Source organism: Methylovirgula sp. 4M-Z18 (assembly GCF_037890675.1).
Classification (GTDB): Bacteria; Pseudomonadota; Alphaproteobacteria; order Rhizobiales; family Beijerinckiaceae; genus 4M-Z18.
Genome location: NZ_CP149574.1, coordinates 3959614 through 4017284, shown reverse-complemented (window position 1 = coordinate 4017284; position 57671 = coordinate 3959614). Strand labels below are relative to the sequence as shown.

47 protein-coding genes and 7 pseudogenes (2 of these 54 only partly in view) are annotated in these 57671 nt (G+C 59.8%); 35 read left to right on the top strand and 19 right to left on the bottom strand.

The window, feature by feature from the left end; genetic code table 11:
* Window positions 1-793, bottom strand: the 5' portion of a protein-coding gene (locus V9T28_RS18490) for a flavin monoamine oxidase family protein (RefSeq protein WP_199500236.1). It extends 662 nt beyond the left edge of the window; only the first 793 of its 1455 coding nucleotides appear in the window; the start codon lies at window positions 791-793; its stop codon lies beyond the left edge, outside the window.
* A gap of 265 nt (window positions 794-1058) precedes the next feature.
* Between V9T28_RS18490 and V9T28_RS18485 the strand changes: the two genes are divergently transcribed.
* Window positions 1059-1853 carry a transporter substrate-binding domain-containing protein gene (locus V9T28_RS18485; RefSeq protein WP_199500234.1) on the top strand — a complete coding sequence of 265 codons (795 nt, stop codon included), beginning with the start codon at window positions 1059-1061 and terminating at the stop codon, window positions 1851-1853.
* Between the two features lie 134 nt (window positions 1854-1987).
* On the opposite strand, the gene V9T28_RS18480 is transcribed toward V9T28_RS18485, so the two are convergent.
* From V9T28_RS18480 to V9T28_RS18445, 8 genes are all read right to left on the bottom strand, one after another.
* Window positions 1988-2620 (bottom strand): GntR family transcriptional regulator, encoded by a 633-nt coding sequence (locus V9T28_RS18480; protein ID WP_199500231.1) that lies wholly within the window; start codon window positions 2618-2620, stop codon window positions 1988-1990.
* An 877-nt stretch (window positions 2621-3497) separates the two neighbouring features.
* Window positions 3498-3632, bottom strand: a complete 135-nt coding sequence (locus tag V9T28_RS23410; protein WP_445242135.1) for a hypothetical protein — start codon at window positions 3630-3632, stop codon at window positions 3498-3500.
* A gap of 129 nt (window positions 3633-3761) precedes the next feature.
* Complete coding sequence (locus V9T28_RS18470; RefSeq protein WP_116402206.1) at window positions 3762-4766, bottom strand: hypothetical protein; 1005 nt, start codon at window positions 4764-4766, stop codon at window positions 3762-3764.
* 40 nt (window positions 4767-4806) lie between these two features.
* A complete protein-coding gene (locus V9T28_RS18465; RefSeq protein ID WP_116402204.1) occupies window positions 4807-5904 on the bottom strand; it encodes an ABC transporter ATP-binding protein in 1098 nt (365 codons plus the stop codon).
* Window positions 5905-5916: 12 nt separating this feature from the next.
* A complete protein-coding gene (locus V9T28_RS18460) occupies window positions 5917-7224 on the bottom strand; it encodes an ADP-dependent glucokinase/phosphofructokinase (protein WP_116402202.1) in 1308 nt (435 codons plus the stop codon).
* The gene (locus V9T28_RS18455; protein WP_116402201.1) at window positions 7221-8066 is read right to left on the bottom strand and encodes a carbohydrate ABC transporter permease; all 846 of its coding nucleotides are present in this window, start codon (window positions 8064-8066) and stop codon (window positions 7221-7223) included. The genes V9T28_RS18460 and V9T28_RS18455 overlap by 4 nt, the downstream gene beginning before the upstream one ends.
* 9 nt (window positions 8067-8075) lie before the next feature.
* The gene (locus tag V9T28_RS18450) at window positions 8076-9023 is read right to left on the bottom strand and encodes a carbohydrate ABC transporter permease (protein ID WP_116402199.1); all 948 of its coding nucleotides are present in this window, start codon (window positions 9021-9023) and stop codon (window positions 8076-8078) included.
* Window positions 9023-10363: an ABC transporter substrate-binding protein gene (locus tag V9T28_RS18445; protein WP_116402198.1), complete on the bottom strand. Its 1341-nt coding sequence runs from the start codon at window positions 10361-10363 to the stop codon at window positions 9023-9025. Before V9T28_RS18445 ends, V9T28_RS18450 begins: the two co-directional genes overlap by 1 nt.
* 204 nt (window positions 10364-10567) lie before the next feature.
* Here V9T28_RS18445 and V9T28_RS23405 point away from each other — a divergent pair.
* The 12 genes and pseudogenes from V9T28_RS23405 to V9T28_RS18390 form a co-directional block, all read left to right on the top strand.
* Window positions 10568-10717 (top strand): annotated as a pseudogene (locus tag V9T28_RS23405) (DeoR family transcriptional regulator); the annotation flags it as partial.
* 75 nt (window positions 10718-10792) lie between these two features.
* Window positions 10793-11371 carry a DeoR/GlpR family DNA-binding transcription regulator gene (locus V9T28_RS18440; protein WP_245424202.1) on the top strand — a complete coding sequence of 193 codons (579 nt, stop codon included), beginning with the start codon at window positions 10793-10795 and terminating at the stop codon, window positions 11369-11371.
* Window positions 11372-11761: 390 nt separating this feature from the next.
* On the top strand, window positions 11762-12007 hold the full coding sequence (locus tag V9T28_RS18435; RefSeq protein ID WP_116402196.1) for a type II toxin-antitoxin system VapB family antitoxin: 246 nt from the start codon (window positions 11762-11764) through the stop codon (window positions 12005-12007).
* Window positions 12007-12402, top strand: a complete 396-nt coding sequence (locus V9T28_RS18430) for a type II toxin-antitoxin system VapC family toxin (RefSeq protein ID WP_116402195.1) — start codon at window positions 12007-12009, stop codon at window positions 12400-12402. Before V9T28_RS18435 ends, V9T28_RS18430 begins: the two co-directional genes overlap by 1 nt.
* An 81-nt stretch (window positions 12403-12483) precedes the next feature.
* On the top strand, window positions 12484-13509 hold the full coding sequence (locus tag V9T28_RS18425) for an aldehyde dehydrogenase family protein (RefSeq protein WP_116402194.1): 1026 nt from the start codon (window positions 12484-12486) through the stop codon (window positions 13507-13509).
* Window positions 13510-13824: 315 nt separating this feature from the next.
* Window positions 13825-14037 (top strand): annotated as a pseudogene (locus tag V9T28_RS18420) (DUF433 domain-containing protein); the annotation flags it as partial.
* Between the two features lie 49 nt (window positions 14038-14086).
* Window positions 14087-14353 (top strand): annotated as a pseudogene (locus V9T28_RS18415) (DUF2493 domain-containing protein); the annotation flags it as partial.
* 599 nt (window positions 14354-14952) lie between these two features.
* Window positions 14953-17466, top strand: a complete 2514-nt coding sequence (locus V9T28_RS18410) for a glycosyltransferase (protein ID WP_158554880.1) — start codon at window positions 14953-14955, stop codon at window positions 17464-17466.
* Between the two features lie 25 nt (window positions 17467-17491).
* The gene (locus V9T28_RS18405; RefSeq protein WP_116402192.1) at window positions 17492-20239 is read left to right on the top strand and encodes a hypothetical protein; all 2748 of its coding nucleotides are present in this window, start codon (window positions 17492-17494) and stop codon (window positions 20237-20239) included.
* A complete protein-coding gene (locus V9T28_RS18400) occupies window positions 20236-21156 on the top strand; it encodes a UbiA family prenyltransferase (RefSeq protein ID WP_116402191.1) in 921 nt (306 codons plus the stop codon). Before V9T28_RS18405 ends, V9T28_RS18400 begins: the two co-directional genes overlap by 4 nt.
* Window positions 21156-21461, top strand: coding sequence for a hypothetical protein (locus tag V9T28_RS18395; RefSeq protein ID WP_116402190.1), 306 nt, complete (start codon window positions 21156-21158; stop codon window positions 21459-21461). The genes V9T28_RS18400 and V9T28_RS18395 overlap by 1 nt, the downstream gene beginning before the upstream one ends.
* A gap of 19 nt (window positions 21462-21480) precedes the next feature.
* On the top strand, window positions 21481-24141 hold the full coding sequence (locus tag V9T28_RS18390; protein ID WP_116402189.1) for a glycosyltransferase: 2661 nt from the start codon (window positions 21481-21483) through the stop codon (window positions 24139-24141).
* A 97-nt stretch (window positions 24142-24238) separates the two neighbouring features.
* On the opposite strand, the gene V9T28_RS18385 is transcribed toward V9T28_RS18390, so the two are convergent.
* Together V9T28_RS18385 and V9T28_RS18380 are read right to left on the bottom strand one after the other, a co-directional pair.
* A complete protein-coding gene (locus V9T28_RS18385; RefSeq protein ID WP_116402309.1) occupies window positions 24239-24859 on the bottom strand; it encodes a nitroreductase family protein in 621 nt (206 codons plus the stop codon).
* Between the two features lie 650 nt (window positions 24860-25509).
* Window positions 25510-26615: pseudogene (locus V9T28_RS18380) on the bottom strand (transposase); the annotation flags it as partial.
* Between the two features lie 280 nt (window positions 26616-26895).
* Here V9T28_RS18380 and V9T28_RS23400 point away from each other — a divergent pair.
* Both V9T28_RS23400 and V9T28_RS18375 read left to right on the top strand, forming a co-directional pair.
* Window positions 26896-27249, top strand: coding sequence for a universal stress protein (locus tag V9T28_RS23400; protein ID WP_445242134.1), 354 nt, complete (start codon window positions 26896-26898; stop codon window positions 27247-27249).
* 488 nt (window positions 27250-27737) lie between these two features.
* Window positions 27738-28091, top strand: a complete 354-nt coding sequence (locus tag V9T28_RS18375; protein ID WP_116402187.1) for a c-type cytochrome — start codon at window positions 27738-27740, stop codon at window positions 28089-28091.
* 504 nt (window positions 28092-28595) lie between these two features.
* Here V9T28_RS18375 and V9T28_RS18370 read toward each other — a convergent pair.
* Genes V9T28_RS18370 through V9T28_RS18360 form a run of 3 tightly spaced genes read right to left on the bottom strand, consistent with a single transcriptional unit; the run spans window position 28596 to window position 31771 of the window.
* Window positions 28596-30938, bottom strand: a complete 2343-nt coding sequence (locus V9T28_RS18370) for an HAD-IC family P-type ATPase (RefSeq protein WP_116402186.1) — start codon at window positions 30936-30938, stop codon at window positions 28596-28598.
* Window positions 30939-30952: 14 nt separating this feature from the next.
* Entirely contained in the window at window positions 30953-31381 is a 429-nt protein-coding gene (locus tag V9T28_RS18365; protein ID WP_116402307.1) for a hypothetical protein, read from the bottom strand.
* A gap of 30 nt (window positions 31382-31411) precedes the next feature.
* Window positions 31412-31771, bottom strand: a complete 360-nt coding sequence (locus V9T28_RS18360; protein WP_158554878.1) for a phasin family protein — start codon at window positions 31769-31771, stop codon at window positions 31412-31414.
* 124 nt (window positions 31772-31895) lie between these two features.
* Here V9T28_RS18360 and V9T28_RS18355 point away from each other — a divergent pair, with 124 nt between their 5' ends.
* Entirely contained in the window at window positions 31896-33635 is a 1740-nt protein-coding gene (locus V9T28_RS18355) for a PHA/PHB synthase family protein (protein WP_199500229.1), read from the top strand.
* A 411-nt stretch (window positions 33636-34046) separates the two neighbouring features.
* Window positions 34047-34787, top strand: coding sequence for a CBS domain-containing protein (locus V9T28_RS18350; protein WP_116402184.1), 741 nt, complete (start codon window positions 34047-34049; stop codon window positions 34785-34787).
* A 521-nt stretch (window positions 34788-35308) separates the two neighbouring features.
* Here V9T28_RS18350 and V9T28_RS18345 read toward each other — a convergent pair.
* A complete protein-coding gene (locus V9T28_RS18345) occupies window positions 35309-35452 on the bottom strand; it encodes a hypothetical protein (RefSeq protein WP_210210427.1) in 144 nt (47 codons plus the stop codon).
* Between the two features lie 134 nt (window positions 35453-35586).
* Window positions 35587-35709 carry a hypothetical protein gene (locus V9T28_RS18340; RefSeq protein WP_281024283.1) on the bottom strand — a complete coding sequence of 41 codons (123 nt, stop codon included), beginning with the start codon at window positions 35707-35709 and terminating at the stop codon, window positions 35587-35589.
* A gap of 234 nt (window positions 35710-35943) precedes the next feature.
* On the opposite strand from V9T28_RS18340, the gene V9T28_RS18335 reads away from it, so the two are divergent.
* The 7 genes and pseudogenes from V9T28_RS18335 to ftsH all read left to right on the top strand — a co-directional run bounded on the left by V9T28_RS18335 (window position 35944) and on the right by ftsH (window position 42523).
* Window positions 35944-36660 (top strand): Bax inhibitor-1/YccA family protein, encoded by a 717-nt coding sequence (locus V9T28_RS18335; RefSeq protein WP_116402181.1) that lies wholly within the window; start codon window positions 35944-35946, stop codon window positions 36658-36660.
* A gap of 64 nt (window positions 36661-36724) precedes the next feature.
* Window positions 36725-37345 carry a hypothetical protein gene (locus tag V9T28_RS18330; protein WP_116402180.1) on the top strand — a complete coding sequence of 207 codons (621 nt, stop codon included), beginning with the start codon at window positions 36725-36727 and terminating at the stop codon, window positions 37343-37345.
* 259 nt (window positions 37346-37604) lie between these two features.
* A complete protein-coding gene (locus tag V9T28_RS18325; protein ID WP_147306495.1) occupies window positions 37605-38531 on the top strand; it encodes a universal stress protein in 927 nt (308 codons plus the stop codon).
* 281 nt (window positions 38532-38812) lie between these two features.
* Window positions 38813-40018, top strand: coding sequence for a CYTH and CHAD domain-containing protein (locus V9T28_RS18320; RefSeq protein ID WP_158554876.1), 1206 nt, complete (start codon window positions 38813-38815; stop codon window positions 40016-40018).
* Window positions 39951-40142 (top strand): annotated as a pseudogene (locus V9T28_RS23395) (CHAD domain-containing protein); the annotation flags it as partial. The gene V9T28_RS18320 and the pseudogene V9T28_RS23395, both read left to right, overlap by 68 nt.
* A gap of 63 nt (window positions 40143-40205) precedes the next feature.
* Window positions 40206-40331, top strand: coding sequence for a hypothetical protein (locus V9T28_RS18315; protein ID WP_281024282.1), 126 nt, complete (start codon window positions 40206-40208; stop codon window positions 40329-40331).
* A gap of 317 nt (window positions 40332-40648) precedes the next feature.
* Complete coding sequence (gene ftsH / locus V9T28_RS18310) at window positions 40649-42523, top strand: ATP-dependent zinc metalloprotease FtsH (RefSeq protein ID WP_116402176.1); 1875 nt, start codon at window positions 40649-40651, stop codon at window positions 42521-42523.
* A 478-nt stretch (window positions 42524-43001) separates the two neighbouring features.
* Here ftsH and V9T28_RS18305 read toward each other — a convergent pair whose 3' ends face one another.
* Both V9T28_RS18305 and V9T28_RS18300 read right to left on the bottom strand, forming a co-directional pair.
* Window positions 43002-44318, bottom strand: a complete 1317-nt coding sequence (locus V9T28_RS18305; protein ID WP_116402175.1) for an NRAMP family divalent metal transporter — start codon at window positions 44316-44318, stop codon at window positions 43002-43004.
* 163 nt (window positions 44319-44481) lie between these two features.
* Window positions 44482-44868: a universal stress protein gene (locus V9T28_RS18300; RefSeq protein WP_116402174.1), complete on the bottom strand. Its 387-nt coding sequence runs from the start codon at window positions 44866-44868 to the stop codon at window positions 44482-44484.
* Window positions 44869-44915: 47 nt separating this feature from the next.
* On the opposite strand from V9T28_RS18300, the pseudogene V9T28_RS18295 reads away from it, so the two are divergent.
* The 11 genes and pseudogenes from V9T28_RS18295 to V9T28_RS18245 all read left to right on the top strand — a co-directional run.
* Window positions 44916-45023: pseudogene (locus V9T28_RS18295) on the top strand (alcohol dehydrogenase); the annotation flags it as partial.
* A gap of 451 nt (window positions 45024-45474) precedes the next feature.
* On the top strand, window positions 45475-47361 hold the full coding sequence (locus tag V9T28_RS18290) for a PAS domain-containing sensor histidine kinase (protein ID WP_116402172.1): 1887 nt from the start codon (window positions 45475-45477) through the stop codon (window positions 47359-47361).
* The gene (gene fixJ, locus V9T28_RS18285; RefSeq protein WP_116402171.1) at window positions 47330-47956 is read left to right on the top strand and encodes a response regulator FixJ; all 627 of its coding nucleotides are present in this window, start codon (window positions 47330-47332) and stop codon (window positions 47954-47956) included. The genes V9T28_RS18290 and fixJ overlap by 32 nt, the downstream gene beginning before the upstream one ends.
* A 99-nt stretch (window positions 47957-48055) precedes the next feature.
* Window positions 48056-48439, top strand: coding sequence for a response regulator transcription factor (locus V9T28_RS23390; protein ID WP_116402170.1), 384 nt, complete (start codon window positions 48056-48058; stop codon window positions 48437-48439).
* Between the two features lie 168 nt (window positions 48440-48607).
* Window positions 48608-49228: a helix-turn-helix domain-containing protein gene (locus V9T28_RS18275; protein ID WP_116402169.1), complete on the top strand. Its 621-nt coding sequence runs from the start codon at window positions 48608-48610 to the stop codon at window positions 49226-49228.
* Between the two features lie 784 nt (window positions 49229-50012).
* Window positions 50013-51293, top strand: coding sequence for an efflux RND transporter periplasmic adaptor subunit (locus V9T28_RS18270; RefSeq protein ID WP_116402168.1), 1281 nt, complete (start codon window positions 50013-50015; stop codon window positions 51291-51293).
* Window positions 51290-52516 carry an FtsX-like permease family protein gene (locus tag V9T28_RS18265; RefSeq protein WP_116402167.1) on the top strand — a complete coding sequence of 409 codons (1227 nt, stop codon included), beginning with the start codon at window positions 51290-51292 and terminating at the stop codon, window positions 52514-52516. The genes V9T28_RS18270 and V9T28_RS18265 overlap by 4 nt, the downstream gene beginning before the upstream one ends.
* A complete protein-coding gene (locus V9T28_RS18260; RefSeq protein WP_116402166.1) occupies window positions 52509-53237 on the top strand; it encodes an ABC transporter ATP-binding protein in 729 nt (242 codons plus the stop codon). Before V9T28_RS18265 ends, V9T28_RS18260 begins: the two co-directional genes overlap by 8 nt.
* Window positions 53238-53567: 330 nt before the next feature.
* A complete protein-coding gene (locus V9T28_RS18255; protein ID WP_116402165.1) occupies window positions 53568-54383 on the top strand; it encodes a universal stress protein in 816 nt (271 codons plus the stop codon).
* A gap of 71 nt (window positions 54384-54454) precedes the next feature.
* On the top strand, window positions 54455-55861 hold the full coding sequence (locus tag V9T28_RS18250; RefSeq protein ID WP_245424200.1) for a bifunctional enoyl-CoA hydratase/phosphate acetyltransferase: 1407 nt from the start codon (window positions 54455-54457) through the stop codon (window positions 55859-55861).
* Window positions 55858-57018, top strand: coding sequence for an acetate/propionate family kinase (locus V9T28_RS18245; RefSeq protein ID WP_116402164.1), 1161 nt, complete (start codon window positions 55858-55860; stop codon window positions 57016-57018). The genes V9T28_RS18250 and V9T28_RS18245 overlap by 4 nt, the downstream gene beginning before the upstream one ends.
* 94 nt (window positions 57019-57112) lie before the next feature.
* Here V9T28_RS18245 and V9T28_RS18240 read toward each other — a convergent pair.
* A pseudogene (locus V9T28_RS18240) lies at window positions 57113-57671 on the bottom strand (IS630 family transposase); its annotated part runs 157 nt beyond the window's last position; the annotation flags it as partial.

Below are 57671 nucleotides of genomic sequence, written 5' to 3'. Positions count from 1 at the left end.
CAACGCCCTCTGTTTCATAGACCACAGTGACAAAATCACCCGTCTTCTTCACCGACTTGACGGTGGTGTGGTAACGCACGCGTTCTCCGAGCAGTTCCATCATTCGTTCGCCGAAGCGACCAGAGCCGCCATTCAGGTTCAGAGCCATGGAGTCGCCTTTGCCGGCCCAGACGGCACCGAACAGAGAGACGCCGACGCCAGCATGTTGGTCTTCGGCTTCGGCGGCCGCGCGGCGGGAGGCGGACTGGAACAGGTCTTCGACCCGCTTCGGCACGCTCCCAATGAAATCGCGAAATGACTGGTTTCCCATGTAACGCGCGACGCGTGCGCGTCGACGCTGGTTGTTTTCACCATAGATCGGTAGCATTTCCTTCTGCCAGCCCTTCACCGCCTTCAAGATGCGCAGGCCGAGCGAAGCAAGCGCAATGCGCTCGCGCAGGCTCATCTTCATTGTGAACGGAAGCGTGGAGACGGCTTTAGGCTTGTAAACCTTTCCGCCCCAACAGATTGCGAACTTATTTCCAGGGATGGCGATGATGTCGAGACCAATCGAGTGGAGAATGTTGCGCATATGCGAGCCCGCTGGCGGGAAGAGATGGCCGCCGAGGTTCAGCCAGTAGTCTCCGCGCGTCATCGAATAAAGGCGGCCGCCGAGGCGATGCGTCCTTTCCAAGACGATGAGGTTTCGTTCGCGAAGCTCCCAAGCAGCAGAAAGTCCCGATGGTCCTCCACCGACAATAATGACGTCGTAGTTCGCCTTATCCATTTCAGGTCTCACCTCGATACTGTCCATGATTCGATCGCAATCGTGGCTGTGGCCGTCTGCAGCAATTTCCTGCTCATGGGATCGTTAGTCAAAAAGGCCTTGCATAGCAATCGATAAGCGGTAATATATCACCCGTAAGCAACTATTGTCAATGAAGCGGTCGCTATTGGATCGATAGCCAACCGCTATCAAGGGAAGGGGAATAGGGATGATTAGCAGGCGCAATATTATATCGGTGCTAGCCGCGACGGCCGCGGGAGTACTGTCGCTGACATCGGCATACGCTCAAGGCGTGACCAAGTCGGATGAAGCGGTGGCCTTGCTTCCGAAGGCCATCAAAGATGCAGGAACACTGCGCATCGCTGTTCCTGACGTTGGGAAGCCGCTCGCCTACAAGGACGGCAATGACCTCAAGGGGATGGACGCTGACCTTGCGAACGCACTCGCGGCGACGCTCGGCGTCAAGGCCGAAGTCAGCCTGATTCCCTTCGCCGCAGCTCTGACTGGCCTGCAGGCAAACAAGTACGACATTTCTTTCGGCGAGTTCTACGTCACCTCCGAGCGTCTGAAGGTCGCCGACTTCGTCACTGACTGGCAGGATTATAGCTCTTTCCTGGTTGTCAAGGCGAGCGGCTACAAGCCGACCCAGCTTCCCGACATCTGCGGACATATCGTCGGCGCGATGGCTGGTTCGGCTGAACTGGAAACCCTGAAGACCGGTGCGGCAAAGTGCGACAAAGCACCGACCGTTAGCGCATTCCCCTCGATCAGCAACGCCATCCTCGCTCTGAATAGCGGCCGTGTTGAGGGCGTGCTCATCAACCGCGGTGGTGCGCAGGAATCCATTCATCTCAACGCTGGCCTCGACGCGTCCGGCGAAATCGGCGGCGGCCCTTGTGCGACGGCCGTTGCGCGCAACGAAAACTCCGAACAGCTGCTCGCTGCTCTCAAGGTGGCATACGACCATCTGATCCAGAGCGGCGAATACGCGAAGATTCTCGATAAGAACGACACTGCCTACGGAGCGGCGAAGATGGCTGAAATCTACAAGGAAGGTTCGACGCCGCCTAAGTACGGCTTCCAATGAACTTGCTCGGCCCCGCCGCGGCGGGGCCGTTCTCTTCGTTTTAGCCCAGGCATTGCCCCGAGGCGCCACAAGATGTGCTCTGCCTTACAGCGCCAATAGGCGCTCAGCTTTTCACAACTAGACCCGACTATAATCTATGCCCAGTCCCTGACGAGGTGACTCAGGTGCTCCGTCATCAATTTCGACGTCAGCTTGCCATCGCCCGAGATAATTGCATCCAAAATAGGCTGGTGCTCTTCCGCCGATCTCACGAGGTCACCTCGATCGGACAATGCTTTCAATCCATATTGTCGTGTTTGATCCCGAAGTTTCTCGACGATCGATACCAACTGTTCATTCTGTAGTATCTCAAGAAGGCCAAGATGGAAGTTGCGGTCCATGTCGAGGTAGCCGACGATATCGCCCTTCTTGGCGCATTTCACCATGTCTGACGCAATCTTCGAGAATTCGTCTTTTCGTTGAGCAATTGTCCCGCTCATTTTACTGAGTTTCACCATCGACGGTATTTCGAGCAAAATTCTCAAATCGTAAATGTTGCGTCGTTCCTTGTCGCTAAGCGGAATGACGCGAAATCCCCGATTGCGGACAGTCTCCAGAAGTCCTTGATTGACGAGGGTAAGCATAGCTTCGCGAACAGGGCTGTTCGATACGCCGAGCTCAGCGGCCAATGCGGCGGCCGAATAAATCTGACCGGGAGCAAGATCGCCGGATACGAGCCTGAACTTGAGTACTTGCAGTGCCTGGTCCCGCAAGTTTGTTTGATGCAATCGGCTATCCATAAACTGCCCAAGGTTATCGATAATATGCTACATGCTAGCATCTCCGCCCTAGGGTGACAAGAACGCGGCTTGGGGGCGCCGCAAGCCAAAGTACCTCTTTGTCAGGTACAGGCTAAGTCATACCGAGGGCACCGCCAGCGCGCCTTCTCTGCGGCAGGTACGAACGAGCAAGCTGCTGGTGGCGACTGCGGAGAAGGGGGTGCGGGCGATGGCGATTTGATCGTCCATCGAAGATGAGGAGCTTCAAATGTTTAGCGACAATCGTGGTGTTGTTGTCCGGCGCTGGCATCTGCCGAGTTCGTTGGACAATTGAGAGAGAATTTATATAGAAACGCTTTTTGTTGACAGGCGAATTGTCGAGTGGACGAGGAGTCCCTACGCTGCGACGCGAAAAAGTCCGATAAGCTCCTCTGCGCCAAGCAATTCCGGCACGGTGTCGGGCATTCACGACCGTCGCAAGTTAAGCTGAAATCCTGCCCCGCAACCACTTCCAACGTATGTCGCTCAGCATCGCGATCTGACCAAAACTCCGCCGAAAATCAGCCGGGTTTTGCATTCTTGCACCGGCTACGCCTGTGGGCTCATTGCCCAACGATTCTGCTGCTTAGCTGGTCGGCCTCCTCGGCGAAGGCGAGCACGATATTTGGGCTCACGCAACCGCTGAGTTCGAATCCCTCTTGGTCCGCCATTTTTCCGCCACTCCAATATAGCCCCAGGCACGCGAATGCCCGCCGATTGCCGCACGAGCATCTGTCACGCTCCACAGCTCGCGTATCCACCGAGTTTATCAACAGCTCGGCAAAGCCTATGACAGCAAAGCTTTTCGTGCAGTGATCGCCAATATAGGGCAAAAGCCGCCATCCCCTCAAAGCGCACGCGCAAGGTCATTGTCCCGGATGATGCGGAAACTTACAGACAGCGAAATCGCATCGAGCGCTGCTTCAACGGGCTCAAGCACTTCCGCCGTTTCGCAACCCGCGACGACCGGCGTACTATCCATTTCAAAGGCTTGTCGACGCTGCCGCTCGACGTGGCCTGCAGTAGTGCAGCGGCGGGACCGGGAGGAGAACCCCGCCGCTGCTATTCCTGAAGAGGCGTTCGCCTTGGTCAGAGAAGGCGGGGTGCGTCTTCAGGCGGAGGCTGCCTTCTTCAGAACCGCCTCGGTCACAGCGCTGTCGTCCTCGAGGTTGCGCACCGGGGGAATGGACTTATCCTTGAGTACACCGTGATAGCCACGGACGGCATCGAGGGGTTTCATCTCGCCATCGGCCACGGCGCGCATGAAGCGCACGATGTCGAGCTGGCTTTCGGCGAGGTTGATCTTACGGCCGAATAGGGCGACGCGGGCGCCGTACTTCTCGGCCTGGTAGAGGAGCTCGAAGGTGTCGCGCGTCGTGCCTGCGCCCCCGCCGAGCACGCCGACGACGAGCTGCGGGTCGAAGGAAACGAGCTCTTCCAGAGCCGCGGCGCCGTTATAGGGATATTTCAGGAATTGCGGTCGGTCGCGCTTCAACACGCCCGAGAGCGAACGCGCCAGGCAGTCGTTGACATATTGCGGGATCGCTTCCGGCGGCAGGCCGCAATCGATGTTGGGGTTGAAGACCTCCAGGAAATAGGTGATGCCGTTCGCGCCCGCATCCTCGCGGAAGGCCGCGAAATGCTCGAGCGAGTGCAGGTCCGCCTCCAGGTCGTTGACGAAGGTCATCGAATAGAGGCCGAGATCGGAGAGGCCAGCCTCGGCGACGCGCTTCAGATTGGCGGTGCGGAAGGGGCGCGAGGCTCCGAGCTTGCCATAGCCGTTGGGACGGGCGCCCCAGATGTCGCTGGTGTCATTGGCGCGGAAGGAAGGCTTCACTGCACTACCGTTGAAGGCACCGGCCTCCTTGAGGAGTTCGAGGTTCGAGGCAGAGACTAGCATGATGTCGAGAAGGTCCTGGCGCACGATCGCGGCGATCTGTTCCAGGAACTCGGCGCGGGTGCGAAAGCGCAGCACATTGCCCTTGGCATCGCGCAGCGGCCCAGTCGCTGGGATTGGGTTGGACATATCGCCGTCCTTGGCGTCAGCGATGATGAAATCGCCCTTCTTGTAGTTGCCGGCCCTGATCTTGGCGAGCTTGGTGTCCAAACGATACATGGAATGCTCCTTGGCGTGTTCCGGGGGTGGGAGGAGAGGATCAGGCGTCTGCGCCCACGCGCATGCCCTTGGTGTCGAAGATATGCATGCCCTCGGCGAGGGGCGTCAGGCGCACCGTGTTTCCGACGCGTGTGCCGTCATTTCCGGCGGCCTGCACGATCATTGGATCGCCATCCTGCCGGCCGACATGTAGGAGCGTCAGCCCACCAAGATGCTCGACGAGGCGCACCGTTCCGGTGATCGGCCCATCCTGCGAGGGAAGAAGCGCCTCCGGGCGTATGCCGAGCAGCACCTCTTCTCCGGGCGAGAGACGCCCGGGCAGGGTTGCCATTGCGATCGTCGCACCGTCGGCGAGAACGAGCTTCACCTGCGGTCCGGCGCCATTCCCGGTGACGGCACTGACCTGCGCCTTCAGAAAATTCATCTGGGGCGAGCCGATGAAGCGGGCGACGAAGAGGTTGCGCGGCCGGTGATAGAGGTCGAGCGGCGAGGCGACCTGCTCGATGCGGCCGCGATTGACCACGGCGATCTTGTCGGCCAGCGTCATCGCCTCTGTCTGGTCGTGGGTGACGTAGATCATCGTCGTGCCGAGGCGCTGGTGCAGCTGGGCGAGCTCGACGCGCATCTGCACGCGCAGCGCCGCGTCGAGGTTGGAGAGCGGCTCGTCGAAGAGGAACACGGCAGGGTCGCGCACGATCGCTCGGCCCATGGCGACGCGCTGGCGCTGCCCGCCGGAGAGCTGGCGCGGATAGCGGTCAAGCAACTCGGAAAGGTCGAGGATGTCGGCGGCGCGGGCGATCATCGTGCGCGCCTTCTCCTTGGGCACGCGCGACAGTTTTAGCGAAAAGCCCATGTTCTCGCGAACCGTCATATGCGGGTAGAGCGCGTAGTTCTGGAACACCATGGCGATGTCGCGGCTCTTGGGCGGTATATCGTTGACCAGCCGCGCGCCGATGCGTAGCTCGCCGCCGCTAATCGACTCAAGGCCCGCAATCATGCGCAATAGCGTGGACTTGCCGCAGCCGGATGGGCCGACCAACACCACGAACTCACCGTCGGCGATATCGATGTCAATGCCGTGGATGACCTCGACGGCGCCGAAATTCTTGGCGACGGAGCGAAGGTTGACGGTGGCCATGATCGTCTCCGTTCACTTTGAAGGAATAAGGGCGCAGCCGGCATCCGCCAGGCTCGTGCCGGCCTTCGCCATGCCGGCAAACACGCCGAGGGGTGAGGCGAGCGAATGGGCGAGCAGGAAGCCGGCGGCGAAGGTGTCGCCGAGGCCCACGGTCGAGGCAGGATGGGTCAGGTGCGGCGCCGGGCAGCACACGACCGACCAGCCGCCGCAGCGAGTGAGGGGCGGGGCCGGCGGCGGCGAAAAGACTGCCTCCTCCGGAATGTGCGGTTCGGCGACGGGCGCGCCGGCCGCGGCGCGGGCGGAGGCGAGAAGGCAGCCCGTTGCGATGGCTTCCAGCTCGATCTGCGCGTCGCCCTGCGTCACCGCCAGGGCCCAGTCGTCGGCATGGACAACGAGGCGGGTGACGCCGACCTGCTCGGCGAGGGCAAGGGCCTGCGCCTCGGTCGTTCCGGGCGCAGCCGCCAGGGAACGTAGCTCATTGAGGTTGAGGCCGATGGAGGTGACGATCCCGCCGAGCCGGGCGAGCGTCGCGTCGCGCGTTCCAGGCCAGGGGTACTCGCCGAGCTCGAGATGGACGAGGCCGACGCCGGCGGCACGCCATTCGCCCACCGCTTCGGCGAGCTCGTCGAGCGCGCCTTCGAACTGCCCCGGCGGTACGGTGTTCGGGCTCGACAGCAGCGCGGTCCGGGCGCCGGCGCTGTGGCGCCGACTGAAGGCGCGGAAGGCCGAGTCGCGCTCGATGTCCTCGTCGGCGAAGCGCACGATGACGCGGGTCGAGCGCGGCGGCGTCACGCCCGGCAGCGGCCGGCCCGCTGCATATTCCAAAATGTAGTGGGCGGGCCTGCCCACTCCCTGGGCCGCGACCTCGCCGACCGGAATCGCCTCGCCGTCGGGCCCAGCTAGGCGGATACTAGGATCGAGTAGGGCGAGGATCTCGGCGCTGCGGTCGCTGAGTGCCAGCACGACCGGCGCCCCGAGACGGGAGAGCGTCCAGGCGGCCTGCGCCGAGGTGCCGCCGATAGCCGCATCCCGCGGCCCGGCGAAGGTATCGAGGAAGGCGGGGCCGCCTGGCCAGTCCACCAGGATCTCGCCGCCGCGCCCGGCTCCGGCCCGTGCCATCAGCTCGGCGAAGAAGTGCCGCGCGCCGGTCTCGCGTATCTCGGCCAGCGGCGGCGCCACGACATGCAGGTCGATACGCTTGTCGACACAGACCGCAAAGCCGGTGAGGAGCGGGCGCGCCGACGGCGCTCGTTCGACGAGCACCTCAGCGAGGGCCCGATAGGCGCGCCGCCAGGTGCGGTCATAGGCGAGATCGCTCATTCCTTGACCGCTCCCTGGGTGAGGCCCTCGACGATATAGCGCTGGAAGATCAGCACCATGGTGACCAGCGGCAGCGTCACGACGACGGAGGCGGCGGCAATGTCGCCCCAGGGCACGTAATAGAGGTTGGTGAAATTGGCGATGCCGACTGGAATGGTTTGGCGCTCCACACCCGAGGTGAAGGCAAGGGCGAACATGAACTCGTTCCAGGCCATGATAAAGGCGAGGAGCCCCGTCGTGACGAAACCCGGCAGCGACATTGGCACGATCACGGAGACGAGCAGGCGCAGCGGCTCGGCGCCGTCGATGATCGCCGCCTCGTCGATCTCGCGTGGGATGGTCTCGAAATAGCCGAAGAGCACCCAGATCACCAAGGGCAGGCCCATGGCGAGATAGATGATGATCAGCGCCGTATAGGTGTTCATCAGCCCGAAATTCGAGGCGACCAGATAGAGCGGGCCGACGATGGCGATCTGTGGGAACATCGACACCGACAGGAACAGGCCGAGGATGCCGAAGCGCGAGGCGATGCGAAGGCGCGACAACGCGAAGGCGGCAAACGCACCGATGGTGAGGCAGAGGAGCGCAGTGGCGCCGGCCACTATCAGCGAGTTCACTACATAGAGGTGGAACTGCTTCTCGACGAAGATATTGCGGAAATGCTCGAGTGTGCCCGGCCAAGGCAGGAAGCTCGGCGTCGCCGCGGTGAGCAGGCGGTCTTCCTGGAAGGCGGTCGAGACTTGCCACAGGAACGGAGCGAGCGACCAGACCACGATCATGGCCGCAGCTGCCTGCAGCACGAGGCGCGAGACGAGGGAGGCGGTGCTGGTGGAGTTGAACATAGCTGCCCCTCAATCCTGTGCCCGCCGCATGCGGCGGACGATGAAGAGGCCGAAGCCGGCAGCCAGCAGCGCTTCCGTCAAGAACATCGCGCCCGAGAGCGTGCTGCCATAGCCGAAATCGAGACCCGAAAAGAGCGTCTTGTAGGTGAGGGTCGAGAGCACCTCGGTGGAATCGGCTGGGCCGCCGCCGGTGAGCACATAGACGAGGTCGAAGATGCGGAAGGCGTCAAGGGCCCGGAACATGCCGGCGATCAAAAGCGTCGGCAAAAGCATCGGCAGGCGCACGTAGTAGAAAACCGCGAAGGGCCCGGCGCCATCGATGCGCGCAGCCTCGATCAGCGAGCGCGGAATGGTCTGTAGACCTGCGAGCAGCAGCAGGGCCATAAAGGGTGCCGTCTTCCACACATCCGCGATAACGATCGACCGGAAGGCGGTGTCGGGCGAGCCGTACCAGTTCACATAGTCGGAGATCAGCCCGGCCTTCAGGAAAAGCCAGTTGATCACCCCGTGCTGACCGTCGAACAGCCAGCCGAACATCTTCGACGTCACGACCGTCGGGATCGCCCAGGGCACCAGCATTGCGGCCCGCACGATGCCGCGGCCACGGAACGGCTCGTAGAGGACCAGTGCCATGCCGAGGCCGATCAGCGTCTCCAGCACTGTCGAGGCGGCGGTGAAGACCAGCGTATGCTGCCAAGCCGACCAGAACAAGTCGTCCTGCCAGAGGGTTGCATAATTGCTGAACCCGACGAACTCGTCCGCTTGCGTAGAGAGCAGCGTGTTGCGCAGCGACAGCCACACCCCGTCCAGGATCGGGTACACCGACACGGCGAGGATGGCGACGCTCGCCGGCGTGAGGAAGAGGAGGGGGGCAAGGCGACTCGCCCAGCCCCTTTTCTCGCCGCTCTCGCCGAACGCGGCAGTTTCGTCCGTCTCGAGTGTCGAGCGCAAAGCCATCAGCCGATGATCTTCTCAAGCTTGAGCTTGGCCTGGCCCAGGGCCTCCTTGACGTTGCCGTTGGTGACGGCTTGCGACACCGCCGACTGCAGGGCCAGAGTGACCTGCGCGTATTTTGGCGTCACCGGACGAGGCGTCGCGCCGACGAAGACGGGCTTGAGCGTCTGCATGAAGGGCTGGGCCTTGGCGAGCTCAGGGGAGTCGAACACTTCCGGCCGGGTCGGCGCCAGGCCGAGCTCGGTGGCAAAATGCAATTGTGTCGAGGGCTGGGACAGCCATTTGAGGAACTCGATCGCCGCATCGCGCTTCTTGGTCGAGGCATTGACGCCGTATTGGTAGCCGCCGAGGCAGGCCGCGCTCTTGCCGCCGGCGAAATGGGGCAGCGGCGCGACGCCGACTTTGCCCACCACCGAGGAGGTCTTGGCGTCCTGGGAGATCGGATGGACATAGGACCAGTTGCGAAGGAAGGCCACGTCGCCGCCGGTGAAGGGCGCACGCGAGGGCTCCTCGTCCCAGCTGCGCACGTCTGCCGGGCTGATCTTGTACTTGATGATGGTGTCGTACATGAACTGCACCGCGTCGACTGCGGCGGGATCGGCGATCTTCACACTCTTTCCATCGGCACCGAGAATGCTGCCGCCGTTCGAGGAGACGAATTCGACGAGGTCGCAGATCAGGACCTCCGCCTGCTTGGCCTGCCATGAGAAGCCGATCTTCGCCTTGCCGGCCTTCACGATCGCCTGCGCCGCGACCACCAGCTGCTCCCAGGTTTCGGGCACCGTCGCCCCCGCCTCGGCCAGGAGGTCGGTGCGGTAATAGAGCATGCCGGAATCGACGAACCAGGGCAGGGCGGTGAGCTTGCCGCTCCAGCGGCAGGCATCCATGACGCCCGAGAAATACTTGGCCTGCTCGTCCGCCGCAACATACTCGTCGAGCGGTAGCGCCCAGCCGGCGCCGGCGAATTCGGCGATCCAGACCACGTCCTGTGTGAAGACGTCGGGCGAGCCGTCTTTCTTGGCGAGGCGCTGCACCAGGGCCTGGTGGACCTCGGTCGAGGCGCTCGGCGGCGGCAACTCGTCATATTTGACGAGGATCTTGCCCTGGCTCTCGTTGAACGCATCGACGACCTGGGCGAGCGTCGACTTGGCGAAGAACTTCGCGCTGGCGAAGGAGATCTCCGTCCGATCGGCCGCGTGGACGACGGAGATTTGGCGCAGCAGCGCCGGGGAGGCGAGGAGGCCGCCCGTGGCCAGCCCCGCTGCCTTGAGGAACTGCCGGCGCGCCAGGCCGGCGCGCGGCTGCGATGCGGTCTTGGAATCGTGATCCTTGCTGTCCGACATGCGTTTTCTCCCATGACGTGCGCGGTTCCATTGCCGAGATGGAACTTCTTGCAGCACGGCGCTCACGAAAACAGCATAAAGGCGCAATGTCAAGCACAATCTGCAGCGTGATAGTGCGTTATATTGCGGTATTGAGGACTCGACCTTTCGTGCTATGATGCGGCATCGTGCCCGGTATCCGCTGAATGTAAGGCAAGGTTGGCGATGGTTTCAGAATATCAGGAGAAGGGTTTTGTAGATTCGGCGCTTCCTGCGAAGCGCCGGGCGGATATTTTACGTATTGCAAAGCAGGTCGGTCAGATAAGCGTCACCGAAATGAGCGGTCGGTTCGATGTGTCTCTTGATACCATTCGCCGTGATCTCGATGTTTTGTCGGAGCAGGGTCTGATAAACCGAATACACGGTGGAGCGGTGCCGGCCGAGGGCCTCGTGACCGCCGATACGCCCTTCGACCAGCGGCTAAACGCGCAACATACTGCAAAAACTCGCATAGGCCAGGCTGCCGTCGGCCTGATTTCCAGCCACGAGACGTTGCTGATCAACGGCGGCTCGACCACGCTCGCCTTTGCTGCGGCCCTCGGCGGCCTGTCGAGCCTGACCATCGTCACCAATAATTTGAGCCTGCCCGCCGCCGTGCCATCGCAAGCCCTGCGCAGCCTCTATCTCCTCGGCGGCGAGATCCGCGGCGGGGCCCAGATTACTGTCGGCCCGGTCGGCTTCGTCGGTGCCCAGGCCATCAGCGCAGATACGGCGGTGATCGGCGTCGGCGGCATCACGCCTAAGGGCTGCTGGACTAGCAATCTTGCTGAGGCGACGATGATGTTCTCGATGATCGCCGCTGCCCGCCGTGCCATCATCCTCGCCGATTCCAGCAAGTTCGGGCACCACGCCTTCGCCAAGGTCGTCTCGCTGGAGCAGGTCGCTGTCCTCGTCACTGACGCTCGCCCGCCAGCGGATCTGATGGCGGCGCTGGAGGCAGCGGAGGTGCATGTGATCGTGGCGGAGTAGGGGCGGGAAAGCCGTGACTGGCGGGTAGAAATCTTGGCCCAGGAAGTGATCTGGTCAATTCCGCCGGAATTGCGCGTCTCGTGTGCCGTTGAAAATTCGTCCGCTGCAGAGGCTAAGCGCTGTTCACCCTAGGGATGAATCTTGCGGCGCTGGGGAGTCTGGACAAGGTCAACCGCCAGTGCAGTGCCGTAACTGAGTTTGTTTGTTATGGGCACTTCTTAGGCCCTGCTAAAAGGTTTAACGCCTGCCCCCGAATGAAACTCGGCATTTAGGAATCATAACAAGATCAGTACGCCAACCAGAGCGCGCACGTCGCGGAAAGGCGCTCCTTGACCTGGTGTATCCCATTTGATATACACGGATACACTGGTAAGTCTAGAAAGACCGCGGATGGCGTTCCACATCAAAAATGCCGACACCAATGCTCTGGCGCGACGGGTTGCCGCCCTCAAGAAGCTGAGCCTGACGGAGACAATCCATACCGCACTTGTCCACGAACTTGAGCGCGAGCAGGCGCGGCCTTCCCTGGTCGAACGGGGCGTACAATTCACCCGTGAGCTGCGCGCGCGCGGCGATGCGGCAAAGGGCCGCCCGGCGGACAAGGCGTTCCGGGACAGTCTGTACGAGGAACGCTGATGTTCATCGACGCATCTGCGCTCACTGCGCTGTTGACCGATGAAGACCAGGCACGGGAACTCCTGGCGCGGCTGCAGCGCGATCCAAAGCGGCTGACATCGCCCCTAGCCGTCTGGGAGGCTGCGATTGCAGTCGCGCGGATCTTGGCCCTTCCGATTTCGGAGGCGGCCGATGCCGTCGATGCCTATTTGAAGCTGATCGAGATCGAGTTGGTCGCGGTGCCGCCGCACGCGGGCCGGCTGGCGCTCGACGCTTTCGACCGCTACGGCAAGGGCCGTCATCCGGCGCGGCTCAATTTTGGCGATTGCTTTGCCTATGCCTGCGCCCACCATTTTGGCCAACCCCTCCTGTTCAAGGGTGTCGATTTCACAGCTACCGACATCGAAGCCGGTTAAGCAATCGACCACTCGCCGTGCGCACAGCCGTGTCGAACTGGACGCAGGGAAGTGGCATCGGCTGCGTCCTCTCCTCCATAAATGGCGATCTCCGAGCCTGTCGGTCCGGTTGCGGCCTTCAGTCCGTGGAATTTCCCGGTTGCGCAGCTGGTACGAAAGATCGCCGCCGCTTTGGCTGCCGGATGTTCGATCATTGCCAAAGCGCCTGAGGAAACTCCTAGCTGCGCGATAGAACTGGTGCGTTGCTTTGAAGAGGCAGGCCTACCGGCTGGTGCGCTGAATCTGGTTTTCGGCGTTCCTGCTGGGATTTCCGAGCACCTGATCGCGTCGTCGATCATTCGGAAAGTTTCGTTCACCGGCTCAGTCGCGGTCGTGCGACACCTGGCGGCGCTTGCCGGCCGCCATCTCAAGCGCAATACAATGGAGCTTGGCGGGCATGCGCCGTATGTGGTCTGCGACGACGTCGATGTCGGTGCCGTGGCCAAACTCGCCTGTGCGCTGAAATTTCGCAATGCGGGCCAGATTTGTGCATCTCCTACCCGTTTCCTGGTTCAGGAAAGTGTATTCGAATGCTTTACCGAAGTGTTCGCCGCCACAGCTTCCGAAATCGTCGTCGGCAAGGGTATGGCAAATGGAACGCAGATGGGTCCGCTGGCAAATGGGCGCCGACTCGGCGCCATCGATTCATTGGTTCGTGATGCAGTTGACAAAGGTGCCCGGCTGCTTGCAGGCGGTCGTCGCGTCGGCAATGAAGGCTTCTTTTATGCGCCGACCGTGCTCGCCGAAGTGCCATTGGCGGCGCGGGTCATGTCGGAAGAGCCATTTGGGCCGCTGGCGGTGATTAACCGCTATGCCGAGCTAGACGACATGATCGGCGAGGCCAACCGCTTGGCTCTTGGTCTGGGGTCTTTTGTCTTCACCACATCTGTGAGCCGCGCGGCACGTCTCACCGATGAGATCGAGGCCGGCATGGTCTCCATCAACCATTTCGGCTTGGCGGCACCGGAAACGCCTTTTGGTGGCATCAAGGACAGTGGCCACGGGAGCGAAGGCGGTTGCGAGGGGCTCCAGGCGTATCTGGTAACGAAATTCGTCAGCCAAGCGTGAAACGACAGGAAGTGTCCGCGCCTATCAATCGGCATCGTTGTGAATCAACACCGACACTTGCCCCTCACGCGAACGGTTGCCAACTGATTGATATTTCGCACAAATTTGTACAGGCCGTGGGGTCCCGATCGACGCCAATTCTGACCCCACGTAAAGGCGCCAATCATAATATAAATCAATAAGCTGCTTGAAATGAACCAGGGCTAAGTTTCCGCTCTGACTCATAACCTGAAGGCCGCAGGTTCAAATCCTGCCCCCGCAACCAAATCCTACGTGTCCGAGCTTGAGAGACAGGTAACAGTTTGTACCTAAGACATGGGTGACAAGCTCGAGCCGACCGAAGCTGCTGTGTTGGCCCGTGTCGCACTTCGAGACGGCAATCGAGCCATCGACGAGCGCATCCTGCCGGAGGGTTTCTTCTCGCTCGATGATGGCCGTCGTGTCACCGCGACCGCCTGCACCCTCATCTCGTTCTACTTTGACAGTGCCCCGCGCCTAACCTCGGAGGAGCGATTGTTCGCCATCCGGGGGCGGCGGAGGCCTACGTCGGTTCCGTGCCCACGCCCTTGCCTCGCTAGATATGGTGCTGCTGCACGGTGGTTCGCCCAAGGGCGCTGAACTGATCGCGGCGAAATGGGCGGATAACCGCAAGGTGCTACAGGTCGCCTTCAAGCCCGATTGGACGAAACACGGCAAGGCCGCGCCCTTCAAGCGCAACGACGCGATGCTTGACGTCCTGCCCGTCGGCGTTCTCGTCTTCCCCGGAACGGGGTTCGGGGAGGATCTTGGCGATAAGGCCCGCAAGTTCGGTATTCCGATCATGAAGGTTGTGCGCGGTGCGTGACGCGCCGCCAGCCGAAATATGCTGTGGATTGTACAAAGGTTGCCTTGTGGTGCAAATCCGAAGTCGAGCCTACGACCAGTCGGTGTCGAGGCCGTTGAAGCGATGAAAAAGAGTCAAGGCGATCGTCAATCTAACGAGCGCTGCGCGCACTTTTGGCACGGTGCCACATTTTCAGGCGAATGATTTCGTCCCACGTCCGCAGGACGGCCTGATGGAGTTTGCGGAAGTTGGAAGAGCTTAAGCCACACCGTGTCGGCTTTCGGGACCTCTTCCTCTTCGCGCAAGTCGTTCTTTGCAAAATATCTTTTGCCGATTCCGAGCCGCGATGTCCCCAACTCCGTGAGCTATCCAGGCTTGTCACGCGAGGCCACGTGCAGGTAAATGGTCGTCCCTTCGTTATACTCCGAGACATCATGCCCAGCCGCATTACGACCCCGGCAGAGCGGCTTGCCGATGAGCCGGCCAGGTTCGCCATCTTCACGATCTGCGCCAGCAACTATCTTGCGCATGCGAATGTCCTCGGTGCCTCGGTCCAGGCGTATCATCCCGGCCTGAAGCTAACTGTCTTTCTGCTCGATGCGCCGCCGCCAGGGATTGGCATGCCGGAACACCTTCGCATCGTTCCGGCAGAACAGGCCTTTGAACGCCGCGAATGGAATCACCGGCGGGCTCATTACGACATCCTCGAATTCGCGACGAGCGTGAAACCCGCCTGCTTCCGCTTCCTGTTCAGACGGGGCGTAGAGCGGGCCATTTATCTCGATCCTGATATCCGTCTGTTCCGACGGCTTGACCTCTTCTCGCAGGGCGACCAATCGGACGACGAATTGGTCCTGACGCCGCATATTCTCAGCCCGCTCCCAGATGACGGGCATCGACCGGACGACCTCGCAATCATGCGGGCCGGGCTTTACAATCTTGGTTTCGCCGCGATGAGGAACACGCCCGATGCGCGGGCGCTGCTGGAATGGTGGGATGCAAAGCTCCACGACCGTTGCCTTCAGGATGTGCGCGAGGGCGTCTTCACGGATCAGAAGTGGATGGACTACGCACCGCTGATGTTGACACACAGCAAGGTATTGCAACATCTCGGCTTCAACGTCGCCTACTGGAACCTGCATGAGCGCATTCCCCGCAATGTCGGGGGACATTGGCAGGTGGAAGGCTGGAAGGGCGGATCCTACGACCTTGTCTTCTTCCATTTCAGCGGCTTCGCGCCTGGGCGTAAGGGGATCTCCCGGCACGAGAACCGCTTCGGCTGTCACCCCCCGGGCGACGCAGCGCAGCTGTTCGATGATTATGCGGAGGCGCTGACAAGCGCGGGCCTGCCGTATTTTGGTGCGCTTGAGGCGCCACGCGTCAGCCTCCACGACGGCATCGGTTGGGACCCGGCGTGCCGCGCGCTGTATCGGCAGGCGATCGCCAAAGACCTAGACCTAGGCGACCCGCTCGATGAGCCCGGCTTCCTGGAATGGGCTGCCGGCCGTGCGCCCAACGATCATGTCACGCGCTATATCAGAACGGTTTTGTGGCTGCGCAGTGATGTCGCGGCGGCCTATGATGATGGCCGCGACACCGCAGGGCTTCGGGCCTGGATGCGGGGTTCGGGTGTGTCGGAGATGGGCCTCGATTCCACCCTGGTCGAACGCTTCATCGGCGAGGCAGCGAGCGGTCTTGCAAGGGTCAATTATGTGGGCTATCTGCGCGCGCATCTCGGTGTCGGCGAGGCCGCGCGGCAAAGCGTCGTGGCACTGGAAGCCGCGGGTGTCGCGGTGCGCATCCATGACATCTCCGCCGCCGCGGCAGCACCGATCGGCGGTTACGTTCTGCCGGAAGCGCCGGCGGCAGAAAGCCAGGCCCGCGTCACCATCCTCGGCTGCAATGCCGATGCCTTGCCGGGCGTCCTTCCGGCGCTGCCGTCCGACCTCCTTGACACCTACCGGGTCGGCTGCTGGTACTGGGAGACGCCGACCTTCCCGGAACAATGGTCCGACCGCTTCGATCTGGTGGACGAGATTTGGGTCGCCACGCGTTTTGTCGCCGAGGCGATCCGAGAGAAGGCGACGGTGCCCGTGGTGGTCATGCCGCCGATGGTGCGGCCGCCCAGCGCGCGGCGTGACCGCGCCTGGCTGGCCACGCTGCTGCCCGAGGTCACTCGGGAGGAATTCGTTTTCCTGTTCCAGTTCGATATCGCCTCCACCCCCTTCCGGAAGAATCCTGAAGGCCTGATTGCAGCTTTCAGCCAAGCCTTCTCGCCAGAGGAGCCGGTCCGGCTCGTCCTGAAGCTGCTAAACGGGCATGCCGAGCCCGACCTGGTGGACGACCTGCGCAATGCGGCTGCGGGCCGGCGGATCTCCATATTCGACGCGGCGCTGGAGAGCGCCGACCGCTTCCGTCTGCTCGCCAGCGTCGACAGTTTCGTCTCCCTGCATCGTTCGGAGGGCTTCGGCCTGTCGATCGCGGAAGCCATGGCCTATGGCCTGCCGGTGGTGGCGACCGGCTGGAGCGGCAATGCCGACTTCACCACGGCCGCGAATGCCGCGCTCGTCCCCTATGACCTCGTGCCGGGCGCGCGGGCATATGGCCCCTATCCGGCCGGCACGCTGTGGGCCGAGCCCAGGCTCGATGCGGCCGCGCAACTTATGCGCCGCGTCTGGACTGACAAGGCGTGGCGCGAAGCGATTGGGCAGGCGGGCGCCGCGACGATCGAGCGGCTCTATTCGGCGACGACAGTGGGTGAAGCAATGCGGGTGCGCCTGCAACGGATCGAACGCTCCGCACGGGTCAGGACGCGGCAGACGGCCCAGCGGCAAGCACTGTCGGAACCGCAGGTCGCGCAGGCGGCGGTTCGTAAACCCGTGCGCCTCAGCAGGATTGCACGCGATGTGTTCCGCTTTCCCGGCTATTACCTGATGCGGCTGCCGCGGCTGCCGGCCCTGCTCTGGCAGTCGGGTGTCTCGAACGCGCTCATCCAGGCGGAATTGGTGGCCGCGGGCTCGCCCGAGTTCAAACGGCAATACCGCATAAGTCTGGTGCCTGTCGCCTTGGCGGCACGCTGGCGCAGCTGGCGACGCGACCGCCGGTCGCGCAGCGAGCAGCGGCTCATCTCCTGACCGCGATGCGAGACGGAACAACGCCATGCTGACGCGCCCGTTGAAGGATATCGACCGCCCCCTCGCGGGTCATGACGATCCTGACGGGAAAAATGCCGCGACTTCCGGCTTCGGCGACATCGTCATCGCGATCCTCATCGGGATTTTCTGCTTCGCCGCCTACAACGCGAACATGCGGGCGATCCCAGCGGGCGACACGTATGGCGCACGCTATATGCCCTTCTCCATCCTGCGCAACCACAGCGTGGTGCTGGATCCGATCCTCGACATCATCGCCCAGGGACGGATTCCGCCGGCGCTGGGCGAGGACACCTCGGCCTTCTGGATCACGCATGCCCGCGGCCCGCATTATGTCTCGACCTATCCCATCGCCTTGCCGATCGTCATCGCGCCGCTCTACATACCCGCCGTCACCTATCTGGATGCGCGTGGGTGGGACCCGCATCTCGTCGATCAGGTCGCGCGGGTCATGGAGAAGCTCGTCGCCTCGCTCATCGCGGTGGCATCGGTCGCGCTGCTCTATCTTTTGCTGCGGCGGCGTGCCCCCTCAGGCACCGCAACGCTGCTCAGCCTCGTCTATGCCTTCGGCACCACGACCTGGGTGATCAGCAGCCAGGCGCTCTGGGCGCATGGGCCGGCGCAATTGCTGGTCGTCGCAACCATGCTGCTCCTAACGGGGCCGCGCATCGAATCGCCTGCCAGGCTGCGCGTGGTGATGGCGGGCTTCCTCTGCGCCTTGATCGCCGCGAACCGACCGCCCGACGCGATCCTGGCCACCGCGCTCGGGCTCTACGGCCTGCGCTGGGCGGGGCCGCGGCGCCTGCTGTTCGTCGCCGCAGGCCTCGTCCCTGTCGCTTTGACGGTGGCGTATAACCTGATGGTGGTCGGCCACATCGCTGGGGCCTATGCGCTCTTCGTCCGGCCGCACGACTACAACGACGACATTCTGGGCGGCATCGCCGGGCTGCTCGTCAGTCCGACGCGCGGCCTCTTCGTCTTCTCGCCCTTCCTGCTCTTTATCCCATTCTTGTTCCCCCTCGCGATGCGCGGGCGAGCGATGCGTGATCTGACCCTGCTCATGGCCGGCGCCATCGTCCTGCAGATCGTCCTCTATGCGATGGTCGACTGGCGGCAGGGGATGGCCTGGGGCCCACGCTGGCTCGGTGACGGCTTGCCGATGCTGATCTGGATGCTGCCCCCAATCGTCGCAGCCCTGTCGCGGCCGGGCTGCATGCTGTTCGGCATGGCCTGCGGGGTCGCCATCCTCATCCAAGCGGTCGGCGCCTTCTGGTATGTCGGCGCCGCCGATGCCGGCATGGGGCTGGGGGAGCGCGGGCCTGACCGGATGCGGCCGATGTGGCGGCCAGAAAACGCGCCCTTCGTGGCCGAACTCCGCCATCCCCCGGCGGCGTTCGACCTGCTGCGCAGGCTGCAGGGCAATATCGACCAGATCGAGGTCGTGGCCGAAGAGAGCGGCGGCGCCGAACGGCTGATCGATGCCGCCGGATGGGCGCTGGTCGATTCACGCTCGCCGACGGATGCCATGATCCTGGTGGATGGCCGCAGCGTCGCGGGGACGGGAACTTTCTTTACCCGCCCCGATGTCGTTCAGACGCTCGGCGAGACGAGCCCCGCCGGATGGCGGATGCGATTCCCCGTGGGCGCGCTCGCACCTGGGCGGCATGAACTCGCCGTTCTGGTCCGCGCCGATCCGGGCGGTGAGCCGCGACTGCTGCGGCAGCTTTCCTTCGACCTGCCAGCTGACAGCCCGGCCTGGCGGCAAGACCAGCAGTTCCAGCGGTCGGCGGACCTTGCGCGCCAGCGGTTGGCGGAACACCAGCGGCCGGAAGGTTACTGGCTGACCGCCTTCACAGGCGTGCCGCGTTTCGAAGCGCCGCAGGACGAGATGAACACTTATCTCAACGCGGTCATGCTCGACATCGCCGGTCCCGCTGCCACAGGTACGCCGCTGGCAGACGTGCTCGCGCGGACACGCCGTTTCCTCGCCGAGCAGATCGAGGCGGACGGGCTGGTCCGCTATCATGGCCGGCCGGACACGCCGACCATCGGCACGCTGGGATGCGCGATCACGCCGGATTCCGACGACACGGCGCTGGTCTGGCGAGTCGCGCCCGGCGCCTCCGGGCGCGACCGGCTGGCGGCGGCGCTGGAGACTATCGGCCGCTTCCGACGCGAGGACGGCCTCTACCGGACCTGGCTGGCGGAGCGCGCTCAGTATCGTTGCCTTGATCCCGGACGCGATCCGAACCCCGCCGATATTGGCATCCAGATGCACATCCTGCTGTTATTGGCGCAGGAGAACCCGCCGGCCGCGCGTGCGCTATGCGAAGCGCTCACAACACGGACGGCGGATGACGACCTCTGGGTCTATTATGCCGACGCGCCGCCCATAGTGATCCTGCGGCTGGCTGAACTGCAACAGGCAGGCTGCCCCCTGCATCCGCCGCCGTCGCGGCTGCGGACGGACGTTCCGGGCCAGGAGATCTGGGTCCAAGCCGCCGAGGCATTGTCCCGGATCCGAACCGGAGCGGGGAGTTGCCTAGAGACGAACCGGCTGTTGGAGAGGCTGGCGACCGAGGATTTTGCGGCGGTGAGCCGTATGCCGCCGTTGCTCTACCACAACGACCTGACGGCGAGCGTGCGGCGCTTCTACTGGTCCGAGGATATCGGCTATGCGCTGTGGCTGCGGCTTTATTACGAGCGGCAGCGCATCGGCTGGGCGGCACAGGACTGCGGTGAGGAGGGAAGATGATCGACGCCGAAGTCGCGCCGGCACGACCGCGCGCCCTCTTCTCCGCTCTGTTGCGCCCGTTCACCTGCATCCGCGTCGGCGAGGTCTGTGTGCTGCAGGGTGCCCCCATCATCGGAGCTCTCTTCGCGCTAAAAACCCTCTCTTCGGCCGCACTGGTCCCGCTCGTCCTGCTCGTCGCCGGCAATCTCTGCCTGGTCGGGCATGTCTTCGTGCTAAACGACTGGGCTGGGATCGAGACGGACATGAAGGATCCAACTCGGTCTGCGAGAACCTTCAGAACCAGGGGCGCGAGCCCGACCGAGATGGGCTGGCTCGCGCTCGCACTGCTGGTCGCCGCGCTCGGCCTGTTCGGCTCGCTCGGTTGGGGCGCCTTCACGATCGGCGCGCTCATCGCTTTGCTGAGCGCGCTCTATTCCGTGCCCAAGCTGGGCGGCGGTAAAGGGGTTCCGCTTCTCAGCTCCATCCTGCATCTCGCCGGCGGTGTGCTGCATTTCCTTCTCGGCTACGCCGCTGTTGTGTCGCTCTCCTGGGGCGCCGTGGCGACCGGCGGCTTCTTCGGTCTGGTCTTCGCCGCGGGCCATCTCACGCATGAGACGCGCGACCATGACGGGGACCGCGGCAGCGGCATTCGCACCAATGCCGTCGCCTTTGGCAAGCAGCATAGCTTTTTCGCCAGCCTTGCGCTGTTCGCCCTCGCCTATCTCCTTCTCGCCCTGCTCGCGCTGAACGGGATCGTGCCCGGGCCGCTGGCTCCGGCGGCGATGTTGGGGGGCGCGCTGCACGGGCTGGCGGCGCTGCGGGCCTTCCGGGCCGGCCTGACATTCGACGGCCTGCGGCGGCTCCAGGCCTTCTATCGGCGGCTGCACGGGGCCATTGGCCTCCTCATGCTGTTCACGGCGTTGCCATGGCGGCTGTGATGGGCGGTGTGGACGCCCTGCCGTCGCAGCTGTTCGGCCTGCTCTACGGCCAGCGGTTGACGGATCTGGAGGCGTGCCACAGGATGTTCATGCGCTGTGTCGGCGACCAGCCTCGCATCACCTGCGAAGATTTCGGCTGCGAAACCCAGATCACCCGAGCGCTGCGCTGGCGCATGCGAGAGATCGGCGTTCGGAATCGCGGTCATACTTACGCACACGGCAAGAGGATCGGGCGGTGCGACGGACTGAAGGCGCTCTGGTCCTTGGAGCGGTTCCGCGTCGCGCTTTTGCCCTTACCACTCTGAGACGTGGAGTGAGGCTGGCATGGTGACGCGTACAGCAATCTTCGTCCTTGGCATGCACCGCAGTGGCACCTCTGCCCTGACGCGGATGCTGAGCTTGCTCGGTGCGTCCCTGCCACGGCGCTTGCTGCTGGCCGGGGCCGGCAATGAATTGGGGCATTGGGAACCGGAAGCAGCCGTCGCCCTGCATGATCGGCTGCTCACGGCGGCCGGCACTTCGACCAACGGACTAGACATCCCGCCGGAGAGTTGGTTCTCGACGGCTGCCGCCGAGGCCTTCCTGGAGCCGATGCGCGCGTTGATCGGCGCCGATTTCGACGATGCGCCGCTCTTCGTTCTCAAGGATCCGCGCAGCGCGCTGGTCTTTCCCCTCTGGCGTCGTGTCCTGGCGGAACTCGGCATCGATTGCCGGCCCGTCATCCTATCACGCAACCCGCTCGAAGCGGCGGCATCGCTCGTGGCCCGCCAGAAGACCCTGGAGCCTGAGCAGTCCTGGACGCTTGATCGCGCGGGGCTGCTCTGGCTGCGTACTATGCTGGCGGCCGAACATCATACGCGTGGTGCCGTCCGCGCCTTCTGCACTTATTCCGACCTGTTTGGCGACTGGCGCAGCGTCGCCGCGCGCCTGGGGCAAGAACTCAGCCTCGTCTGGCCGAGACCGCTGGCCGAGGCCGCACCGGAAATCGACAGCTTCCTCGATGCGCGGCATCGCCATCAATCGGCGGACCAAGTGCCGACAACCCGCGGCGGCGTCTGGTCATCCTGGATCGGGCCGGCCTTCGAGGCGCTGCGCCATACGGGCGCACGGCGCGAGCCCGACACCGCGGTGCTAGACGCGATCGCGCGATCCTTCGCAGATGTCTGCGCCGCGATCCGTCCCGCGCCCGAGCCGGAGGCCACGCCCGTCGACGCCTCCGTCGCTTTCGTCCCTGACGTCGCGGCGGAGCAGCGCGGCCTGTGCTTGGTGGTCACGACCGCAATGCTGGACGAGGATCGCGACTCGGCGCTTGCCGCCATCCTCGACACCGCGACCGCGGCCCGCGCTGCCCTGACGATCCTTCCCGCCGGACCCTTTCCGCCCGCGGCGAGCGCGACGCTGGCGGCTCTCGCCGCTGGGCGCTGCATCGTCCTTCAACCTTGCGATGGCAGCATGCTGCCGATCGAACCCGCCTTCATGCGGATGACGGTCGCGCTGTTTCGCCGCCTGCGCATGCATCTCTTCGATGCGATCCTGTTCCCGCACCATGGGGGCCTCGCCCATGCCGCCGTCATTGCCAGGCAGACGGGTCTCGCCTTCGCCGGGACGCGGCTCGGCGTCATCGTCTTCGGTGGGGCTCGCCGGCAGCGCGAGCGTGAGCGGCGCTTTCCCGCTGATCTCGTGACCCTCTCGATCGAGCATATCGAGCAGACGGCGATCGAGGGCGCCGACGCCGTCTTGCTTCCCGATCCGGCTGTCGCCCAGTGGATGCGCGACGCCGGCTGGCATGTCGCGCCGAACGCAGACACCGCCGTCGGGCATGATATCCGGAACGCGGTGATACGGCTGCTGCGGCCGGAGGACGAACTGGCGGCGTACCCCGCAACGGCGCGCGAAGGCGGGGACGGCATCACCATCGTCATCCCCCATTTCGAGCAGCCGCATCTGCTGGAGCAGAATCTTCAAGCGCTCCTGCAACAGACGGATCGCGACTTCTCGGTGCTGGTGGTCGATGACGGCAGCCAGGGAGCCGAGGCGCAGCACTGCCTCGCGGACGTTGAGGAGCGATACTGCGCGCTGAGCCTAAAGCTGCTGCGCCAGCCCAATCGCTATCTGGGCGCGGCCCGCAATGCGGGGATTCGCGCCGCGGAGACGGAATGCATCATCCTCCTCGATGACGACAACATCGCTTTCCCGACCATGGTGGCGACGCTGCGCCGAGCCATGCGCAGCACGCGCGCCGACATCGTCACCTGCGGCATCCGCCATTTCCACGACGCCACGGGCCAGCCGGACGCTGCGGCGTCAGGCCAAGGCCCCGACCAGCTCTTCGCCGCCGGCCCGGTGCTGGTCGGCGCCATCCAAAATTGCTTCGGCGATGCGTCGGGAATCTATCGCCGGACGGTCTTCGACCGGGTGGGGTATTTCCACGAACTGCGTGGCGTAACTTATGAGGACTGGCAACTGCATCTGCGTGCCGTGGCCGCGGGATTGCGGCTGGTGAGCTTGCCGGAACCCCTCGTCTGGTACCGCGTCCGGCCGGACAGCATGCTGCGCAGCACGCATCCCTATGACAATGCTCGCGTGATCGCCGCGACGATCCAGCAGATGCCTTGTGCGGGGCTGGACCCGTTAGCAGATTTCCTGATCGGGCAGGAAGCGGAGCGGACCAGGCTGAACCGCGCCGTCGATGCGGTGCGGGCCGTATCCGCCGCTCAAGCTGCCGCCATGTCCGACATCGGGCTCGACGTCACCCGGCACGCCCATGCGCTCGAGCGGATGTTGGAGGTGCGGACCGAAGATGCGCGGCGTGCGGAGCGCTACGCACGATCCCTGGAAGAGACACTGGAGGAAACGCGCAACGCCCGCGATACGGCGATCGACTATGCCCGCAGTCTGGAAAAGGCGCGCGCCGATGCCGAAACTTACGCGCGACACCTCGAAGCGGAGCTTGCGCGGATCACCGGGGCAAGGGAGGCACGGTAGATGTCCGCGGCTCCAAGACGGATCGGTTCATGACAGCTCTTGCGTCGCGAAAGTCGTCGACATTCGCGTCATCTACCAGGATACTCGGTCGCAGGGCTCAGTTAACTGCTGCATAACCGATCGTTTGTACGAAGGTGACGAATTGTCCTTCCGGCAAGCGGAGGGCCTGACCAAGACCCTTTGTGTCTACGGCGCCTCGAAAAACCGTACCCAGGCCTTCTGACGCGCAGAATAAATAGATATTTTCGCCGATAAAGGCCGCGTCGACCGAAGCATAGAGGCGCCGTTCTTCATCTGTAACATCAACCATACGCTCGCCATGTGCAACATAAATCAATTCTACTGGTGCTGTGGTAACGAAATCTTGAGAACCGGTCTTTGAACGAATGTCGGCCGCCGTATGCAACCGTAACGCATGGGCTTGCGGATCATAGAGATAGACGCCGTCAGCCCGCGCAACATAAAGATCCGTGATCATCGCATGTCGCCAGGACGGTGCAGTGCGATCTCCGTTAGGTCGGTTAATTCCAAATGCGGCCCAAAGCAAATCGGATAAAATGCCGTGAGGGATCGGTCTGCTATCATAATGTCGCGTCGAACGCCGGAACTTGAGTGCCGCAAGCAATGGAATGCCACTGTAACGAACGGGAGGAGACAAAGAAACGACCAGCGTCGAGGCCTCAGAGGACGCGTTCAAGGCATGCAATGTGTCAGTCATACAGAATTCTCTGTGTATCATGAGCTTGCGATCATTCTGAAACTATGGGTTTTCGGCGCGTTGATGTAAGTCAAATGCTCTTCGAAAGCTAAAAGATCGTCTCATTTTCTGAGTCACGGACAGGCCTCGAGTGCGGATCCTGGCGTCGATTGGCAAGGTGGATCGGGGACACAACGACAACCCGAAAGATATGACGGATCTACTCCGAGAGATATCGGCGATGGAGATCTTTATCGTACGAGGGTATTGAAACATTGGATAGATGAATCGACGGGTCTATGATTCGAGAATCCGACACCACGGTCTCGCTCGCCTATTCATCCATAGTGAAAAGCGATTGCTACAAATCAAAGCGCAATTTGAGGCGCAAGACGACAATTCTCCGGGATCGAGAGCGTGTCAAAGGCGGATAGTGATGTGCCGCCGCGCCGAACGTGCCTTCGATCTGTCGGCTCTGCCGAGCCCAAGCGCAATCGCAGGCACCTAGCCGCTCTTATTCATGAGCATGCTGCAGCTTGAAGGCTTCTGTCGATTGTGTGCGTTGAGACGCGGGTCTGCGTTCAGATTTTTCGCCGTCTGACGAACGATACTGTTTGCACGCGCTGTTGGGATTGGCATGGGCGATGTGGGGCGCTTGCCCGATCTGTCCACGGCCCAAGTGGCGCCAGGGCACCGGGCAAGCCGCGAACCAAATCAATCTCGGGACAGGCGGCGGCGAATGCGAGACGCACGCAGCTGAGCGTCTCGATGACCCGGGCGGCAATTTTCAACAGGCATAGACGCAAGGTTGCGAACTCCGCTGTCGCGAGGTCGCGGGGCTTTGGAATCGCGTCGCGGACGGCGAGCATGAGCCAATAGGCGGCGGTGTGCAACACCAGACGGACTTGGTTCGCGATCGCCGAGTGGCAGGAGGTTCGATCGGACGCCAGATGGGTCTTGTGCAGCTTGATCAGGTTTTCGGCCTGCCCGCGTGCGCAATAGAGACTGTCGTAGAGTCATTCCGCCGAACCGCGGTCGAGATTAGTGACCACGAAACCGATGTCGAGACCCAGCCTGGTCCCTTCGATGCGGGCGACCGCGCATCGCTCGCATCTCCACGACTTCGCCTTGTGCGGCATCGCGGCGTAATCGCGCACGACCGCTTTGTCATCGATTCCGCGTTTCGTGCGGATGGCGTCGGGCCGGGATTTTTCTGTATCGTAGATATGGATCGGCAGAAAGCAGCGCTCGTCATCATGGGCGTTGAACAGCAACAACTGCCGCTGGCCGTGCGCGACCTCGCAGGTGTCATCGATGTCGAGGGTGACGGACCCTGGTTCCCGCTCATAGGACGCCATCCATTGATCGACGAGGGCTTAGATCAAGCGAAACACGTCTTTCAGGCCGGGCGCGTTCCCAGCCGCGACAGGATTGGCTGCGAACATAGGTCCGAACCCGTGTCCGGCAGGCGCCCGCAGGCGAGCTTGAACGCTGGGTCCGATCGCAGGAAATCCAGATCGTCGGCGTCCTCGTAGCCACAGCGGATCGCGAACACGTGGGCGCGGATCATGTCCGCCAGCGTATGTGTAATACGCGTCGGGTCGCGACGGTCAGGGAAGATGCGGGCGAGACGTTCGGCGATGCCGAGGCGTCGTTCAACCATGGTGAGGAGCACCACGCCGCCATCAGAAGTGAGACGACCGCCATCGAAATCAGCTGTGACTTTCTTGGGCGCGACGGCTGGAAACGAGAACGGCAGAATCGTATTGTCGGTCATGGCGGGCGCAAAATGCACGACGGTTTGGCAAAGACACCCGAATCCTACGCCGCAGCAGGCTCTTACGCTATGCCCACCAGCGCCAAATTCATGCGAGCTGAATAATCCAGGCTAGATATTTCCCTTTCTTGATTTTGATCAATGTGTCCCTACGTGGATTTGACAATATGAACGACCCTTTTTCTGGGGATTATAAAGTATCGTCATCTGTTGATCCCAACGGAATGGTTCGCCGCTTTCCGTCATTGCCTTGCAAAAGAGTCCCGCATTTGCGAAAGACATGAACGCGAAAATCACGGTGCTAACGATGATCGAGCCTGGTTCCCTATTCGCTGTCGACACCAGGCGGTTGAGGGAATCGCGGAAAGAGTGCGAGAACTACCTGCATGCGCAGGCACTGCGCATATTGGATCGCGCCAAAGAGAAGGCAAAGTCCTGGGGCGTCCCGTGCACAGTCATCCGAGTTAAAAATGCCGACCCTTACAAGGTCATCATCGACACGGGGGAAAAATGTCTCTGCAATCTCATTGCAATGGCGTCACACGGGCGGAGCGGTGTATCCGGCCTCATGATCGGCCGTCAGACGGCAAGACTTCTAACATGTTCAAAAATTCCTGTGCTCGTTTTTCGGTAAAGGCGGAAATATTGCGCCATGCTCAATTGATGCTCTCTCGCTGTCTCAGCTTAGCAACATGAGAGGACGAGTTTGGCTTCACTGATCGGTCAAAATCAACAATGAATATTTGTCACATCCACTCAATGCGAGTTTCTGAGAGCGGGGCTGCAGGTAATGAGCGCAGTGACGGACGTTAATGACCATTGCAGCTGATCGAAGATCTGAGGTTTGATGCAACAAAACAAAAAAATATCAAAGCATATATCGTAATACACACTTCCGTCCCAAAGCGCCGGATCATTATGGTCAGTTGCGACGCAATCCAAGCGACTAACGGCGTCTTTCCGACGGAAATGGCTATACGAAAAAACGCCGCGGCGACGCGTCTCTTGTAATAGGTCGGTATTTTGCGTTGGAGGGTTGAGATGCGGCGCACGCATATCTCTCGAGCTGCAGCGATCCTCCATCTGCTAAACTGAAAATGCATTCAGCAACAGGAGCGCATTATGAAATGGAAGATACATACAGCTGTGCTAACGTTAGTGGGCTTTATGTCTGCGGCACAAGCGCAAGATGTAATGGCCGCAGACGATGTCGCACAGGGGCACAAATTAGCGATTATGATATGCTCATATTGTCATGTGGCAGCCAAAGATCAAGAGGCCAAACCGATCTTGAATCCGCCCGCTCCGCCGTTTTCGCGCATTGCCCAACGGAAGGAGTTATCGGCAGCTTGGTTGCAAAACTTCCTGACCACCACTCATCGAGACATAAGCAGCCCAAAGGGCATGCCGAACCCTGAATTGTTAGATTATCAAATCAAACAAATGGCAGCTTATCTACTGAGTTTGAAACACTGAACCGACGCAAGGGATTCAAGAATTGCGGCATAGCTTGATTGTGCCTCTGCGCCTCTTGTCAATCAGCCGTGGAAGCCCGCAGTCGCGCGTTATTGACCATGGGTGTGGCGCCGAAGCAAAATGCGCAGATACAGGCCATCGAATCATGCGGCGCGTCGCCGAGAGCGGAGAGAATTTTTACTCTGCCGCCAAGTAGAATAACGCGTCGGTCATTAGCACGAGGCGAATCCGTATCGCAGTGTGCATTATTGTGCCCAACGAAGATGCCTTGCCCCCACGCGCCATGCTGACGTCCGGAGGACTTGCGGGCGTTTTGTTGGGGCTTGCCGTGTCGCTGGCCATTTCTTTCTTTTTTGGCTGGCCGGCGCCGTTCTCGGTAACCGCTGTTGCAGGCGGTGTTCCTTCGCGGCAATGGGTGATATATGCTTCGGTTACTTCCCTGCCCACAAAGCGGCCCGTCTCGATCCAATCGAGGCGTTGCGTTACCAATCAACCTGTCGCTTCCTATGCCATCGCCAGATGGCGGAAAATCAGTATCTTAATCTGATCAAGAACAAAGGCGAAGATGATTGTCGCAATGCCTAGCCCCGCGACGATCTGGGGTGGCAGCGGCGCCATCAGCCATCCACCGATCGCGAGGGCAGAAAAGAACGACAGGTCGATCGCGGACGAAGCCATGAGCCAGACGCTCGGGCGCGACGCCCACAAGCGGTGTCGCTCGCGAACCACATAGAGTACTGCCTGGCCGCTGAAAACCAGCGTGATCACGGCGAGACTGCGCGAAGCTTCAAGATCAAACCCGAGGCGGAATTTGCCAAAGGCCAGAATACTGCCGCAGAATAGCAAATTGCACGCACCCAGAATCAGGCCCGCTAGGGTGAGATGATTGATCCGCCAATTGTTGGGTATTACCGACGGCCGGACATTATCGGTGGTGGCCGCCATGGCGAGGAAATCGCCGGTGGTCATCAGGACAATCATCAACAGCGGCGTCAGAATGGCATGGCCGGTGAGAACCAATCCCAGGGTTAGGAACAACAGTTGGTCGATCTTGCGGGTGAGCGAGCGCAGCGTATAGGTCAAGATCCGCTGGAAGGTGATGCGTCCTTCGCGGATGGCCGCCACAATAGAGCCAAGGCCGGACTCAGTCAGCACCATCCCGGCAGCCGCTTTTGCCACATCGGTGGCCGAGGCCACGGCAATGCCCATTTGCGACTGACGCAGAGCAGCAGCATCATTGGCGCCGTCGCCGCACATGCCCACCACATGTCCGTCGCGTTGAAACGCTTTGACGATATTGAATTTGTCCTCCGGCAAAATGCCGGCGAACACGGCGAAATCTTCAGGGCCTATTCGATCAGGAATTTGTCCCGCGGAAAAGACCGGCCCGTTGATGCCCACGGCGCGTGCAATCGTCGCGGCCGTTACCGGCGCATCACCCGTAACCATCACAACATGGACACCAAGATCGCGTAGGCGCGAAATCAATACGGCGGAATCAGCACGTGGCGGATCGGCCAGTGCGATAAGACCAACGATGGCCATCTGCTGCGGCTCCCCCACGGCGACTGCGAGAACCCGCGCGCCCTGTGCCTCCAGTTCTTCCGCCAGCCCCGTGACATCAGCCTTGGCCCCGGCCAGATCGTTCACATAGGCAAACGCGCCTTTGACAATTCGCAATTCCCGCCCCTGCGCGTTGCAGGCCAGCGCTTCCGACCTTTTCTTTTCTGGATCAAAGGGGAAAAAACATCGCACCGTTGGCATATCGGTCAAACGGAGCTGCGCGGCTGCCCGTCGAATGGCCTGATCAACCGGATCCTGGCCGCCATCTGAACTCGCAAGACCAGCAAAAGCAAGAACATGGTCGATGTCATATCCTGGCAGTGGGCGCACGGCGACCACCGACAATGCGTTGCGGGTCAGGGTGCCGGTCTTGTCAACGCAGAGAACGTCCATAGATGCAGCTTCATCCACCGCCGACAGCCGGGTCAGCAGCACGCCGCGCTTGGCCAACGCCTCGGCACCGAAGGCGGTTGCCAATGTGAACGTGGCGGGCAGCGCCATCGGGATTGCCGCCAACATGGCTGTCAGGAGCAACGGCACAAGCTCGCCGACCGGCAAGCCCAACCAGGTTGCATAAATGAGTTGCAACAGGACAATCAGGCCATTGAAAAGCGCAAGATTGCGCACGACGCGGAAAATCGCCTTTTGTTGTGATCCTGTGACATGGGCGGTGCGCACCAATTCTGCGGTACGGCCAAATTTGGTGCGACCGCCGGTCGCCGTCACTTCAGCGACAGCCTCGCCTCGCCGCACCAGCGCTCCCGCATAGGTGATCGTGCCAATTCCGCCTTCAACGGGTAGGGATTCCCCCGTCAGCATCGATTGATCGAGCAACACATTACCCGAATGCACTTCAACATCCGCCGGAACCACGCTGCCTAGAGACAGTTTGACGACATCGCCGGGCACCAACTCCTTTGCCGGAACGATGATCCAATCACCCTCCCGGCGTACTGAGGCGTTGAGCGCGAGGCGCGACTTTAGCGCATTAAGCGTCGCTTCGGCGCGACCTTCATGAAATAGGCCAAGCGCGGCATTGAAAACGACCAGGGCGGCCATGACCAGTGCCTCGATCTGCTGCCCAAGGACAAGTTGCAACACAATCGCCGCCTCCAGCATACAGGGAACAGGCGCGAAAAACTTGCCCAAAACCCGCCGCCAGAAATGGGACGTAACAGTTGCAATGGCATTTGGCCCACACTGCTCGAGTCGGCGCTGGGCTTCGGCACTCGTCAACCCCGCCTCACGCTCAGCCATTTCCTTCGCCACGAGTGGAACATTCATGGCATCTTACGCTTTCAGCGCCGGTCGCGCATTGCCGGAATATGATCGAGTTGTTTAACTTCCGTCACGCGATAGGTATGCATCACGCCTTGATTCTGAATCGAGACATATTCGCCTGGCAGCAGCCGTGCCTGATTGCGCCGAGGACCAGAATCCTCGTCTTCTGCACTTGAGGCGTCATCGGACTCATAGTCAAGAGACCAGTGCCCGCCCGGCTTACGTCGCAACTGCGCGTGCATGTCCTCTGCGGGGGGGGGGGCAAAATGCCGAACCCGGCACACTTCACGATGCGCCTTCCATCCGACGGGATCAAGATGCTGCTGCGCATCCCATGGAACGAGCAGATCGTGGCCTTCGCGACTGTCACCTTGCGGATGGCCCCTCTCCCGCGCCAACTCGAGATGCACATGATAAAAACAGGTCGGTGGTCGCGTCGTCGTCACGGTCAATTTCCCCACCGCTCGATGGGGCCGTTAGGCCGCGTGACTTTGCGGTGTCTTGCTGGCCGCTGCTTTCGCAATTTTATCGACACTTTCCCTGGCCATTTCCGTCAATTGGCCGACCTCCGTCGTGTAGTCTTCGGATACGCGCTGCCAGAAACGACTCTGCACTTCGGACATTTTGGTGAGATCATGACATTGCCCGAGACTATGAAAGAAATCACTTTGCGCCTTCATCCGGCGACCCATGAAGTCAAGTATTTGAGACAATGTGTTCATTTGTAATTCTATCACCTTTTCATGCAGGTGATACATAGGGGCGAATTGCGCCCGAACCGACTTTATTGCGTCTTCGGACGCTGATTGAACCAATTTGGCGGGATTCGTTGACATAGCGTTACTCCTTGCTCTGAAACGTTTATTGAATGTCATCTCGGGGAAATTCTGACCTTGATCTGCATCAAGCCTTAATCGGCAAATTTACGGCACAATAAAAATACATCGTGAGGAGGTTCGGGTGACCATATTTCGGCCCGCTGGAATTTCAGAAAGTGTCATTGACCGGATTGTTCATGCTGCCCTTGCCGAGGCCAGCGGAGGCTTTTCGCCCATGGGGCTGGCCACGGCCTGGTTTGATTGGGCCGTACATCTCACGGTATCACCGGCACGTGTCTACGAATTGGTGCTCGAGGCTCAAAGGGCGGCTCTGAAACTGGGCAGCCTTTCCTGGACGATGATGCAGGGGCATGGAGAGTGCGTTCCCTGCGAGCACTCCTTGCCCCATGACAAGCGCTTTCGCAGCGTAGCTTGGCAACAATGGCCGTTTGCACTTTATGCCGAAACACTTCTGGCTACAGAACGCTGGTGGGATGAGGCCACAAGTCACGTTCATGGCGCCGCCCCCCATGACCTTGCCAAGCTCAATTTCGTCGCGCGTCAGGCACTCGATTGTTTCTCTCCCTCCAATTTTGTTTTGACCAATCCCGATGTGCTCAACCGCACCCGGGCCAGCCATGGCACGAATCTTCTGCAAGGCCTGGCCCATGCCGCCGATGATATGATGAAGGTCATGCACGGGCGGCGTCCCGCTGGTGCCGACGCCTTTCAACCGGGTAAAAATGTTGCCATCACCAAGGGCGAAGTTGTGTTGCGCACACCACTCGTCGAGGTCATCCAATATACTCCGGCCACGGAGCAGGTCCGCCCCGAACCCATCGTTATCGTGCCGGCCTGGATCATGAAATACTACATTCTCGATCTGCAGTCGGAAAATTCCCTGGTGAAATATCTCGTCGATCATGGTTACACGGTTTTCATGATCTCATGGAAAAATCCCGATGCGCGCCTCCGCGATATAGGCTTTGACGATTATCGCGCTGAAGGCATTGCACGTGCGCTGCATGCCGCCCTCACAATCACCGGCGCACCCCACGCCCATCTAGTCGGATATTGCATCGGCGGGACATTGTCCGCCATTGCCGCGGCGGCTATGGCGCAAAATCATGATGATCGGCTGCAATCGCTCACCCTGCTCGCCGCGCAAACCGACTTTACCGAGGCGGGCGAATTGCGGCTGTTCATCGACGAAAGCCAATTGGCGGTGTTGGATGATATAATGTGGGAAAAGGGTGTTCTCGCCGCTTCAAAAATGGTGGGAACATTCAACCTTCTGCGTTCCAACGATTTAATCTGGTCGCGCTTGATCCATCATTACCTTCTGGCAGAAAGCGAAGCCACATCGGACATCGCGGCTTGGTCGCTTGACGCAACACGAATGCCATTTCGCATGCATAGCGAATATTTGCGCGGCCTGTATTTGAACAACGATTTGGCTGAGGGTCGCATGATGGTGGACGGAAAACCCATCGCGCTCCAGGATATTCGCATTCCGTTGTTTGTGGTGGGGGCGGAATGGGACCATGTTGCGCCCTGGACATCGGTCTATAAGGCGCACAGTCTGTTCGAAACCGACATCACTTTTGCTCTTACCAATGGCGGCCATAATCAGGGTATTGTCTCGCCGCCGACACATACTAACCGGCACTATCATATTCTAACAACGCCTGCGCGTGACCTGCGCACCGATCCTGCCACATGGCTCAAAAGTGCGCCCTTAAACGACGGCTCATGGTGGCCAGCATGGATTAAATGGCTTGAGTCCCGTTCCGGTTCACCAGTGGCGCCCCCCAACATTGGGGATCCCTCACATGGTTTGCCGGTCATTGCGCCGGCGCCTGGATGTTATGTGTTCGAGTAGCCGCCTTTCGATCACTCTATTTCGGATAGCCGATGCACCAACGGAGCCATGAGATGCCTCCGTTGGTAGCTGGCTCATCTTGCGCTGGGCGACAGATTTAATTTCGACTTTCCTGAACCGCTTCTGCGCCTCGGTTGGAACTGGGATTGTAACTGTCAAAATGCCATTGTTGAAGACGGCTTCGACATTTGCGGCATTGACCGCTGCGGCCTCGCCAAAGCGCTTTGGAGTTTCCAGGCGGTTCTCGTCCAAATCGACAATTATAATATCTGCCGGCGAATAGAACCGCGCCGTCAGCACACATTCGGCTCCAGCTCAAAAGCCGGTTAAGGGGCTGAGTTTGCTGTACATCAATTCCGCCTCCGTCATTTTGTGCTTTTCTGCGGCGCAAGATGATCTGGAGAAGCTGCTATGCAAGTTAAAGATGCGATGACATCTCACATCGTCGGCATTCAGGAAGATGCACCCATTGCCGAGGCGATTGAATTGATGCTGAAATCCCATATCAGCGGTCTTCTGGTTTTTGATGCGACCCAAAAGCTCGTTGGCATTTTGAGCGAAGGCGACCTTCTGCGACGTGTCGAGCTCGGCACCGAAGAGGAACATGCACGCTGGGTGTCCTTCTTGCGTGGCCCAGGAAAAGCTGCATCCGATTACGTCCGCAGCCACGGTCGGCGAGTCAGTGAATTGATGAGCACCACCCTTTTTACGGCCGACAAAGACGACGATCTGTATGATGCGGTGGGTCTTATGAACAAACACCGGGTGAAGAGACTGCCTGTCACGTCGCAAGGCGAAGTGGTTGGAATCGTGACGCGGGCCGATCTTTTGCGCTTGCTTGCTAGCCTTTTGCCGGCCACAGACCATATTGATGCAGACGACTCGTTAAGAGAAGCGATTTGCCGACAAATTGCCGCACAGGACTGGGCGCCGATCACGACGATCGATGTAGAGGTCCACGGCGGCAATGTTGACCTCCACGGCAATATTCTCGATGAGCGCCAACGGGAGGCATTGATTGTGATTGCAGAAAATACGCCGGGCGTGAAGGCGGTCCACGATCATCTCGTCTGGATTGAACCTTATTCGGGTGCATTTCTTCTGTCCGCCGAGGACCAGAAAACGACGAAAAATTCAAAGTCGGCCGCCTAGTCGGCGCACGGCGTGCTGCCATGACTGCAATCAAATCTCTTGTGAAACTAGCGATTCGTGAAGGCCGTATTTTCACCGGATACAATTTGGCGAACAGACGCCATCGACCCACGGCGTTACACGATGGGATTTGATTCCGCTGACACGGCGATACCGGTTCGCCTTACGCCACCCGTCGGGGCGCGATGCCGCATACGAGTATCCGTGGCATGTTGGGCACGGAATCGATCACAGCCATATTGTGGCTGCGCGCGATATTGCGGCCATGGCTGAGATGGGAGACGTTGCCGTCGCGATTGAGCGCAGTTTTGCCAACCGTGGGTGAATGAGCGGACCGTTCGGCGGGGCAGAGACATCCGCGCGGCAGATAGAGGCGCCTCACGTGACTTTGATGAACGCGGCGGCATCCAGGCCGCACGATCTCGACGTTGGCGCGGCTTCACTGTTAATGGAGGTAATCCTGACCGCAGCCGAATTTACCCCGTTTGCGTCGTGATGCGGCCAGCCTCGGCGCGTCACCGTCAATGGGTCATCAGCGGCAGCGTCTCAGCCAACGCCTGCACCACCGCGCGCGCGTCGACCCATCCGACTATGACTTTGGCAAATGACTTGGGGGGATGAACCCCGGACGGCACAAGATAGAGCCCGTGGCCGCTGTCAAACATCCTCGCTTCCACGATCTCCCGAGGTAGGCGGCGGGCGACATCCTCAATCTTGCGCAACTCATGGGCGACCTTGAGTGGGCCAAAGTGCTGTTCCAGGCGCCGAAAGGTCGCAGCTCCTTCCTCATGGCTATTCTTCACATAAGATGGGCCCGGCACTGCGCTGCGTTCGTCTCAGTATGAGCGATACGGATCTCATCTTCCACGGTGGCGTCAAGATGAACCATCACATCACGATAGGTGGCGAGCGCCGTTGCCATCATGGTCGCCTCCCTGCCAGCCGCGGGCGGGGCGACGTTCAAACTATGGGGAACTGGCGCTCGCGGCGCGCCGATCTACATCAATTCTGGCTATGTCCGCATTATTTCAGCACTTATAATCGATGTGTTGGTTCTACATCCTTTCCCATATCGCCCTGTGGCGGCAATTGATTCGGATCAAGGCGAGGTCGGCACGGTGGTCTAGGATGTGCATATCCCTCGGTAGGAGCAGATATGGCCAACCTAAGCACCACACCGTCCCAGCCCCATTTTTCTTATGCGGATGTTGGCGGGGGGCTGCACCGTTATATGCTGCGTGTCTATGGCTATATGGCCGGAGGACTAGCCCTCAGCGGCCTGATTGCTTATTTTGCTGCGCAAAATGCCTTTTATGAAGTGATTTTCGATACGCCTGCGTATTGGATCGTGCTGCTGGCGCCCGTGGCTCTCGTTTTTCTCCTCACCTTTCAAATGAGCCGCATGAGTGTTGCGACCGCTCATATATGTTTCTGGGTCTATGCAAGTACAGTCGGTCTGTCGCTGGCCGGCATCTTCGTCATTTATAGTACGGTAAGCATCGCGCCGGTATTTTTCATCGCGGCGACGACCTTTGCGCTCACCAGTCTTTATGGTCATGTCACCCAGCGCGATCTGGGCGGGTTGGGCACATATCTCATGATGGGTCTTTTCGGAGTGGCGATCGCCGGCCTGGTCAATCTTTTCTTTGTGTCCTCGGCCTTCCAATTCGCTCTGTCTATCGTGGGCGTGGTGGTGTTTATCGGCCTGACCGCATGGGACAGTCAGCGTGTGCGCGAGATCTACGTTACCGCGGATGAAGACAATGTGACGAGCAAGAAAGCGATTCTCGGCGCGCTTGCCCTCTATCTCGATTTTCTAAACCTCTTCCTCATGCTCATGCCACTCACTGGCGGCGGCCGCCGTCGTTGGTAGGGAAAATCCATATGCGACAGATACGAATCAACTTCGACTATCGCGACCGACCGAGGCGACGAGGATGACAAACGCACATAAAAGCGATGCCACGCAGAAATCCGATTGGGTTGAGACACTCGAACATGATCTGGAGATTGTTGCCCATGAACCGCCGCCGCGACTGTTCCTGCGGTTGTTGCGACTTGACCTGCCTTATATTGCTATGTTGTCGGCGGCAGTGCTGGGCGTCGGCTATGTGAGCTTCGTGTCAGGCCCGAGCCCGCTCATTTGGGAATGGATCGTCCCACTTTTCGCTCTCGCCTGCATTGCCGCTGGCTGGCGCCATACATTTGCGTCGGGTCACTTCATGCTGATTTTGAAACAGGCCCTCCACTGGTCAGCGGTGCTGGTTGCAATGAATCTCGCCTATCTCCCAAGTGTGCGCAGCGTGGCCAACAATGCAACCACCGGGCTCATGCTCATGACCATTCTGGCGCTCGCAACTTTTCTGGCCGGGCTGCACATTGCGGCGTGGCAAATCTGCGTGGTTGGGCTGTTGTTGGCGCTGGCGGTGCCGGGTGTGGCCTGGATCGAACAATCTGCGGTGCTCATCACTGTTGTTCTGGTCGGCCTGATTTTCCTTGCCTTTGTCGGCGCGTCGTTATGGTGGACCTTTCGACACGAGCGCCGCGTCAGCGGATAGACGAGGGCATGGCAGAGGTTCCGAAGTTTCCCTATGATGTGTTGTGGGAGGAGCAGCAAAATGTTTCGGTGACCAATCTGACGCGCGAAAATGGGGTGGAATTCCTTCGCGTCGCGCCTCGGTTTGAGGTTGCGACCCATGCAATGTCTTTCCATTGCAAAACGTCAAGGAGACCGCGGCCGATCTGCGTGGCGGACAAGGGTCGGTGCGGCTATCCTTGCTTGCTGTAAACGGCTCAAGGGACCACAGGGTCGTACCAATGCCGAAAATCGACGGCATTTTGATTCAACGCAAGGCGCGTCGTCGCGCTTGCCTTAAAAAAGCTCGTCGCAATTCTGTGAGCTTGACCATGACGATCAAATCCATCCTCTCTGTTATCGCAGCGGGTCAGTCTGACGATGACATTCGCGCCGCAATCGCATTGTGCCAGTCAGTCAATGCGCATTTGAGCCTGTTGATCATAGCGTTGGCGCCGTCACCGCCGATGGCCGACTTTGGGATATCGGGTTCAAGCCTGTGGGTCGATGCCTTGGAGAATGACGTTGCAACCCTTCATCAAAGGGGTGCACAGGTTCGTACACTTCTGGCCCGAGAAGATCTATCAAGTGACGTTGAGGGCGAATATGTCGAAATGGCGCGGGCGGCCGAAACCATCGGTCAACGCGCCTGCTATGCCGATCTCGTGCTGATCGGATCTGATCTGCAAAACCATGAGGATGTGCGATTGCGAGCGATTATTGGTGCGTTGTTTGACTCTTCTGTACCCTTGCTCCTGAGTCAGAGGACAGCGACAACCACATTACAACCCCGCACGATTGTACTCGCCTGGGATTCGAGCGTTGAGGCCAGTCGAGCCGTACATGCGAGCCTTGGTCTATTGCGAAAAGCGCAGAAAGTGCATGTCACCATGGTTGATCCGGATGCGTTCTATCACATCAACGGTGCCGAACCAGGGGCCGACGTCGGTGCCTATTTGGCGCGACATGGTGTTACTGCAATCGTTGAACGTCTACCAAGCGCCGGTAGCTGTGTCGCCGACGTATTGAAACAGCATGCGACGGATGTTGCTGCCGACATGATCGTGATGGGAGCCTATGGCCATTCGCGGTGGCGGGAACGGATTTTCGGCGGGGTGACGCAAGCCATGCTTACGGATGCGCCTGTGCCAGTATATTTGGCACATTGAGTCGCAGTCTGGGGATCCGCCGTGATTCGGGAGGCGACGTAGAAAGCATTGCCACATTGCGATGCATTGGTTGCGCGGAGTGCTTGCCGGCCTGAGTCTTCGCGCGAGTATGCCCATACCGGTTACGCAGATTGAGGCATTGGCCTTCCACCGTGTCTTAAGACATGAGTGAGCCATCGCGGTCCCGCTATCATGGTTGTCGAGTGCCAGCCGAGCCGCAGGCGACTTTTGGAGGTGTTTGGGGCGCCACCGGTCAGCTGCGAAATGGATGGAGAACCTACGTGGACATCGGAAACGCGCGGGCAATAACTTCCCAGGAAAGCGAGCTAAAATTCAGACTCACGGCTGATGACGTTGCCAATATCCGCGCCCGGTCAATCCTCACACCACTGTCATGGCGAAAGGAAGTTCTTCAATCGACTTATTTCGACACTTCCGACCACTTGCTTCACAAAGCAGGCGTTTCGCTTCGCCTGCGTAAATCTGCTCACCGGATCGTGCAGACACTGAAGTATGAGTCTCCGGCGTTCGCCAGTCTATTCCTGCGCCGCGAGTATGAGATCCGAGTGCCGCGGCCAATACTTGATCTGGATCACGTACGCCGTCATTGCCCGGCGAGGCTGGCAAAACACATTGATGATAAGCTGAAAGCCGTCTTTTGCGTTGACGTAGAGCGTACAAATTGGACTCTTCATTGGAACGGCAGTGATATCATTGCCTCCCTCGACGAGGGAATTATTCAAGCCGGGGGCAAGCGCCAACCAATCCGCGAACTGGAGATTGAATTACGGCACGGCGCGATTGCCGATGCGTTTGATCTCGCAAGAGCGCTTGCGAAGGTTGCGTGCCTGGAGATCGCGACCACCAGCAAAGCCGAGCGCGGTTATCGTCTGCGTCGGGGAGGAACGTCGACGTTTTGGAAACCTCCCGCGATCACGCTCGACGCAGACGTGGCGTTCGAAGATGCTGTTCGGACCAACGCACTGCACTGCATCAGTTATTTCGCGGCGAACGAAGCGTTGTTTTCGGAGCGGCATTCCGCCGAAGGTGTACATCAGATGCGTGTGGCATTAAGACGGCTTCTTTCGCTCATGTCATTGTGCAAGAAATGGTTGCCAAAAATGCGCAAAGGCAAGAGCCGAGCAGAGATAAAACGAGCATTTAGGCGACTTGGCGAAGCCCGGGATCTCGACGTCGCCATCGAAGCGCTCAACAAGAGCAAACAGTCCGATACGGGGGCCATTCTCAATGGTCTTTGTCGGGACCGCAAGGCGGCTTATCGGAAAGTCGTTGAGTTGCTATGCTCCAGGCGCTTTTGGGCCCGGATGATCGCACTTCTGGAGACTATCATATGCGGTCGAAACACAAACAAGCAAGCAAGCGCATGTCGACGCTGCGAGGCGCCCCACTCGTACTATTGTGTCAGACATTTTGACAAAACGATGGAAGAAGCTGAACGAATTCGCCCCAGTATCGCACTTGAGTGAACAAGAGCGGCATTGTCTCCGTATTCAAGCGAAAACGCTTCGATATGCATGCGAGTTCGTCGGTAACGCTTTTCCTGGAGCGGCACATACCGAACAATGCGAACATCTGAGCGCCCACCTCGGGTCGCTTCAGGATTATTTGGGTAAGCTCAATGATGTCGTATCGCTTAGGGAGCGCCTACACACAATGAATGGAGACATTACGCCCAGTGCGATCATCAAAGGCAAGGCATCGCGTCGGCATCTTCTGAAAGCCGCCGAGATCGCGCAGGAGTTGGTGCTTCGGCAAAAGCCCTTCTGGCAATCGTTCTAGGTGGCACTCGCGACAATATCGCGCGGCCCTTTCTCGATCCTGGATCGCTGCATTCGTGCGGAAACGGCGAGGAGGCGGGCCTTCGAAACATCGATTGCATAGCCGCAGTCCGACGTCCGTTTTCGGGCCGGGAAGCGAGAGGGAAGAAGGCGTTCGTGAGGGTGACGGCCGATTGGGATTGCGGCAGATCAAAGCGGCCGGGATCGGGACCGATAGCCTACCGATGTCGAGAAATGCTGCAGAGCCAGCGCAAGGGCCACGATGAAGCGGACATCTTCCGTTCGTTAGGCAGGCACTCTGACGGGAGTTAATAACCTATGGCCAAACCATCTTCCAATTGGAAGCAATACGGCCCGGTCCTATACATCGGGGCGGCTCTTGCTGGCGGGCTCCTGCTGCAATGGGCATGGACGCAGTCCAATCGAGTCGAGACCATCCCCTTCAGCCAGTTCGACGAGCTGGTGACGCAGAACAAGGTCGCGGAAGTCTCGGTAGGCGCGGACCGCATCGAAGGGGTGCTCAAAGACCCGATGCCGAGCGGGAACAAGCTCTTCATTACCGATCGTGTAGATGCCCAACTCGCCGACAAGCTTGGCGCGCATGGTGTGACCGTTAACGGAGTGCCGTCCGGCGGTCTGCTAATGACTCTGCTTTCCTGGATCGCACCGTTCGTGTTCTTCTATTTCATCTGGGCCTTTCTCATCCGCGGCATGGCGGGGCGCCAGGGTTTCGGAGGCCTGATGACGATCGGAAAATCGCACGCGAAGGTCTACATGGAGGCGGACACGAAGGTGACCTTCGCCGATGTTGCGGGCGTGGACGAGGCAAAGTTCGAACTCCAGGAAATTGTCACTTTCCTTAAAGATCCTAAGAAATTTGGCCGGCTCGGCGCGAGAGCGCCGAAGGGCACGCTCCTCGTTGGGCCTCCTGGGACGGGTAAGACGCTCATCGCGAGGGCGGTGGCGGGCGAGGCAGGGGTACCCTTCTTTTCGATCTCGGGATCGGAATTCGTGGAGATGTTCGTCGGGGTAGGCGCGGCGCGTGTCCGCGACCTTTTCGAACAGGCACGCAAAGCTGCGCCGTGCATCATCTTTATCGACGAGCTTGATGCGCTCGGCCGCAGCCGAGCGTCGGGCGGCTTTGGCGGCCAGGACGAAAAGGAACAGACCCTCGACCAACTCCTCTCCGAGCTCGACGGTTTCGACCCGAGTTCGGGTGTGATCCTGCTTGCGGCCACCAATCGACCCGACGTGCTCGACCCCGCGCTGTTGCGATCGGGTCGGTTCGACCGGCAAGTGCTGGTCGATCGGCCAGACCAAGCAGGCAGGCTTGCCATTCTTAAAGTCCATGCCCATAAGTTGCGCCTGGCGTCAGATGTGGACTTTGAACAGATTGCCGGCATGACGATTGGCTTTACAGGCGCGGATATCGCTAACCTGATAAACGAGGCTGCCATTGCGGCCACTCGCCGCGATGCCGATGCGGTCGCTCTGGCGGATTTCATGGCCGCGATTGAGCGTTTGGTTGCGGGAGCGGAGAAAAAGAGCCGCGTTCTTGGCAAGGAGGAGCGGCGGCGTGTTGCCTATCACGAGATGGGGCATGCCCTCGTGGCCGCAAGCCTGTCTGGCGTGGATCCGGTCCAAAAGGTCTCGATCGTGCCGCGCGGGATTGGTGCGCTGGGATACACAATGCAGCGTCCAACCGAAGACCGCTTTCTTCTGACTGAGAGCGAGCTTGTGAATCGCTTAGCCGTGCTGATGGGCGGCAGGGCTGCCGAGAGGCTGATCTTCGACGGCGACATCTCCACTGGAGCCGCCGACGATCTACAGCGAGCGACCGAGCTTGCCCTTGATATGGTCGTCAAATACGGCATGGACAAAGTTGTGGGGGATCGGACCTATACCGCGCCGTCTCAAGGTTTCATCGGGCTGTCCAGGGACAATCTATACAATGCGGCTGAGCTGACGGGCCGCGAAATCGATCTTGGCGTACGACGCTTGATCGATGACGCCAGCAAATGTGCCAGAGAGATCCTCGAGCGCAGACGGGATGATCTCGATAGAGGCAGCGCGATACTGCTGGAAAAGGAAACACTGACGCCCGCAGAATTTAAACCCTTGCAGAGGCTCACGCCAGTCGCGCCCGATGCTGGTTCCACGATAGATCCTGTGCCCCTGCGCGTCGCTTCATAGGGATGTGGGAAGGCGCAAGGGCCGCTCAGCCGCAATCGAGCGGGCGCGAGGACAGCCCCAGCAGTGCTATAGTGGCGACGTATTCGCCTGGCCGTCAGGGCGACGCGGAGGCCGGTTCGCAATCAAATTTCGGTCATCTTCCAATGGAAGGTGATCGAGTCCAGTATGGCCTTTCATATTTTCCCGTCGCTCACAATCGCGAGGTCATATAGAGGCGCGCGTCGCAGCGATCTTTCTCCCCGTCGAGACTAGCTGTATTGTCTTCAGTGACAAAATGTATGGAGACTCGCGTGACGCGATAGCGCTTGGGGGCTGTTAAGCGGGTCGCTAGGATGTGTTTCGTACCTCAGCATGCCTCTTCCGAAGAGGCAATCTCTCGGGATTGTCTCGCATCCGTAGTGCACTCTTGCCCGCATCCGCAAGTGCGTCTTGATGCCTATTCGTGCTGTGCCGCGAATAGCTTGGAGTTCACAGATATTCAACTTGGTATAAACATCATGATCGCAGCTGCGCCCATAACAAGCGTTCCGATCCACCCAAGCACGACGATTGGCATCTTTTCGGTATATTTGCCCATGACTGATTTGCGGCATGCCAGGACGATGATCACCGCCATCAACGGCACCGCAACCACGCCGTTGATCACGGCGCTCCAAAACAGGGCCCGCATCGGATTGATCGGTGAATATTGGATCACCAGACCAACAAGTACACTGACCGCAATAACGCCATAAAAGCCGCGCGCATCTTTGGCCTTGCGTTCGAGACCCCATTGCCAATCCATGGCCTCGCTCAGGGCATAGGCAGCAGAGCCGGCGAGCACGGGCACACCGATCAGGCCAACACCCAAGATGCCGAGCGCGAAAAGCAAATAGGTGAACTCACCCGCGAGCGGGCGCAATGCGCTCGCGGCCTGGGCCGCCGTCTCTATATCCGTTACACCGGCGACGTTTAATGTGACGGCAGTTGCCAGGATGATGAAATAGGCCGTTATGTCGGAATAAAACATACCGCTCCAAGTATCCCAGGAGATGCGATCCAATTCACCTCGTGCTGCGTTCTCATTTTGCAGCAATGACTTGGCGTTATTGTGGTTGCGCATGTCCTCGACCTCTTCTGACGCCTGCCAGAAGAACAGATACGGGCTGATGGTGGTGCCAAAAACGCCCACAACCACCGTGGCTGTCGTTGTGTCGAATGCGATGTGCGGCCAGAGCGAGCGGGCCGCGACATCGCCCCAGGGAACATGCACCGTAAAGAGCACCGCAACATAGGCTAGCAACGAAAGCGTCAGCCATTTCAGGAACCATACATAACGATGATAGGGGACAAAAATTTGCAAACCCAGAGTGAGGAGGACGAAGGCCAATGTCATCGTATGACGGTTAATGCCGCTCACGAGTTCGGCAACCTCGCCCATCGCTGCGACATCGGCCGCAATATTGAGGGTGTTGGCGATAACCAGAAGAAAGACCGCGATTTGTAGAACGTAAGGTGGGAAGGCTTCCTTGATATTGGCCGCAAGGCCTTTCCCGGTGACTCGGCCGATATGTGCGCACATCAACTGAATGGCAGCCATCAGCGGGAATGCCAGCGGCATGGTCCACAGCATATTCAAGCCAAATTGCGCGCCGGCCTGAGAATAGGTCGCAATGCCGCTCGGATCGTCATCGGCAACGCCTGTGATGAGTCCCGGGCCGACGTGTCTCAGAGGGTGCTCTTTGAGGCGCTGCCACGCGATGCGCAGCATCCTGGTCGGAACCGATGGTCGAGGCTCGCTTGCGATGGGGTGCATGAATCGACTCCCAAATGAAACTGCGAGATATCGTCGCGAGAATCCCCGTCTTTGCCTTGACTTACGTCAAGCCCGCCGAGTGTACGTGCTTGGTTCGGAGGAGAATCGCGCCATGATCGCTCTTATATGATAATGTCGGGGCTCTAGGCCCAACCGCACCTGCTCACACAGCTAGTCGGCAACGAAGAGAAGCTGGCATTTCTTTGAGCATCGCCTTGGTGACGTCGGTAAAAATTCTTTTCCGCCGGCGCGAGTGGTCGTAGGCTCCCATCACGATGAGATCGGTCGCAATCTCCTTGGCATGACAAATTAGGACGTGGGCAACGCTCCAGCCCATGGTGGGCAATTCGCCGATCGTAACCGAAACGTTGTGCCGCGTGAGATAGGTCGCAATATTGGTTCCCCGACCAAGGTCGCACTCGTCGATCTGCGGCTCAGGATTCTCCGAGGCGATGTGGATCGTCCGCGCGCCTTTCAAGAAGGGAGGAGCCGCGCGTGCTGCCCAGGTTACTTCGATGCGCGAATCCCAGGCAAGGAGGATGGTTTTCACTTCGAAAGCAAAGGTAGCACTATCGGGAAGCTAAAGCACAGATGGGGCGGAAGGGTGGGCGTGTCGTTTGTGCCGGCATTCGCATGAGCGATATTCCAAGCCTCCCCTATCGGTCTTTGTGGGAGGATCGCGCCGCATGGGAAACTGCGATTCTGATGCACCAGAAACGTCATGGAACGAGTTCGAGGGAGGCCGGCGTGGAAGAGGTTTCGAGACGCGAGCCGGCGGGACGCGCTGCTGACCGCTTGCGCAATTTGCGCCGATTGACATTGGCGACCTTGATGGACCTCTGGCCTGAGCGACGAAAAGACAACCCGCAATTTGGCGATCCGCAGGACATATGTGACGGATCTTCGCGAGAAATACGGCAAATTTGTCAATCGCTTGATCACGGAGTAGCCCCGGCCGATCTGTCGGGATCAAGCATGTTATTATGAGACGCGGAAACTGGCTTTGACGTCGTCAGCCCATGGCCGGATGCGACACAAAAATCATAATTGCTTTGGTCCGATCAAATTCTGATATACTCATTGCCAATCATCTCGACCTCGCCCGACTTGTCGTCCGGGCCGGTTTTCTTGGCTTTGAATGGGACAGGATGACAGGATGACAGGAGGATTGATCGAGACCGCCGAGACGTTTCGGCAGGTAATAGAGGCGGCGCGGCTCGGCCTCTGGCGATGGCAGCAATCCGATGATGTTTTTTCCTTTTCACCTCAAGCCTGTCACTTGCTCGGCGTCGTCGAGGGGCGCGTGAGCCGCGCGGCATTTATGCATTGTGCCGCGCTGCCAGACAGGCCGGCGCTCGAATTGGCATTGCACGATCTGACGGACGGATCCGGTCAGATCGATCTGCATTTTCACACCGACAAAAGTGTGGAGCCTCATAAGCTGTTGCGCGTTCGGGGCAGGCTGGACGCAAACGGCGCAAGCGGTATTCTGATCGAGGCGGGAAGGCACCATACGTCCGATTACACCGCAAGTCGCCTCGCGTCGATCGTCGCGTCGTCGGACGACGCGATCATTACCAAGACACTCGAAGGAATTGTCACCGACTGGAATGCCGGTGCGGAGACGATTTTTGGCTATGCCGCCAAGGAGATTGTCGGCAAGCCCATTGATCTGTTGATACCATCCGGGCGAGAGGCGGAGGAGAGGGATATTCTTGCCCGAATAAGGCGCGGCGAAAGGGTCGAGCGCTTCGAGAGCCAGCGGCGGCACAAGGATGGCTCGATCATCGACGTTTCCCTGGCAGTTTCGCCTTTGTTGGATCGGGCGGGTCGTCTGGTGGGCGCTTCGAAAGTGGCGCGGAATATTACGGCAGCCAAGAGAGCGCAGGAGGCGGTTGAGGATCGCGAGGCTCAGTTGCGTTCGATTCTCGATACGGTTCCGGATGCGATGATTGTGATCGAACCGCACGGCCAGGTGCAATCGTTTAGCGCGACGGCTCAACGGATGTTCGGCTATACAGCGGAGGACGTGATAGGCCATAATGTCAGCATGCTGATGCCGGAACCCTACCGCCACCAGCACGATGACTATCTTGGCCGCTATCTTGCGACCGGAATCCGGAAAATCATCGGCATTGGCCGTGTGGTCGTTGGTCAGCGCAAGGACGGATCCACTTTCCCGATGGAATTGTCGGTTGGTGAGGCACGCTCGGGCGCGCACCGCCTTTTTACCGGTTTCATTCGCGACCTGACAGAACAGCAGGAGACGCAAAACCGGCTCCAGGATTTGCAAGCCGAACTGATCCACATGTCGCGTTTCACTGCCTTGGGCGAAATGGCTTCGACCCTTGCCCATGAGCTCAATCAGCCACTGTCCGCCATTGCCAATTATCTCAAGGGTGGTCAGAGGGTGCTTGCCGGCGGTCAAAATGAGGCGTCCGCCACAGCGCGTATGGCCATGGAACGCGCCGCAGAGCAGGCGTTACGCGCTGGCCAGATCATTCGCCAATTGCGGGATTTCGTGACGCGGGGCGAAAGTCAGCGGAATCTCGAGCAACTGACCCAGTTGATCGAGGAGGCCAGCAGCCTCGCATTGATTGGCAGTAAAGAGACCGGCGTGCGTGTAACCTATGCCTTCGCCCCCGGCACGATCATTGTCTATGCGGCGAAAATTCAAATTCAGCAGGTCTTGCTCAACCTGATTCGCAATGGCATCGAGGCCATGCAAGACATGGAGACGCGCCACCTAGAGATTACGACGCGCATATCTGCGCCTGGCACGGTGCAGGTCGGTATCGCGGACACCGGACTGGGGGTATCGGCGGAGATCGCGGCCAAATTGTTCCAGCCGTTCAACACGACGAAAAGCCGCGGCATGGGCGTCGGCCTGTCGATATCGCGCACGATTGTCGAGGCGCATGGCGGCCGCTTGTGGGCCGAGCCGAATCCTGGTGGCGGCACGGTTTTTCGCTTCACGCTGCCGGTGGCGACCAACAAAGAGGATATCGAGGATGGAAACGAACGGCGTGATTCATCTGATTGATGATGATGATGCTGTGCGGCAATCGCTGGCCTTCTGCCTGGCAACTGCCGGCCACGCCGTGCGCGCCTACGAATCGGCGGAGGCTTTTCTTGCCGCACTCAGTGGGCTCCAGCCCGGCTGCATCGTGAGCGATATTCGTATGCCGGGCTTGGACGGACTTCAATTGCAGCGGCACTTGAACGAGAAAGGTGTTGCTTTGCCCATGATCATTATGACGGGCCACGGCGACGTGCGGTTGGCGGTGGAGGCGATGAAAGCGGGTGCCGTCGACTTCATCGAAAAGCCTTTCGATGACGATGTTCTGCTCGCGGCCATTGTCGTGGCACTCGATCGATATGCCGAACACCAGCGCCACAATATCCAAGTCGATCAGATCCGGACGCGGCTCGAGACGCTATCGCCGCGGGAGCGTGAGGTGCTGCAAGGCCTCGTTGCCGGTCATCCCAACAAGACGATCGCGTATGATCTTAACATCAGCGCCCGCACCGTGGAGGTCTATCGCGCCAATGTGATGAACAAAATGGGCGCTCGCAGCCTCTCGGAGTTAGTGCGCATGGCACTCGCGACAAATATTGCTCCAAATGGCGTTGGTTGACGGCGATTTCCCTCATTTGCGTTAAGTCAAGGCAGTATATGGCGGCCCGGTTCAGATTGACGCACTTGGACCCACACGAGGACGCCTGGAATATTGCCGATGACCAGGGGGCAGCAGACCATTTTCATCGTTGACAGGGATTCTGCATTGCGGGATTCGCTCAAGTTCGCCCTCGAGACGGAGGGGTTTATCGTGCACGTTTGCCGCACCGGCGACGATCTCAAAGCCCACCCGTTTTTGACATGCGGCCAATGCGCTGTTGTCGAGCATATGCCCCCCCGCGTCGACGGCCTTGCCATCGTCGCGGATCTCAAATCGCGCGGTCGCGATCTGCCCGTCATTCTCGTCACCGACCGGGTCACTCCCCAACTGCGCGACACGGCCAAAGCCGCCGGGGTCCGCCATATCGTTGAAAAGCCGCTGATAGACGGCTCCTTGAATGATCATTTGACGGCCATCTTGCGAAACAACCAGACTACGTAATATCCCTTAGAATCTAACCGAATAGCGCGATGCAGCGAAGCCAGGTACATGGAAGCCCAAGGTCAAAGCCGGGAGATTTCCATGTTTGCCCACTCCGCTCTCAAAGCAACGCAGCATGCCGCAGCTCTCGCCCCTCATCTTGCCGCCCCTTTCGTATCTGGAGCGCAAATGGCTCCCGATACGATCGAGACCGCGCGTCCGAAGGCTGGCACTGTCTTGCAATTTTCGGGCAATTCCGAAATCTATGGCGAGGGCGACGCCGCCGATTGCGTGTTCAAGGTGATGTCGGGCGTGGTCCGCACCTGCAAATTTCTGAGTGACGGCCGGCGACAAATAAATGCCTTTTATGTCGCCGGCGACCTTTTTGGACTCGAGGCGGGGGATGTCTATCGTTTGACCGCGGAGGCGATCAACGATTGCGTACTGGTCGCATATCGCCGCAGCCACCTCGAAAAGGGCGCGGCGCAAGATAGTCGCCTGGCTCGGCAGATGTTCTCGCATGCGATGCGCCACATGGTGCGCGCTCAGGATCATGCCCTGCTACTCGGGCGCAAGACGGCGCTGGAAAAGGTCGCGGCGTTTCTGACCGAGTGGGCGCAACATTCGCCAGATAGCCAAAATGTGACGCTGGAAATGAGCCGGCAGGATATGGCCGACTATCTCGGCCTCACCATCGAAACGGTCTCGCGGACCTTGTCACAGCTCGAGCACAGCGGCGTCATTGAGATCCTGGTGGCTCGACAGATCAAGATCAAGCGTCAGGCAGCCTTGCGCAACATGAATGCCTGACACTCTTTGTCACCATTTTCGGCGCACTTGATCTCGTCGATTGTGCGGCAAGTTTGAGGCTACTGATCTTGGAGTGCGAATTACGCGGAGGCTGTCATGCGCATGGCCAGCGTCGGCAAAGCCATGATCGAGAACCGAACACTCCTTAAATCACAGCCCTAATTCTGTGCCATAGGCGCTGACGCGAACACCGGAGCAATGGGCGCTCTGATCGGTTGAGCAAGGTGGCACGTCGCTTTCTAAAAAGTGCGATCCATGACGAAGATTGTGCTCTTAATGAGCTTCACAATAACGTCGGTTGGAGCAGTGATTTCCAAAATCGTCTCTCGTTCGGGGAAGTTTCGACCTGGCCCGCCATGGACAAGAGCCGTTATACAGTCTCTCGCAACGCACATCTGACCCGACAGTTTGAATTTTAAGCACAGTCGGCGGGACCGATTTTGATCCGGATCAAGGTAACAAACGAGGAATACGATGATTGATATTAATTATATCTGTCACGAGTAAAGAACATCGATCACCAAGTTCCGGTCAGCGCGAGGCGATGATCGCCCCTCTGGCCGCGCGCTTTGGACATTACAACCTGTCGCGACATACGTGTCGCTGATAAAGCCGGAGATAGTCGGGCAAAGCGTCGAGCAGATCCAGCGGTCGCCCTCCTTGTCTTCGACGCGAGGAACATCGATGCCGGGCAGGGCGCTACGTAAATTCCCTTTGGGGACCCTACCGGATAGCGGCGGTTGCCGCGCCCGGTCCATTGTGAGGCGTATTGAAGGATCCGTGTATGTCTTCTAACTCCACCCAAGCGCTCGCCGCTCCTCGATCCGTGGCACGGGGGAGCCGCATTCGTGTCTGGGCCGGCGCGATCTGGCTGCACCGGTGGTTCGCACTTTGGGTTTGCGTCTTGGTGGCGCTTGGCTTTTGGCAAGGCGTACGGGTGCTTCTGGGTCCCGCCGTGGTGGTCGATCGGTTGCAAAGTGGTGACCTGGTGCAGACGGTGGTAGCAAGTGGCAATGTGTTAACGCCCTATCGCGTCAATATCGGCGCACAAATCACCGGAACGGTTTTGGACGTCCTGGTGGAAGAGGGGCAGGAGGTTACCAAGGGGCAACAGGTCATCATACTTGAGAATAGTGAGCTGAAAGCGGCCCTCGTCCAAGCACAGGGCGCGCTCGATCAGGCTCGGACGCGTATGAGACAATTGGTGGAATTGACCCTGCCGACCGCGAAGGAAGCGCTCAAGCAGGCCCAGGCCACCGAATTTGACGCGCAGCAGACCTATGATCGCACCGCCAAGCTTGCCCAGGACGGCTATGCCACCCGCGCGTCACTTGATGACGCCAGGCGGGATCTTGATATCGCCCAGACCCAGGTACGCAGTGCCGAATTGCAGGTCTATTCCACCAGCCCTGGAGGAAGCGACTATGTCACTGCCGAGACGCAACTCAATCAGGCAATGGCGAATCTCGACACCGCCAAGGCGCGATTTGATTACGCGACCATCCGCGCGCCGCGTGACGGCGTGTTGATCACGCGCAACGTAGAGCGGGGGACGGTGGTGCAGCCGGGCGTGCCACTTCTGGTTCTCGCACCGAAAGGCACCGTGCAATTACAACTTCAAGTGGACGAGCGGGACCTCGGTGCGCTCGCGCTCGGACAAAAAGCCCAGGCATCGGCAGATGCCTATCCCGATCAGAAATTCGAGGCGATCGTCAGTTACATCAATCCCGGCGTAGACATCTCCCGAGCCACCGTCGAGGTGAAGCTCGATGTCGTCAATCCAGCCAAATATCTTGTCCAGGACATGACTGTGTCAGTGGATGTTGAAGTGGCGCGACGCAATGCGACGCATGTGCTGCGCAGCCGCGACGTGCACGACATTCTCACGCAAGAACCGTGGGTCCTCACGATCAAAGACGGTCGTGCCGTCCGGCGTCGGGTGAAACTCGGCATCCGCGGCAATACTCAAGTGGAAATTCTCGACGGTCTCGAGCCTGGTGCCCCTGTCATTCCTGTGACCGCTGGCGTGCTCAACGGCCAAAAAGTACGAGCCATTGATTCATGAACCGTTGGCTACCTTTCGAATGGATCACCTCGGTCCGCTTTCTGCGGGAGGGCCGGCTTCAAACAGCGTTTATCGCCGGTGGCATTGCGATTGGCGTCGGCGTCATCGTCTTTATGTCGGCAATGCTCGCAGGACTCGAAGCCAATTTTATCAAACGTGTTCTGACCTCGCAGCCGCATATTCAACTTATCCCGCCGCAACAAATAGCGCGGCCTTTGCGTGGCAGCCCACACGAATTCGAGGATGCAACGGTGGAGCGCCCGGCGCAGCGCATCATTTCCATCGATCAATGGCCAGGGATTCGCGATGCCCTGCTGGCCATGCCGGAGGTTATTGCGGTCTCACCCACCATGACTGGATCGGCTCTGGCCGTGCGCGGGCAAGCCAGCCGCTCCATTTCCATGGCGGGCGTCGATCCATCGTCATACTTCAAGATCGTGCCGTTGGGAGATTATATCGTCGCGGGGCAGGCGCGTCTAACCAGCCAGGATATTGTCATTGGTACGGAGCTGGCAAAGGACCTCGGCGCGTCCATCGGCGACAAGATAATCGTTACCACATCAAATGGCGGCTCCCTGTCGTTGACCGTGACGGGCCTGGTCGACCTTGGCAACAAGGGCGTCAATGAGCGCAACGCCTATGTGGCCCTGCGCGCCGCACAATCCCTTCTTGGCGCGGTCGGCGATGTCACCACTATCGACTTGACGGTGCGCGACATTTACGGCGCTCAAGATCTCGCGCAGGAGATCGGCGCATCGCATTATGTTGAGGCTGATAGCTGGATAACAAACAATGCTCAATTTTTTGCAGCCGTGCAAGCACAACGCAATTCCAACATTCTCATTCGCATTTTCGTTGCGCTCTCGGTCGCCTTCGGTATCGCGGCGGTGCTGGTTGTGTCGGTTGTCCAGCGTTCCAAGGACATCGGCATCCTGCGTGCTATGGGAACGACGCGTGGACAGATCATGCGCGTCTTCTTACTGCAGGGTGGGCTCCTCGGCTTTCTTGGTTCGTTAGTGGGCTGCGCGGCCGGCGCCGGCGCCGCCATCTATTGGCATGCCGTGGAACGCCAGCTCGACGGTTCAGAATTGTTCCCGCTGATCTTGGAGCAAAGCCTCTTTATTTCGACAATCATTCTCGCGACGATTACTGGCCTTGCGGCAGCCACCGCGCCTGCCCTACGCGCCGCGAAACTCGATCCTGTGGTGGCGATCCGTGGCTGAGCCGATTCTCACTCTCGAAAAGGTCTGCAAAGCCTATAATGTCGGGCTTTCCACTGAGGTGGAAGTGCTGCACAATATTGATCTTAGCCTGATGCCCGGTGAATTCGTCGCGCTCATCGGTCCCTCGGGTTCGGGCAAAAGTACGATGCTTAATATTATCGGTTTGCTCGACCGTCCAACCCGGGGCGCGCTCTTTATTCATGGTCAAGATACGAGCCAACTGTCTGATGCCCAAATTACCCATTTGCGCGGGCATACCATAGGCTTTGTCTTCCAGTACCACTATTTGATCTCCGCCTTCACAGCGCAGGAAAATGTGATGATGCCGCTGCTCGCTGATCGGGGCTTTTCGAGCGAGGCAATCGAGCGACGGGCGCTCGAGCTGCTGCAGCAAGTGAGTTTGGAAAAGTTTGCGCACAACCTCGCCACTAACATGTCCGGTGGCCAGCAGCAGCGCGTCGCGATCGCCCGTGCCCTTGCGATGAAGCCAGATCTCGTTCTCGCGGACGAACCCACCGGCAATCTCGATACGAAATCCGCCGACAGCGTTTTCGAACTGATGCGGCAGGTTAATCGTACCAGCGGTACGAGCTTTCTAATTGTCACGCATAATATGGATCTCGCGCGCCGCTGCGATCGGATCGTCGAAGTGGTGGATGGGCGAGTGAGTGCAAATACCGCCACAAAAGATCGCGAAGCGCTGACGGTGCCGCAGGCGTAAATGTCGTCGCGGTAATCGTCGCAGCCCTGGATCGGACGTTAAACGCCTCGCTTGATAGGAATCTAACCAAAGTGAATGAATGAGAGTGCAAATTTAGCTCTCAATTTTGGAATGATCGGCATTCTCCTTGTTCCAGATCAATCGCTGCGTTTTCAAAATGCGCAAGAATATCAACATTGGCCGCTGGGCCGGTGCCAGGCGTTTGGGCTGTCGAAGACAATTTGAAGTCCGGTTGACCAGGTCTTTGAGGCGCCGACTAAGCGCTTCCGCCCATCGTGGTCTTGAAGTCGAAAGCGTAATCCAGTCTCTCTGCAATCGAAAGAGCATGTCATGTTGAAAGATCTCACGCTTATCGTGGATGCACGCACAAAAGAGGCCGGCTCCTACGCACTCTCTTTGGCCAAACTGATCGATGCGCATCTGACATTGTTTCTCGTTGATGTCGAAACCGCACTTGCCACATATTCCATGGCGGAATTGCGGTACGATTTGATTCTTGCTGAACGCGAAGAGCGACGCGAAGCGATCGTGACGACCGTCACCCGCCTGCAATCGCAGGGCAAGGCACAGGGGCTCTCAGTCGATGCCCTACATCTTGAGGAGAGCAACGAGGCCGAGATCGGGAGACTCAATCGAACGTTGCGTCTCTTCGATCTGATCATCATCGAGCAGGCTTACGGAGAACAGATCGGAGAGCGCGCCCGCATGATCGAGGCTGCAATTTTTGAGGCTGCGCGGCCCGTTCTTCTCGTGCCTAATATTCAAACCACCCCGCCAAGCCTCAAGACTATACTCGTCGCTTGGGATGGCAGTGCGCCGGCCGCAAGGGCCCTCGACGACGCTTTACCATTGCTCGTCAGGGCCAACCACGTCGAGATCGTCGAGGTGGTTACAAAATCGTCCGTGCCGTGCGACGAGGCGACGTTGATGCGGCATTTGGCGCGTCATGGGGTCGATGCCGTCTTTAGGCAGACGCCGAGCACAGGCGACATCGGCAATACCCTTCTATCCCATGCGGCCGATGTCGGTGCTGATCTTCTCGTGATGGGGGCCTATGGTCACTCCCGTCTGCGCGAGGCATTCTTGGGCGGTGCGACGCGCACCATTCTGGAATGCATGACAATCCCTGTGCTGATGTCGCGCTGAGGCCGTACAGTTTCCCAATGGTCTCATGAGCGTGTATCGCTTGGGGCCCTTTGGCGGAGAGGAGGAGATAGGTGACGGCGCCAATCCAAATCATCGAGAACCGAACTTTCGACGAGATCGAAATCGGGGATACAGCGAAGCTTCAGCGCGTCCTGCGCCCACAAGATATCGAAACGTTCACTGTCGCGTCGAGAGACGTCAATTCCGACCATTCCGATCTGATTTGCGCGAAAGACGACAGTTTTCACCATATTGTCACGCAAGGCGTCTGGGGCGCTTCTTTGATCTCAACGCTGCTCGGCACAAAGCTGCCCGGGCCCGGTACGATCTATGCTGGGCAATCGCTCGAGTTTCGCCAACCGGTCGCGGTCGGCGATACGATCACCGCCAATGTCAGGGTGACGGAAAAGCGACCGCAGAATAGGCATGTGGTCCTGACTTGCGAATGCACAAACCAACATGGCGAGGTCGTTATCGCCGGTACGCTTGACGTTGTCGCGCTGGCTGAGAAAGTACGACAACCTTGTCATGTGCTGGCGGAGGTGGACCGACAAGAGCCTGGCCGGAAACTTCGGCTTCTGATCGAGCGCGCAGGCAAACTTCCGCCGATCCGGACCGCAATCGTTCATCCTTGCGATGAATTGTCGCTTGCCGGAGCGCTCGATGCCCGCGATGCCGGATTGATCACTCCCTTATTGATCGGACCACGCGCAAAGATTGAAGGGGCTGCGACGACGGCCGGCCGCGATCTCGACGGCATCGAGATCGTCGAAGTGCCGCACAGCCACGCCGCTGCGAGCGAGGCGGCAAAGCTCGCTCGGGACGGCAAGGTCCAGGCCCTCATGAAAGGCGCGCTCCACACGGATGAATTGATGGCGGCGGTCGTCACCCACGACGCCGGCCTTTGCACCGATCGCCGCATGAGCCATGTCTTCGTCATCGACGTGCCGCGTTATCCGAAGCCGCTCTTTGTCACAGACGCGGCGGTGAATATCTCTCCGACGCTTGAGGACAAGCGCGATATTGTTCAGAACGCGATTGACCTATGCAGGGCACTTGAGGTCGTCCCCCCAAAGGTCGCAATCCTTGCTGCGGTCGAGACGGTCTCCGCGAAGATGCGCTCGACACTTGACGCCGCCGCTCTCTGCAAGATGGCCCAGCGCGGTCAGATTGAAGGGGGCATTCTCGACGGCCCCCTCGCCCTTGACAATGCGATATCCATGGCCGCAGCGAGGACGAAGCATATTGTCTCGGATGTTGCCGGAAATGCCGATATCCTGGTGGCGCCAGACCTTGAAGCGGGCAACATGCTGACCAAGGAACTCATTTATCTCGCGGGAGCGGAGGCCGCAGGCTTGGTTCTGGGCGCGCGGGTCCCTATCGTGCTCACGAGCCGCTCCGACAGCGCGCTCTCGCGCATCGCGTCATGCGCGCTGATGCGGCTCTTCGTCCATAGCCGCGAGATTAACCGACCTTGAAATCTGCCTTCCTGATCCTCAATGCTGGTTCATCCAGTCTCAAATTCGCGCTTTACGAAGCCGAAACGCTAGATCCTCTCCTGAGGGGAGAGGTGGCAAATCTTCGCCGAGGGACGCGGCTCCGCTTAGCTCCTCAATCGGCGGTCGACCATATTGATTGGGGACAGCCGCCTGAGAACGGGGGCCACGAGGAGGTAATCGCCTGGCTCGAGAACAAATGGCAAGGGCTCGCGGCTGTCGAGATCGTCGCGTCTGGCCATCGTATTGTTCATGGCGGGCGCGATTTCTCGGCGCCCATCCGGCTTGGCGAAGACGTTCTCACGAAGCTCGACCGTCTCTCGCCTCTCGCACCGGCGCACGAACCACATAATCTTGCAGGGATCCGCGCTCTCGCACGGGCGTGGCCCGGATTGCCGCAGGTCGGCTGCTTCGATACGGCTTTTCACCGGAGCCAGCCGCATATTGCACAGATCTTCGGCATCCCACGAGAGCTCACCGATGCAGGCATGCTGCGCTATGGCTTTCACGGGCTCTCCTATGAATATATTGCCGGCGTGCTGCCACAGAAAATGGGCGCTCGTGGCGAAGGACGCATCATCGTCGCCCATCTTGGCAATGGGGCGAGCCTTTGCGGCTTAAGGGAGCGGCGCAGCGTCGCAACGACAATGGGCTACACCGCCATGGACGGCCTGGTCATGTCGACACGTTGCGGCGCCATCGACCCCGGCCTCGTGCTCGCGCTCGTGCGGGAAAGGGGCTACGACGCGACCGCCGACCTGCTGAACAATCGCTCGGGGCTGCTTGGAGTCTCTGGCCTCAGCGGCGACATCCGTGAACTCGAGGCGAGCGAGAACCCGTGTGCCAAGGAGGCGCTCGATCTCTTCGTCTATCGGGTACTGCGCGAGGCCGGTTCGTTGATCGCGGTGTTGGGCGGCTTTGATGCCTTTGTTTTTACAGGGGGGATAGGTGAGCATTCATCTTATTTGCGGCAACGGATCAGCGACGGGCTTGCTTGGACCGGCGCGCGGGTCGATCCAAAACGCAATGCGGCGGGTGAGGCGCGCATCCATGTGGACGGTTCGCCCGTCGAGCTTCATGTCATCGCCACGAACGAAGAGCTGCCGATCGCGCGCGCAGTGCGCGCGCTCATTGGCTGAAGGGCCAGATGGGGAAATAGCTTGTTATACCAACGGTCATGAGGGCTGACCGATGTGAGCCCACTGGCGTGTTCCGAACGTCCCTATTGGCATGAGGGAGAGCAAGACCAGCGCCCACGCCGCGGGCGGGATAGATCGCGCCAAACAGATAGGCGTTTTCATAGCGCTGGTCGGCGGGTTGCGGGGGCGAGTGCCGCACCTGGCCCATTGGCGCACGAGGCCGTTCTTCTGACCGATCCGGGCCTCATCCTGGAACCGGATCTCGATCGGCGTATCCTTCGGCAGACCCGCCAGGTGAGCTTTCAGCGTATTCGGGAAGTTTTTTTGAAAGCCTCGACGGTCCGCCCATCTGGCGCAGGATGGTGCGGCCGTGCGCTGATATGAGAAAAGCTGAGCCTCTTCAGAAGCGTTCCGACGTAACGCTCATGGAACGCGACGCCGAACTTTTCAGCACTGACGCGCTGAAGATCGATGCGGCGCCAACGTACGGCGCCATCTTTTTCACGATCTGGACCGGCCTCGACGATCTGTGCGAACTCGCGAGTTGCGCCACTGAAAGGCGCGGGGTTGGGCCTGTAGTCCAATTGTCGAGAGTCCGTCAGGCCCCGCGGCATTCAACCGATACACCCAGTCACGCAGTGTCTGCCGATCCA

What these genes read in the sequence shown, in the direction of transcription:
- V9T28_RS23410 (WP_445242135.1), bottom strand. Translation starts at nt 3,632, where the DNA reads ATGGATAGTACGCCGGTCGTCGCGGGTTGCGAAACGGCGGAAGTGCTT.
- V9T28_RS18470 (WP_116402206.1), bottom strand. Translation starts at nt 4,766, where the DNA reads ATGTATCGTTTGGACACCAAGCTCGCCAAGATCAGGGCCGGCAACTAC.
- V9T28_RS18465 (WP_116402204.1), bottom strand. Translation starts at nt 5,904, where the DNA reads ATGGCCACCGTCAACCTTCGCTCCGTCGCCAAGAATTTCGGCGCCGTC.
- V9T28_RS18460 (WP_116402202.1), bottom strand. Translation starts at nt 7,224, where the DNA reads ATGAGCGATCTCGCCTATGACCGCACCTGGCGGCGCGCCTATCGGGCC.
- V9T28_RS18455 (WP_116402201.1), bottom strand. Translation starts at nt 8,066, where the DNA reads ATGTTCAACTCCACCAGCACCGCCTCCCTCGTCTCGCGCCTCGTGCTG.
- V9T28_RS18450 (WP_116402199.1), bottom strand. Translation starts at nt 9,023, where the DNA reads ATGGCTTTGCGCTCGACACTCGAGACGGACGAAACTGCCGCGTTCGGC.
- V9T28_RS18445 (WP_116402198.1), bottom strand. Translation starts at nt 10,363, where the DNA reads ATGTCGGACAGCAAGGATCACGATTCCAAGACCGCATCGCAGCCGCGC.
- V9T28_RS18435 (WP_116402196.1), top strand. Translation starts at nt 11,762, where the DNA reads ATGGCGTTCCACATCAAAAATGCCGACACCAATGCTCTGGCGCGACGG.
- V9T28_RS18430 (WP_116402195.1), top strand. Translation starts at nt 12,007, where the DNA reads ATGTTCATCGACGCATCTGCGCTCACTGCGCTGTTGACCGATGAAGAC.
- V9T28_RS18425 (WP_116402194.1), top strand. Translation starts at nt 12,484, where the DNA reads ATGGCGATCTCCGAGCCTGTCGGTCCGGTTGCGGCCTTCAGTCCGTGG.
- V9T28_RS18410 (WP_158554880.1), top strand. Translation starts at nt 14,953, where the DNA reads ATGCCGGAACACCTTCGCATCGTTCCGGCAGAACAGGCCTTTGAACGC.
- V9T28_RS18405 (WP_116402192.1), top strand. Translation starts at nt 17,492, where the DNA reads ATGCTGACGCGCCCGTTGAAGGATATCGACCGCCCCCTCGCGGGTCAT.
- V9T28_RS18400 (WP_116402191.1), top strand. Translation starts at nt 20,236, where the DNA reads ATGATCGACGCCGAAGTCGCGCCGGCACGACCGCGCGCCCTCTTCTCC.
- V9T28_RS18395 (WP_116402190.1), top strand. Translation starts at nt 21,156, where the DNA reads ATGGGCGGTGTGGACGCCCTGCCGTCGCAGCTGTTCGGCCTGCTCTAC.
- V9T28_RS18390 (WP_116402189.1), top strand. Translation starts at nt 21,481, where the DNA reads ATGGTGACGCGTACAGCAATCTTCGTCCTTGGCATGCACCGCAGTGGC.
- V9T28_RS18385 (WP_116402309.1), bottom strand. Translation starts at nt 24,859, where the DNA reads ATGACTGACACATTGCATGCCTTGAACGCGTCCTCTGAGGCCTCGACG.
- V9T28_RS23400 (WP_445242134.1), top strand. Translation starts at nt 26,896, where the DNA reads ATGAACGCGAAAATCACGGTGCTAACGATGATCGAGCCTGGTTCCCTA.
- V9T28_RS18375 (WP_116402187.1), top strand. Translation starts at nt 27,738, where the DNA reads ATGAAATGGAAGATACATACAGCTGTGCTAACGTTAGTGGGCTTTATG.
- V9T28_RS18370 (WP_116402186.1), bottom strand. Translation starts at nt 30,938, where the DNA reads ATGAATGTTCCACTCGTGGCGAAGGAAATGGCTGAGCGTGAGGCGGGG.
- V9T28_RS18360 (WP_158554878.1), bottom strand. Translation starts at nt 31,771, where the DNA reads ATGTCAACGAATCCCGCCAAATTGGTTCAATCAGCGTCCGAAGACGCA.
- V9T28_RS18350 (WP_116402184.1), top strand. Translation starts at nt 34,047, where the DNA reads ATGCAAGTTAAAGATGCGATGACATCTCACATCGTCGGCATTCAGGAA.
- V9T28_RS18345 (WP_210210427.1), bottom strand. Translation starts at nt 35,452, where the DNA reads ATGTTTGACAGCGGCCACGGGCTCTATCTTGTGCCGTCCGGGGTTCAT.
- V9T28_RS18340 (WP_281024283.1), bottom strand. Translation starts at nt 35,709, where the DNA reads ATGGCAACGGCGCTCGCCACCTATCGTGATGTGATGGTTCATCTTGAC.
- V9T28_RS18335 (WP_116402181.1), top strand. Translation starts at nt 35,944, where the DNA reads ATGGCCAACCTAAGCACCACACCGTCCCAGCCCCATTTTTCTTATGCG.
- V9T28_RS18330 (WP_116402180.1), top strand. Translation starts at nt 36,725, where the DNA reads ATGACAAACGCACATAAAAGCGATGCCACGCAGAAATCCGATTGGGTT.
- V9T28_RS18325 (WP_147306495.1), top strand. Translation starts at nt 37,605, where the DNA reads ATGCCGAAAATCGACGGCATTTTGATTCAACGCAAGGCGCGTCGTCGC.
- V9T28_RS18315 (WP_281024282.1), top strand. Translation starts at nt 40,206, where the DNA reads ATGAATGGAGACATTACGCCCAGTGCGATCATCAAAGGCAAGGCATCG.
- ftsH (WP_116402176.1), top strand. Translation starts at nt 40,649, where the DNA reads ATGGCCAAACCATCTTCCAATTGGAAGCAATACGGCCCGGTCCTATAC.
- V9T28_RS18305 (WP_116402175.1), bottom strand. Translation starts at nt 44,318, where the DNA reads ATGCACCCCATCGCAAGCGAGCCTCGACCATCGGTTCCGACCAGGATG.
- V9T28_RS18290 (WP_116402172.1), top strand. Translation starts at nt 45,475, where the DNA reads ATGACAGGAGGATTGATCGAGACCGCCGAGACGTTTCGGCAGGTAATA.
- fixJ (WP_116402171.1), top strand. Translation starts at nt 47,330, where the DNA reads ATGGAAACGAACGGCGTGATTCATCTGATTGATGATGATGATGCTGTG.
- V9T28_RS23390 (WP_116402170.1), top strand. Translation starts at nt 48,056, where the DNA reads ATGACCAGGGGGCAGCAGACCATTTTCATCGTTGACAGGGATTCTGCA.
- V9T28_RS18275 (WP_116402169.1), top strand. Translation starts at nt 48,608, where the DNA reads ATGGCTCCCGATACGATCGAGACCGCGCGTCCGAAGGCTGGCACTGTC.
- V9T28_RS18270 (WP_116402168.1), top strand. Translation starts at nt 50,013, where the DNA reads ATGTCTTCTAACTCCACCCAAGCGCTCGCCGCTCCTCGATCCGTGGCA.
- V9T28_RS18265 (WP_116402167.1), top strand. Translation starts at nt 51,290, where the DNA reads ATGAACCGTTGGCTACCTTTCGAATGGATCACCTCGGTCCGCTTTCTG.
- V9T28_RS18255 (WP_116402165.1), top strand. Translation starts at nt 53,568, where the DNA reads ATGTTGAAAGATCTCACGCTTATCGTGGATGCACGCACAAAAGAGGCC.